Source organism: Chitinophaga sp. GbtcB8, assembly GCF_019091455.1.
In the GTDB taxonomy this organism is placed as follows: domain Bacteria; phylum Bacteroidota; class Bacteroidia; order Chitinophagales; family Chitinophagaceae; genus Chitinophaga.
In genome coordinates this window covers 230,687-286,728 of the sequence record NZ_JAGXJN010000004.1, presented here as the reverse complement: position 1 = coordinate 286,728, position 56,042 = coordinate 230,687, and the positions used below count along the sequence as shown (strand labels likewise).

Annotated in this window: 54 protein-coding genes (1 of these 54 cut by a window edge); 30 read left to right on the top strand and 24 right to left on the bottom strand. The window is 47.1% G+C overall.

All coding sequences use genetic code 11. The features are described 5' to 3' along the window. The 5 genes from KVT36_RS07710 to KVT36_RS07690 all read left to right on the top strand — a co-directional run. On the top strand, positions 1–1,503 hold a 1,503-nt coding region (locus tag KVT36_RS07710; protein ID WP_217602899.1), incomplete at its 5' end, for an EF-Tu/IF-2/RF-3 family GTPase. A gap of 174 nt (positions 1,504–1,677) precedes the next feature. Further along, the gene (locus KVT36_RS07705; RefSeq protein ID WP_217602898.1) at positions 1,678–2,298 is read left to right on the top strand and encodes an alpha-ketoglutarate-dependent dioxygenase AlkB; all 621 of its coding nucleotides are present in this window, start codon (positions 1,678–1,680) and stop codon (positions 2,296–2,298) included. A gap of 59 nt (positions 2,299–2,357) precedes the next feature. Next, positions 2,358–3,227 carry a hypothetical protein gene (locus KVT36_RS07700; RefSeq protein WP_217602897.1) on the top strand — a complete coding sequence of 290 codons (870 nt, stop codon included), beginning with the start codon at positions 2,358–2,360 and terminating at the stop codon, positions 3,225–3,227. Positions 3,228–3,422: 195 nt separating this feature from the next. Next, positions 3,423–3,929: an META domain-containing protein gene (locus KVT36_RS07695; protein WP_217602896.1), complete on the top strand. Its 507-nt coding sequence runs from the start codon at positions 3,423–3,425 to the stop codon at positions 3,927–3,929. A gap of 8 nt (positions 3,930–3,937) precedes the next feature. Next, complete coding sequence (locus KVT36_RS07690; RefSeq protein ID WP_217602895.1) at positions 3,938–4,342, top strand: nuclear transport factor 2 family protein; 405 nt, start codon at positions 3,938–3,940, stop codon at positions 4,340–4,342. A gap of 78 nt (positions 4,343–4,420) precedes the next feature. Here the strand turns inward: KVT36_RS07690 and KVT36_RS07685 are convergent, their stop codons facing one another. Both KVT36_RS07685 and KVT36_RS07680 read right to left on the bottom strand, forming a co-directional pair. Further along, positions 4,421–4,783 (bottom strand): IPT/TIG domain-containing protein, encoded by a 363-nt coding sequence (locus KVT36_RS07685; protein WP_217602894.1) that lies wholly within the window; start codon positions 4,781–4,783, stop codon positions 4,421–4,423. 171 nt (positions 4,784–4,954) lie between these two features. Further along, on the bottom strand, positions 4,955–7,111 hold the full coding sequence (locus tag KVT36_RS07680; protein WP_217602893.1) for a S46 family peptidase: 2,157 nt from the start codon (positions 7,109–7,111) through the stop codon (positions 4,955–4,957). Between the two features lie 94 nt (positions 7,112–7,205). On the opposite strand from KVT36_RS07680, the gene KVT36_RS07675 reads away from it, so the two are divergent. The 7 genes from KVT36_RS07675 to KVT36_RS07645 all read left to right on the top strand — a co-directional run bounded on the left by KVT36_RS07675 (position 7,206) and on the right by KVT36_RS07645 (position 13,484). Beyond that, positions 7,206–7,730, top strand: coding sequence for a hypothetical protein (locus KVT36_RS07675; protein ID WP_217602892.1), 525 nt, complete (start codon positions 7,206–7,208; stop codon positions 7,728–7,730). A 54-nt stretch (positions 7,731–7,784) separates the two neighbouring features. Further along, positions 7,785–8,390, top strand: coding sequence for a ribonuclease HII (locus tag KVT36_RS07670; protein WP_217602891.1), 606 nt, complete (start codon positions 7,785–7,787; stop codon positions 8,388–8,390). Between the two features lie 50 nt (positions 8,391–8,440). Continuing rightward, positions 8,441–9,949, top strand: a complete 1,509-nt coding sequence (gene rpoN / locus KVT36_RS07665) for an RNA polymerase factor sigma-54 (protein WP_217602890.1) — start codon at positions 8,441–8,443, stop codon at positions 9,947–9,949. Positions 9,950–10,004: 55 nt separating this feature from the next. Further along, entirely contained in the window at positions 10,005–10,697 is a 693-nt protein-coding gene (locus KVT36_RS07660) for a hypothetical protein (RefSeq protein ID WP_217602889.1), read from the top strand. 214 nt (positions 10,698–10,911) lie between these two features. Then, entirely contained in the window at positions 10,912–11,916 is a 1,005-nt protein-coding gene (gene recA, locus KVT36_RS07655; protein ID WP_217602888.1) for a recombinase RecA, read from the top strand. Between the two features lie 323 nt (positions 11,917–12,239). Continuing rightward, complete coding sequence (locus tag KVT36_RS07650; RefSeq protein ID WP_217602887.1) at positions 12,240–13,055, top strand: endonuclease/exonuclease/phosphatase family protein; 816 nt, start codon at positions 12,240–12,242, stop codon at positions 13,053–13,055. 12 nt (positions 13,056–13,067) lie between these two features. Beyond that, entirely contained in the window at positions 13,068–13,484 is a 417-nt protein-coding gene (locus KVT36_RS07645) for a hypothetical protein (protein ID WP_089907136.1), read from the top strand. Here the strand turns inward: KVT36_RS07645 and KVT36_RS07640 are convergent, their stop codons facing one another. From KVT36_RS07640 to rlmD, 8 genes are all read right to left on the bottom strand, one after another. Beyond that, a complete protein-coding gene (locus KVT36_RS07640; protein ID WP_254639889.1) occupies positions 13,485–14,321 on the bottom strand; it encodes a DNA-3-methyladenine glycosylase in 837 nt (278 codons plus the stop codon). 127 nt (positions 14,322–14,448) lie between these two features. After that, positions 14,449–15,426, bottom strand: coding sequence for a M28 family peptidase (locus KVT36_RS07635; RefSeq protein WP_217602886.1), 978 nt, complete (start codon positions 15,424–15,426; stop codon positions 14,449–14,451). A 59-nt stretch (positions 15,427–15,485) separates the two neighbouring features. Beyond that, positions 15,486–16,982: a cysteine--tRNA ligase gene (gene cysS / locus KVT36_RS07630; RefSeq protein ID WP_217602885.1), complete on the bottom strand. Its 1,497-nt coding sequence runs from the start codon at positions 16,980–16,982 to the stop codon at positions 15,486–15,488. 94 nt (positions 16,983–17,076) lie between these two features. Then, positions 17,077–18,192, bottom strand: a complete 1,116-nt coding sequence (locus KVT36_RS07625; protein ID WP_217602884.1) for an endonuclease/exonuclease/phosphatase family protein — start codon at positions 18,190–18,192, stop codon at positions 17,077–17,079. Positions 18,193–18,246: 54 nt separating this feature from the next. After that, the gene (locus KVT36_RS07620; protein ID WP_217602883.1) at positions 18,247–19,377 is read right to left on the bottom strand and encodes an endonuclease/exonuclease/phosphatase family protein; all 1,131 of its coding nucleotides are present in this window, start codon (positions 19,375–19,377) and stop codon (positions 18,247–18,249) included. Between the two features lie 111 nt (positions 19,378–19,488). After that, positions 19,489–20,436, bottom strand: a complete 948-nt coding sequence (locus KVT36_RS07615; protein ID WP_217602882.1) for a rhomboid family intramembrane serine protease — start codon at positions 20,434–20,436, stop codon at positions 19,489–19,491. A 30-nt stretch (positions 20,437–20,466) separates the two neighbouring features. Further along, positions 20,467–21,294 carry a rhomboid family intramembrane serine protease gene (locus KVT36_RS07610; RefSeq protein WP_217602881.1) on the bottom strand — a complete coding sequence of 276 codons (828 nt, stop codon included), beginning with the start codon at positions 21,292–21,294 and terminating at the stop codon, positions 20,467–20,469. Between the two features lie 48 nt (positions 21,295–21,342). Next, complete coding sequence (rlmD, locus tag KVT36_RS07605; protein ID WP_254639888.1) at positions 21,343–22,782, bottom strand: 23S rRNA (uracil(1939)-C(5))-methyltransferase RlmD; 1,440 nt, start codon at positions 22,780–22,782, stop codon at positions 21,343–21,345. 240 nt (positions 22,783–23,022) lie between these two features. Here rlmD and KVT36_RS07600 point away from each other — a divergent pair, with 240 nt between their 5' ends. The 5 genes from KVT36_RS07600 (at position 23,023) to KVT36_RS07580 (ending at position 27,937) form a co-directional block, all read left to right on the top strand. Then, positions 23,023–24,429, top strand: coding sequence for a redoxin domain-containing protein (locus KVT36_RS07600; protein WP_217602880.1), 1,407 nt, complete (start codon positions 23,023–23,025; stop codon positions 24,427–24,429). 303 nt (positions 24,430–24,732) lie between these two features. After that, positions 24,733–25,434, top strand: coding sequence for a porin family protein (locus KVT36_RS07595; RefSeq protein ID WP_217602879.1), 702 nt, complete (start codon positions 24,733–24,735; stop codon positions 25,432–25,434). 114 nt (positions 25,435–25,548) lie between these two features. Next, positions 25,549–26,172: a porin family protein gene (locus KVT36_RS07590; RefSeq protein ID WP_217602878.1), complete on the top strand. Its 624-nt coding sequence runs from the start codon at positions 25,549–25,551 to the stop codon at positions 26,170–26,172. A gap of 209 nt (positions 26,173–26,381) precedes the next feature. Beyond that, the gene (locus KVT36_RS07585; RefSeq protein WP_217602877.1) at positions 26,382–27,089 is read left to right on the top strand and encodes a porin family protein; all 708 of its coding nucleotides are present in this window, start codon (positions 26,382–26,384) and stop codon (positions 27,087–27,089) included. Between the two features lie 206 nt (positions 27,090–27,295). Next, positions 27,296–27,937: a porin family protein gene (locus tag KVT36_RS07580; protein WP_217602876.1), complete on the top strand. Its 642-nt coding sequence runs from the start codon at positions 27,296–27,298 to the stop codon at positions 27,935–27,937. A gap of 186 nt (positions 27,938–28,123) precedes the next feature. Here the strand turns inward: KVT36_RS07580 and metF are convergent, their stop codons facing one another. Next, the gene (gene metF, locus KVT36_RS07575; RefSeq protein ID WP_217602875.1) at positions 28,124–29,077 is read right to left on the bottom strand and encodes a methylenetetrahydrofolate reductase [NAD(P)H]; all 954 of its coding nucleotides are present in this window, start codon (positions 29,075–29,077) and stop codon (positions 28,124–28,126) included. An 80-nt stretch (positions 29,078–29,157) separates the two neighbouring features. On the opposite strand from metF, the gene lptB reads away from it, so the two are divergent. From lptB to fabG, 3 genes are all read left to right on the top strand, one after another. After that, a complete protein-coding gene (lptB, locus tag KVT36_RS07570) occupies positions 29,158–29,922 on the top strand; it encodes an LPS export ABC transporter ATP-binding protein (protein ID WP_089908405.1) in 765 nt (254 codons plus the stop codon). Positions 29,923–30,096: 174 nt separating this feature from the next. After that, entirely contained in the window at positions 30,097–31,560 is a 1,464-nt protein-coding gene (locus KVT36_RS07565; protein ID WP_254639887.1) for a GH3 auxin-responsive promoter family protein, read from the top strand. 112 nt (positions 31,561–31,672) lie between these two features. After that, positions 31,673–32,422, top strand: a complete 750-nt coding sequence (fabG, locus tag KVT36_RS07560) for a 3-oxoacyl-[acyl-carrier-protein] reductase (RefSeq protein WP_217602873.1) — start codon at positions 31,673–31,675, stop codon at positions 32,420–32,422. Positions 32,423–32,498: 76 nt separating this feature from the next. Here the strand turns inward: fabG and KVT36_RS07555 are convergent, their stop codons facing one another. Next, positions 32,499–33,380, bottom strand: a complete 882-nt coding sequence (locus KVT36_RS07555) for an SMP-30/gluconolactonase/LRE family protein (RefSeq protein ID WP_217602872.1) — start codon at positions 33,378–33,380, stop codon at positions 32,499–32,501. 95 nt (positions 33,381–33,475) lie between these two features. Between KVT36_RS07555 and KVT36_RS07550 the strand changes: the two genes are divergently transcribed. Beyond that, positions 33,476–34,528: a nucleoid-associated protein gene (locus KVT36_RS07550; protein WP_217602871.1), complete on the top strand. Its 1,053-nt coding sequence runs from the start codon at positions 33,476–33,478 to the stop codon at positions 34,526–34,528. Between the two features lie 117 nt (positions 34,529–34,645). Here the strand turns inward: KVT36_RS07550 and KVT36_RS07545 are convergent, their stop codons facing one another. The 6 genes from KVT36_RS07545 to radA form a co-directional block, all read right to left on the bottom strand. Continuing rightward, the gene (locus tag KVT36_RS07545; RefSeq protein ID WP_254639886.1) at positions 34,646–35,968 is read right to left on the bottom strand and encodes a regulatory iron-sulfur-containing complex subunit RicT; all 1,323 of its coding nucleotides are present in this window, start codon (positions 35,966–35,968) and stop codon (positions 34,646–34,648) included. A gap of 326 nt (positions 35,969–36,294) precedes the next feature. After that, positions 36,295–37,434 carry a DNA polymerase III subunit delta' gene (locus KVT36_RS07540; protein ID WP_217602869.1) on the bottom strand — a complete coding sequence of 380 codons (1,140 nt, stop codon included), beginning with the start codon at positions 37,432–37,434 and terminating at the stop codon, positions 36,295–36,297. A gap of 121 nt (positions 37,435–37,555) precedes the next feature. After that, a complete protein-coding gene (locus KVT36_RS07535) occupies positions 37,556–38,092 on the bottom strand; it encodes a hypothetical protein (RefSeq protein ID WP_217602868.1) in 537 nt (178 codons plus the stop codon). Positions 38,093–38,244: 152 nt separating this feature from the next. Next, complete coding sequence (locus tag KVT36_RS07530; protein WP_217602867.1) at positions 38,245–38,781, bottom strand: glutathione peroxidase; 537 nt, start codon at positions 38,779–38,781, stop codon at positions 38,245–38,247. Between the two features lie 103 nt (positions 38,782–38,884). After that, the gene (locus tag KVT36_RS07525) at positions 38,885–39,583 is read right to left on the bottom strand and encodes a ComF family protein (RefSeq protein ID WP_217602866.1); all 699 of its coding nucleotides are present in this window, start codon (positions 39,581–39,583) and stop codon (positions 38,885–38,887) included. A 144-nt stretch (positions 39,584–39,727) separates the two neighbouring features. Next, positions 39,728–41,101, bottom strand: a complete 1,374-nt coding sequence (gene radA, locus KVT36_RS07520; protein ID WP_217602865.1) for a DNA repair protein RadA — start codon at positions 41,099–41,101, stop codon at positions 39,728–39,730. Between the two features lie 584 nt (positions 41,102–41,685). Between radA and KVT36_RS07515 the strand changes: the two genes are divergently transcribed. The 8 genes from KVT36_RS07515 (at position 41,686) to pyrH (ending at position 51,148) form a co-directional block, all read left to right on the top strand. Continuing rightward, positions 41,686–42,411 (top strand): zinc metallopeptidase, encoded by a 726-nt coding sequence (locus KVT36_RS07515; protein ID WP_254639885.1) that lies wholly within the window; start codon positions 41,686–41,688, stop codon positions 42,409–42,411. Between the two features lie 250 nt (positions 42,412–42,661). Then, on the top strand, positions 42,662–45,727 hold the full coding sequence (locus tag KVT36_RS07510) for a TonB-dependent receptor (protein WP_217602864.1): 3,066 nt from the start codon (positions 42,662–42,664) through the stop codon (positions 45,725–45,727). Positions 45,728–45,746: 19 nt separating this feature from the next. Further along, positions 45,747–47,144, top strand: coding sequence for a RagB/SusD family nutrient uptake outer membrane protein (locus KVT36_RS07505; RefSeq protein ID WP_217602863.1), 1,398 nt, complete (start codon positions 45,747–45,749; stop codon positions 47,142–47,144). Positions 47,145–47,413: 269 nt separating this feature from the next. Further along, positions 47,414–47,857 carry a 50S ribosomal protein L13 gene (gene rplM, locus KVT36_RS07500; protein ID WP_217602862.1) on the top strand — a complete coding sequence of 148 codons (444 nt, stop codon included), beginning with the start codon at positions 47,414–47,416 and terminating at the stop codon, positions 47,855–47,857. 14 nt (positions 47,858–47,871) lie between these two features. Then, the gene (rpsI, locus tag KVT36_RS07495) at positions 47,872–48,261 is read left to right on the top strand and encodes a 30S ribosomal protein S9 (protein WP_089907193.1); all 390 of its coding nucleotides are present in this window, start codon (positions 47,872–47,874) and stop codon (positions 48,259–48,261) included. Between the two features lie 105 nt (positions 48,262–48,366). Beyond that, complete coding sequence (rpsB, locus tag KVT36_RS07490) at positions 48,367–49,362, top strand: 30S ribosomal protein S2 (protein ID WP_217602861.1); 996 nt, start codon at positions 48,367–48,369, stop codon at positions 49,360–49,362. A 128-nt stretch (positions 49,363–49,490) separates the two neighbouring features. Beyond that, positions 49,491–50,315, top strand: coding sequence for a translation elongation factor Ts (gene tsf / locus KVT36_RS07485; protein ID WP_217602860.1), 825 nt, complete (start codon positions 49,491–49,493; stop codon positions 50,313–50,315). Between the two features lie 119 nt (positions 50,316–50,434). Beyond that, positions 50,435–51,148, top strand: coding sequence for a UMP kinase (pyrH, locus tag KVT36_RS07480; RefSeq protein ID WP_089907198.1), 714 nt, complete (start codon positions 50,435–50,437; stop codon positions 51,146–51,148). Positions 51,149–51,248: 100 nt separating this feature from the next. Here the strand turns inward: pyrH and KVT36_RS07475 are convergent, their stop codons facing one another. Next, positions 51,249–52,382 (bottom strand): DUF3298 and DUF4163 domain-containing protein, encoded by a 1,134-nt coding sequence (locus tag KVT36_RS07475; RefSeq protein ID WP_217602859.1) that lies wholly within the window; start codon positions 52,380–52,382, stop codon positions 51,249–51,251. Between the two features lie 136 nt (positions 52,383–52,518). On the opposite strand from KVT36_RS07475, the gene pdxH reads away from it, so the two are divergent. Further along, the gene (gene pdxH, locus KVT36_RS07470) at positions 52,519–53,166 is read left to right on the top strand and encodes a pyridoxamine 5'-phosphate oxidase (protein ID WP_217602858.1); all 648 of its coding nucleotides are present in this window, start codon (positions 52,519–52,521) and stop codon (positions 53,164–53,166) included. 196 nt (positions 53,167–53,362) lie between these two features. Here the strand turns inward: pdxH and KVT36_RS07465 are convergent, their stop codons facing one another. From KVT36_RS07465 to metH, 5 genes are all read right to left on the bottom strand, one after another. Then, positions 53,363–53,476 (bottom strand): 30S ribosomal protein THX, encoded by a 114-nt coding sequence (locus KVT36_RS07465; RefSeq protein WP_089907205.1) that lies wholly within the window; start codon positions 53,474–53,476, stop codon positions 53,363–53,365. A gap of 154 nt (positions 53,477–53,630) precedes the next feature. Further along, positions 53,631–53,900 carry an HU family DNA-binding protein gene (locus tag KVT36_RS07460; RefSeq protein WP_029465307.1) on the bottom strand — a complete coding sequence of 90 codons (270 nt, stop codon included), beginning with the start codon at positions 53,898–53,900 and terminating at the stop codon, positions 53,631–53,633. A gap of 305 nt (positions 53,901–54,205) precedes the next feature. Further along, a complete protein-coding gene (locus KVT36_RS07455) occupies positions 54,206–54,508 on the bottom strand; it encodes a DUF4286 family protein (RefSeq protein WP_089907207.1) in 303 nt (100 codons plus the stop codon). After that, on the bottom strand, positions 54,505–55,278 hold the full coding sequence (locus KVT36_RS07450; RefSeq protein ID WP_217602857.1) for an exodeoxyribonuclease III: 774 nt from the start codon (positions 55,276–55,278) through the stop codon (positions 54,505–54,507). The genes KVT36_RS07455 and KVT36_RS07450 overlap by 4 nt, the downstream gene beginning before the upstream one ends. A 93-nt stretch (positions 55,279–55,371) precedes the next feature. Further along, positions 55,372–56,042 carry the final stretch of a methionine synthase gene (gene metH, locus KVT36_RS07445; protein WP_217602856.1) on the bottom strand. 2,068 nt of this gene lie beyond the right edge of the window, so 671 of the gene's 2,739 nt are visible here — the last part of the coding sequence; its start codon lies off the right edge, out of view — the gene reads right to left on this strand; the stop codon is at positions 55,372–55,374.

The window sequence follows — 56,042 nt, the reverse complement described above, 5'->3', positions numbered from 1 at the left end:
ATGCCACAAACCCGTTTTGTGCTGCAAAAAGCCCTGCAACTGAACCTGAAACCCATTGCAGTAATTATTAAGGTAGATATACCTAACTGCCGCCCGGATGAAGTACACGATACTGTATTTGATCTGTTCTTTAACCTGGATGCAACGGAAGAGCAGCTGAACTTTCCCACCTTCTACGGTTCTGGTAAGAACGGCTGGTTTAATAATTCCCTGACCCAATCTGATGATATTACCCCGCTGCTGGATGGTATCCTGGAATATGTTCCGGAACCTAAAATAGGCGAAGGCACCCTGCAGCTGCAGATCACCTCCCTGGATTATTCTTCCTTCCTGGGCCGTATTGCCGTAGGTAAAGTAACCCGCGGTACCATTAAGGAAAACCAGCCCATTTCACTGGTGCAGGCAGATGGTATTAAAAAGACCCGCGTACGTGAGCTGTACATCTTTGAATCCCTGGGTAAGAAGAAAGTAACAGAAGTAATGCCCGGCGACATTTGTGCCGTAGTAGGTATAGAAGATTTCAACATTGGCGATACTATTGCCGATTTTGAAAATCCGGAAGCATTACCGGTGATCAGCGTGGACGAGCCTACCATGAACATGCAGTTTGGTATTAACAACTCACCTCTTTTTGGTAAGGATGGTAAGTTTGTAACCAGCCGCCACCTGCGCGACCGTTTAATGAAAGAAACAGAAAAGAACCTGGCCCTGCGGGTTGAGGATACAGACAGTGCAGATACCTTTATGGTATTTGGCCGCGGTATCCTGCACTTAGGGGTATTAATAGAAACCATGCGCCGTGAAGGTTATGAGCTTACTGTGGGCCAGCCCAAAGTAATTGTGAAAACCATCGACGGTAAAAAGCATGAGCCGTATGAAACCCTGGTGGTAGACGTTCCGCAGGAGTTTGCCAGTAAGGTAATTGACCTGGTAACCCGCCGTAAAGGTGAGATGCTGATCATGGAAACCAAAGGCGACATGCAGCACCTGGAATTTGAAATTCCTTCCCGTGGTTTGATAGGCTTACGTACCCAGATGCTGACCGCTACTGCAGGTGAAGCTGTAATGGCGCACCGCTTTAACGATTATAAACCCTGGAAAGGCGCTATCCCCGGCCGTAATAACGGTGTATTGATTGCCAAGGAAGCCGGTTCTACTACCGCTTATTCCCTGGATAAACTACAGGACCGTGGCTTTTTCTTCGTAGATCCGGGAGAGGAAGTATACAAAGGCATGATCATTGGCGAAAACAACAAACCCGGCGACCTGGTAGTAAACCCGAATGAAGGTAAAAAGCTTACCAACATGCGCGCCAGCGGTACGGACGGTGCTGCCAGCATTGCCCCCAAAACGCTGATGACACTGGAAGAGTGTATGGAATACATTCAGCATGATGAGTGTATAGAAGTAACGCCCAACATTATCCGTATGCGTAAAACCATCCTGGATGAAGAAGAGCGTAAGCGCTTTCAGAAAACAATGAAAACAGAAGAAGTAGGGTAATAGCCCACTGACGATAGTGAACGGTCCACAGCCTATAGGCTGTGGACCGTTTTCATTTTGCAGGTATCACCAGGTAAGCCCTCGTCAGGCATTGAACCGCTTTCAGGCGCTGATATTTCACCGCGCACTATGCTATGGACCACGGACCATGGCCCTTTTTTCTACCTTTACCCCATGAACCAACAGCTACCCATGTTCCCGGGGGAGCCATCCTCCCACCAGGTTCCGTTGAAAAACGGGCTGCTGGAATATTACCCGCAATTTTTTTCTGCCAGGGAAGCAGATACTTTATTTCAGGAACTAACACAGGGTATCCACTGGAAACAGGAGTCCATGAAAATGTATGGCAAAACCGTACTGTTTCCCCGCCTCATGGCCTGGCACGGGGATGCGGGCAGTGCCTATGCCTTTTCCGGTACCACTTATGTACCGGAGCCCTGGATCCCGGCGCTGCTGCAGATCAAAGAAAAAATAGAGCCGCCGGCCGGCGTGCATTTTAACAGCGTGCTGTTAAACCTGTACCGTAATGGTAAAGATGCCATGGGCTGGCATGCGGATGATGAGCCGGAGCTGGGCGACAACCCGGTAATTGCATCGGTAAACTTTGGAGCTGCCCGCCGTTTTATGTTACGGTATAAGCAGGATCATACCCTGAAATATGAGCTGGAGCTGCAGCACGGCTCCCTGTTGCTGATGAAGGGAACGCTGCAGCATTACTGGCAGCACCAGGTACCCAAAACGGCGCGGCCACTTCCGTCCCGGATAAATCTTACCTTTCGTTTAATTAATCCCTGAACGCAAATACCCTGCAATGCGCACACGTATCTTCAGATCAGTAACAAAACCATATTCCTATGCAACACCCCATTTTACTGGTCGGTAACGACATCAACAACATTTCCCGGGGGCAGAGCTGGAAAGACCTGCTGCAGGAGATCCTTACCTTTTGCGGAACTAATTGCGTACAGCTGGATGATAAAAAACCCTTCCCGCTATTGTATGAAGAGATCTTCCTTACTGCCATTCAGCAGTCACACATCCGGGAGCGTGACCTGAAAGGATTTATTGCCAAAAAGATCGGCGATATTACCCCCAATGAGCTGCATGCCCGTATACGTGAGCTGGAGCCTGCGCATGTGCTTACTACCAATTACGAATATACGCTGGAAGGCAGCACGCCGGAACGGCACAGCAGCCTGATAAAGGAGCGCACCTTCAGCATTTTCCGCAAGTACACGCTGCATAATACAGAGTATTGGCATATACACGGCGATTGTTTAAACCCCATGAGCATTAACCTGGGTTTTGAACATTACGGCGGGCAGCTGCAGCAAATGCGTAACTACGTGGTATCCGGCACTACCTACAGCAGCCCGCAGGCGCCACGGCTGCCGCTGTTACAGCGTTTGAAGCATGGCCCGGTAAGCACCTATTCCTGGCTGGACCTGTTCTTTACAAAGGATATACATATCCTGGGACTGTCATTGGATTTTGTGGAAACGGACCTGTGGTGGCTGCTCACTTACCGCGCCCGGCAAAAGTTCCAGCGTAATACCATACCGGTGCATAATAAGCTGTACTACTACATTCCATCGGAGTTTGAAAAGGCCGCTGCCTTTAAGCTGGATATGCTGAAAGCCAATGATGTGCAGATCGTATCCATCAGCGCGGCTAATAAAACAGCATATTATGTGGAAGTGCTGAAGCGTATTAAGCAGTTGTAGGTTAGTTCATGGTCGATGGTCCATTGCATTATGTTATAGTTCATAATACAGAACGGACTATAGGGAAAACTATAAACCCCGTATAACCAGTTACCACGCTAAAGGCAATGGTCCATGGACCATTGACCATGAACCCTCGCTCCACAGACTGTGGACCAATTTTTGTACCTTCCACCACACCAAAAACCTGTCTGTATGCTTACAAAACTGATCCTTTCCGCAACAGTAGTGTTATTAGCAAATACCTGTAATAACAAAACCGCCACGGAGAAAGAGCAACAGGATACTACTGTAACCGCCGCACCTGCACCGCCCGCTGCTGATAAACCGGATCCCTGGTCTTTCATTCAGAAAAAAAGATGGAACCTTATACAGCTGGATGGCACCACCCTGGAGCAATCCGGCATATGGCTGGAATTTGATACGGCGCAAAAACGCTTTTCCGGCAACGGCGGCTGTAACCGGGTAGGCGGTAATTATGATGCTGATAACCAGCAGATCAAATTTAACCAGGTAATAAGCACCCGCATGGCTTGTGTTGACCAGGCAGCCAATGAAAGAGAAAGCAGCTTCCTGCGCCTCATCAGCGATCATACTTACACTTTTGACATTGCAGATCAAACACTGAACCTGTATGACAGTGGCAAGGTGGTGCTGATGTTTGGAATGACAGATAAACCGGTGGCTACAGACCGCCAATAACACTCCTTATGTTACAGCAAGATGCACAGGCATATAAACAGCTACTGGAAGCGGGTAATACCATTGCCGTTATAGAACAATACTATGATGATAACATTTACCAGCAGGAAAATGATGAAGAAACCATCCGCGGTAAACAGCGCCTCCTAAGCCTGGAGCAGCAAAGCCTGGAAAAGATAGATCAGCTGGTGATACGCGTGCCCACACTGGTGGTGGATGAGGAGCAGCAAATAGTGATGGGGGAAATGATGATCACTTTTTATCATAAAACAGAAGGCCTGAAGTTTTTAAAGGAAGCTTTTCTGCAGCATTGGGAAAATGGGAAGATCGTAAAACAGCAGTTCTATTATCGCGCTATCCGTGGCGCAGCGGGGCCGGGCAACAACTCTAAACAAGCGAAAGATCCATCATAAAAAAAATGTAAAAGTAAATGCAGCCCGGATGCTGGGGGTTAACAATAGCTGCATGCTACTTTTACATTTTAAATACACTCAGGGGCGCAAAGCCTCTGCCAGCGTGGCTGCAATAGCATACTGCACGTAGGCTATGTTAGAGGTTTGCTCTTTTACCTGTACAGTAACCGGTAGCTTACCCTGCACATCGCCGGGCACTTTTACAATAAGCCGCTGCGGCGTAGCGCTTACCACACTGGCATCTTTAACGCCAATGATCACCTTGTTTTCAGCCGCTTTGCGGCTAAAACCCTTGCCACTAATGGCTAAAAAGGTGCTGGTGCTGCCATGGGGGATCACCGTAACGGATATATTACTAACGGCCTGGGTGTTAACATCGCAGCTGCACAACCAGCACATACAAGCGGCCATAAGGGCCAGCATCACTACTTTACCTTTCATAATCACAGATTTTTTTATTGGGGTTATCTAAAACGGATGCAAAGCTACGGCAATGTAACGAATTGATAATGCGTATTATTACTGAAGTTTGTTAAATACGTACTACTACCTGCAAAACAAAGGCCCACCGCGCAACCGGTGGGCCTTTGTTTCAGCGGATCTGTTATTTTTTTATTTCATGAGCTTTAGCTCGCTGATAATGTTGGAAGCCCCGCCCAGCTTATCAATACACCACAGCACATAACGGATGTCCACGCAAATGGTGCGGTTATATACCTGGTCAAACTGTATCTTATGGCTCAGCGCTTCATAGTTGCCGTCAAAAGCCAGGCCTATCAGCTCACCGCTGGCATTCAGCACCGGTGAGCCGGAGTTGCCGCCGGTAATATCGTTGGTGGTAATAAAGCATACTACCATATCATTCCGCTTCTGGTCTTTGTAGGGGCCGAAATCCTTTTGCTTGTACAGGTCCATGTATTTTTCCGGCAGATCAAATTCATAATCGCCGGGTTTATATTTTTCCAGCACTCCTTTCATGGTGCATACGTAATTGTAATTAATAGCATCCCGCGGGCTGTAAGGCTTTACCTGTCCGTAAGTGAGGCGCATGGTAAAGTTGGCGTCCGGGTACCATTTTTTGGCCGGCTGCATTTCCATTACACCCTTCAGGTACAGGCGGCCCAGGTCGCCGTTCTTCAGCATAAACTGGTTATACAGTGGCAGGTAGCGGGAAGCGTAGTTTTTGGTGAATGCGCCGGCGTAGGCAAAGGCCGGGTCTGTTTGCAGGGTGGCGGCATCCGGGTGGGCTATAAAATCCGCCCACTTATCATCATTCATAATAATGCTGCTCTTCATCAGCGCAGCAGCCCACATGCGGTAGGTATTATCATCATCCAGGCTGCCGAATTTTGCTTTTATCGCATCATAAAGCCCAATGGGGTGCTGTGCCTGCGGAATATCGGTGTAAAACTTATGACATACTGCGGCCATAATCTGCTGATCGCTGCGTTTGTCCTCATCTTCCAGGAAAGCATGGCGGGCCTTATCTGCCGCCTGCAAACTTTTCTGTAACATTTCCGGCTGTATGTCGGGCTGCGTAAGCAATCGTTCCACACCCTGCAGGCTGGCCGCAAAGGCCGTTAGGCGCGAGCCTAAAATGCCTTCGTTTATATATATACGGTGTTTGGTATAAGGCGCCCACTCTTTGTAGGCATTGGCATAGTCGCTGAACAGGTTCTGGTATTGCGGTTTATCGTGTGCCCATTCCTGGAAGGCTGCTTCCTCTGCCTGCTTATCTTCCAGCACATGGTGTTTTAGCAGCTGTTTGGTTTCCCCGTCGTAAAACTTCCAGTAATTGGCAATGCCGGCGTAGGAAGCTGCCATTTTCAATTTAATGGCCGGGTCTTTTTTCATTTGCTCAAACATATATTTGAGCCGTATATCACGCAGGCCTACAATAGCCGGATTTTCTACTGCTGTTTTCAGCTGTACGCCGTAGGAGGTTTCGTAGCGGTTGGTACCGCCGGGGTAACCGAATACCATGGCGTAATCATTTTCCTTTACGCCTTTAATGGATACCGGTAAAAAGTACTTAGGTTTCAGCGGCACATTATCGGCCGCATATTCTGCAGGGGCGCCGTTTTTATCCGTATACACGCGGAATACGGAGAAATCGCCGGTATGGCGGGGCCATTCCCAGTTGTCGGTATCGCCGCCATACTTACCCACGCTTTCCGGCGGGGCGGCCACCAGCCGTATATCTTTATAGCGCTGGTATATGAACAGCAGGTACTGGTTGCCTTTGAACATGGGCACCACTTTAGCTTCATAGCCGGTGCCGCTGGTAGCGGCATTTACAATGTTATTGAACAGGCGTTGTTGCCGTTGCTGCCGTTCTTCACCATCCAGGTTTTGCAGGGTATCGGTCACCTGCCTGGTAACATCTTCCACTTTTACCAGGAACTGTGCGGATAGTTTGCCGGCAGGGATCTCTTCCTCTTTGTTATGGGCGTAAAACCCGTTCTTCAGGTAATTATGCGCCATGGAGCTGGCATTGGCAATCGCGTCGTACCCGCAGTGGTGGTTGGTGAATATAAGCCCCTGGCTGCTTACTATCTCCCCGGTACAGCCCCCGCCGAAAATAATGATGGCATCTTTCAGGGAGGCTTTATTAATGCTGTATAATTGCTCTTTGGTCAGTTTCAGCCCTTTCTTCACCATATCCGCGTACACCTGCTGTCCTAGTAAATAGGGTAGCCACATCCCCTCATCTGCCCTGGCGTTTTGCATGGCCAGCAGCAGGGTCAAAACCAATAAGGCTCTCTTCATAAAACGTCCGTAATTTTAAAACAGGCTTCAAACCTACCTTTTTTTTTGATAATACAATATACGTAGCGGGCTGCTCCAAAAAGTGGAACGCCTTTTGATAAGGGGAAAATTGTCCGGCCTGGTGGCCGGATTGTACTGTTTGTATATCGTTGAAATGGGGGATGCCCGCAAAACCACTAACCTGAAAATGAATAAGTTACTGATAGGATGTATGCTGATAGCCTTGCTGGCCTGCCGGGAAAACAGCGCCCAGCAGGAAAAGAAGGAGGAAATGAAGGAGGGCATTGAAAAAATAGGGAATGATATAAAGGAAACAGCCCATGCAGCCGCTGATTACCTGGAAGAACAAAAGAAAAAGGCGGCAGACGACCTGGAAGAGCGCAAAAAGGAAATTGATGAGAAAATGGCCACACTGAAAAGCGACAGCACCAGCCGGGGTGCCGAGGCGCGTAAAAAACTGAACGGTTTGCGGAATGATATCAACAGCAAGCTGCATGACCTGAAAAATGCAAGCGCTGAAACATGGGACAGTACCCAGCTTAAAATTGATACTTTGCTGAAAAAATCAGATAAGGAGTGGACTAATTTTAAACAGGACTTTAAGGACCTGTTCCAGTAAAATTACGGCGTCATAAAATAGTTTTATAACTTTACCGGGATCAAATTTTTGCGCTTGTTACTGATTAATCATCAACATATACAGCCGGAGGCAGGTTGCGACGAAGCAGGCCGGGGATGCCTTGCGGGGCCTGTATTTGCAGCGGCTGTAATACTGCCCTTGCGCTTCAGGCACCCATTGTTGAATGATTCCAAGCAGCTAAAACCGGCAGAACGTGATCAGCTGCGTTATGTGATAGAAAAGGAAGCCGAGTTTTATGCCGTAGCAAGTGTAGATAATATAGAAATAGACAGGATCAACATACTGCAGGCCTCTTTTAAGGCCATGCACCTGGCATTGGAACAATTGTCCCAACAGCCGGGATTTATTCTGGTAGATGGAAACCGCTTTGTACCCTATGGACAGGTACCGCACGCATGTATTATACAGGGCGATGGAATTTATGCTTCCATTGCTGCGGCCTCCATACTGGCTAAAACCTACCGCGATGAGTATATGCAGCAATTGCATGCACAGTACCCGCATTTTGGATGGAATGATAACAAAGGCTATCCAACCCTGCATCATCGTAAAGCCATCCGGGAACATGGTGAAACTCCCTACCACCGTAAATCATTCAGGTTATTGCCGGAGGAGCTGGAAGTAAATGAAGATCTGTGATGGAGTAATAATATTATTGTTTTACCCTGTATTTGGGAGATGAGTAGACTATGTTAAAGCAGACACAACAGCAAAAGCTATTACAAAAACTTTCACCCCAGCAAATTCAGCTCATGAAATTGCTGCAGGTGCCTACTGCCAACCTGGATGAACGCATCAAGGAGGAGCTGGAGGAAAATCCTGCACTGGAATACGGGGAAGAAGAAGGTCATGAAGATGATCCTGCAAAGGAGATACAGGAAGAGCTGGCGCCCGCCGCTACCGCTGAAGAAGGCGGGGAGGATGAGTTTGAGCCGGATGGCAGCGAGAATGAGTACGACAATATAGATATTTCTGAATATGTAAATGAAGGCGATGATGATATAGCAGATTACCGCCTGCGTGATGATAACTACCCCGACCCGGATGAAAATAAGACCATACCGGTACGGGTGGAAACCTCTTTTCACGAACATTTACTGAGCCAGCTGGGTATGCTGGAGCTGGACGATCACCAGCAGGGCATTGCAGAGCAGATCATTGGCAGCATTGACGATGATGGTTACCTGCGCCGCGAAATAAGCGCTATTGTGGACGATCTTTCCTTTTCCCAGAACGTTCAGACGGATGAAGAGGAAATAAGAATGCTCATTAAAAAGATCCAGGAATTTGATCCTCCCGGTGTATGCTGCGCGGACCTGAAAGAATGCCTGCTGCTGCAGCTGAAACGCAAACCGCAGGACGATGACGGGGTACAAACCGCCTACCAGATCCTGGAAGGCTACTTTGACGAATTTACCAAGAAGCACTACGAAAAGATACAGAAGGGCCTGAACCTGACAGATGAAGGGCTGAAAGAAGCCATTAACCAGATCATACGCCTTACCCCCAAACCCGGTGGTAACTATGCCACGGTAAATAAGGCGGAAAGCTACGTGGTGCCCGACTTCTTTATATTCAATAATAATGGCAAGCTGGAGCTTACACTGAACTCCAAGAACGCACCGGACCTGCGTATATCCGAAGGTTACCGGGAAATGCTGAAGGAGTATGACCGGGGCGATAAAAAAGACCGCCGGCAGAAAGAAGCGGTACTGTTCATCAAACAAAAGATAGATGCCGCCAAATGGTGTATAGATGCCATTAAACAGCGGCAGCATACCCTGCTCTCTACCATGGAAAGCATTATGGATTATCAGCGGGAGTTTTTTATGACCGGGGATGAAACCACCATGAAGCCCATGATCCTGAAGGATATTGCAGATATTACCCAGCTGGATATATCTACCGTAAGCCGGGTGGCCAACAGTAAATATGTGCAAACGGAGTTTGGTACCTTTAAGCTCAAGTTCTTCTTTAGCGAATCCTTATCTACCGACAGCGGGGAAGAAGTATCAACCCGCGAGGTAAAGAAAATACTCTCTGACCTTATTGAAGGGGAAAACAAGCGCAAACCGCTGAGCGACGAGAACCTTACTAAAATGCTGCAGGATAAAGGGTATAACATTGCCCGCCGTACCGTAGCCAAATACCGGGAACAGCTGAATATTCCGGTAGCCCGGTTAAGAAAAGAACTTTAAAACAAGTGAAAGGTGAAGAAGTCTTCACCTTTTACAGTTATACACCATAGATCAAATGAATAAAGAATCTGCCCTGCATGTGAGTGAAAGCAAACCCGAATGGCCGGTATTCCCGGCAGCCATGCGGGCCGTGGCACAGGTGCTCTCCTATATCCTGCATCCCTTATTTATACCTACCCTTGTTACCTTTTTCATCGTACAGGCATTACCGGAATATTTTGTTACGTTCAAGCAATACAGCATACGTTTTCCGTACGATAAGCTGTATTTCCGGGTGATCAGCATCAGCCTGTTCTTTCCGTTGCTGACCGTGCTGCTTTCCCGCGCGCTGCATTTTGTGGATTCTTTTTACCTGCGCTCCCAGCGCGACCGTATTATACCCTACATAGCCAGCATTATTTATTATTTCTGGGCCTTTTATACGTTTGTCCGGGAAGGGGTGGCGCCTTCTTTTTTCAATGCCTTTTTCCTGGGTATATTCCTGGCCGTTATAGCGGCTTTCATCTGTAATATCTTTGTTAAGATCAGTATGCACACCCTGGGCTGGGGCGGTGTTATTGGCTTTTTGCTGGCTATTATGGTCGGGATGGATATAAATGTTACCATTCCGCTGGTGATCACCTTTTTTATAGCCGGCCTGGTAGCTACGGCCCGCCTGGTGCTGGCCGCCCATAGCCCGGCAGAGATCTATGCCGGTTTCTTTGTAGGGATCCTTGCACAATTCCTTGCCTATTCTATTCTCGGGTAAAAATCAATTTTAAACAGATTTTTTCACTGCGCATATTCAATGCGCGCAGGCATTGCATCTTTGTATGGCAATTGAGCGCGGACAGTATGAGGAGGAGAATGAAACGATTGCTACTGTATTTAGTATTTCATTTGAAATGCTAAATTTTTTAGGAAAATTGAAAATTAGATCATAACTTAGCACACCATTAAATTTGTAAAAAAACACTTACTATATGTCTACAGCCAATGCAGAAAAATTGAAGGCGCTCCGCCTCACCATGGACAAGATCGAGAAAGATTTTGGTAAAGGATCAGTGATGATGATGGGTGAGAAAGGTGTAGTACCAATGGAGGTGATATCTACCGGCTCCCTGGGTCTGGATATTGCCCTGGGTATAGGCGGCCTTCCCAAAGGCAGGATCATAGAAATATACGGTCCGGAATCTTCCGGTAAAACAACCATTGCCATACATACTATTGCAGAAGCCCAGAAAAAGGGTGGCATCTGCGCCATTATAGATGCGGAACACGCATTTGACAGCTCTTACGCACAAAGACTGGGGGTAGATGTGGATTCCCTGCTGATCTCCCAGCCGGACCATGGTGAGCAGGCCCTGGAAATTGCGGACCGCCTGATCTTATCCGGCGCAGTAGATGTGGTGGTAATTGACTCCGTGGCAGCCCTGGTACCCAAAGGGGAGCTGGAAGGTGAAATGGGCGAAAGCAAAATGGGCTTACAGGCCCGCTTAATGTCCCAGGCCCTGCGTAAGCTGACCGCCACTATTTCCAAAACCAACTGCTGCTGCATATTCATTAACCAGCTGCGTGAAAAAATAGGCGTAATGTTCGGCAACCCCGAAACCACTACCGGTGGTAACGCCCTGAAGTTCTATGCTTCTGTGCGCCTGGATATCCGCCGTATGACGCAAATAAAGGATGGAGATACCGCCATCGGTAACCGCGTGAAAGTAAAGGTGGTAAAGAACAAAGTAGCGCCGCCCTTCCGTCAGGCAGAATTTGACATTGTTTTCGGGGAAGGGATCTCCAAAGCAGGTGAGCTGATTGACATGGGCGTGGAATATGGCGTAATACAGAAAAGCGGTAGCTGGTTCAGCTACGAAGGTAATAAGCTGGGTCAGGGCCGCGATGCTGTAAAACAGCTGCTGCTGGATAACCCGGAAGTTGCCGCCGAAGTAGAAGTAAAGATCAAAGCCAAACTTGCAGAATTGCAACAATAATATTTAAGCGTGAATTGCTTTAATAGCAGCTCGTAACTAAGGTATTTTAACAGATTAATATTGTATTAAAAGCTTGTTTTAGTTTTAGTTATAAGCATTGGGTTAGTTAGTAATTAATCATCCCTGCCCATTTCTGGGCGGGGAATTTTTTTTCAAAAAACCACTACCCGCAGCCACCTTCAACCCCACACTTCAAATCCGCTCAAATCAGCCACACTGCGCTATTTCGGCAGTGTGTAACATCGTAAAATATATATGGGATTACACTATAATTTATGAGCTTAATTTTTTATATTAGAATACGGTGTATTACCTGTTAGCCGATGAACATTTGCTTCTGGAACCTCAATAACCAGGATTTGACGGATTTGCTGTATGATCTGGTAGAAGAACAAAATATTGATCTCCTATTTCTGGCTGAATGCAACCTGAAACCGGGCGACGTACTACGTAAATTAAACCGCAGCAACAATGCCTTTTATTTTTGCGCGGGCATTAACTGTGATAAGATCCAGATCTATACAAGGTTTAAAGACTCTTTGCTGGGATTATTATCAGAAACAAGACGTATAACCGCCAGAGATTTATATTCGCCCGTTTTGAACAATAGCATAACTTTGTTGTGTTTACACCTGCCAAGTAAAGTGAACTGGACGGGGGACGATCAGGCGGCATATTTGCTGGGTGTAAAATCCTTTATTGATAGTGTAGAAAGTTTGGTTGGACATAAGCGTACAGTCGTGTTTGGCGATTTTAATATGCACCCCTTTGAACATGGATTGGTGCAGAATACGGGTTTTCATACCACGATGGAAAAAGCGATCGCAAAACGGCTGTCGAGAAAAGTGGATGGGATCGATTATGATTTCTTTTATAACCCGATGTGGAGTTTTCTGGGAGATCTCGGAAGGGGGGAAGTATCGGGAACGCATTACTATAGTCCGGCAAAACCGATCAGCTATCATTGGAATTTGTTTGACCAGGTGATCATGCGGCCTGAGCTGATTGATTACTTTGATGATGACTATTTAGATATTATAACGGCAATAAAGGGAACCCGCCTTTTAACAAAAGCTGGTATCATTGATGCGAAACATTTTTCGGATCACCTGCCGATTAAATTTTCTTATAAACTTTAAAACATTTTCAATATGCGTGAAGCTGCTCCCAATCTATGGCCGGAGGACATTTTGGAAAAAAAGATCACACTGCCTAAGGCACTCTTGCTGGACCAGGCAAACTATCTGTCAAAAATGAGTAACAACATTCTGACAGTTGAAATAAAAACATCTCCTGCGCTGATGAGCAATGATGGCAAAGAGGCGCTTACAACAAACGGATTGCGGCACGAGTTCATTATAAAAGTTCCGGCACTGGGTAATTACCAGTTCCCTTTATTGTGGATCATACATGGCAGCTTACAGGTTTACCCCTTTCAACTTTATTCTATACTGGAAGAAACCTTCTATGAAATTTCAGATGAAGAGCACTTTAAAAGCGTATTGGCAAGGGTGTTTTCTTTTGAGAAAACCAGGAATGCCATCAGCTATATTATGTCGCAGGTGTAATTAACCCTTTTCATTGCCGGCTACGGGTTTCATATCTTTCCAGGCCCACAGGTAGCGGCTGGCATAAGTGCGGTAAGGGCTCCATTTGGCGGATATTTGTAATAAGCGCTGGCGTAGCGCCTTCTTATCTGAAGTATCCAGGCGGTATAACTTTATCATGCTTTGCTGCAGCCCAAGGTCATCCACTGCAAACACATCTTCCCGCCCCAGGTAAAACATTAACAGCATCTCCACGGTCCAGCGGCCTACTCCTTTTATCTGTGTTAAATAAGCAAGCACGTCTTCATTACTCATCTGCTGCAGTTTCTTATCTGTAAGCTTTTCGTCTACGGTAAAGCGGGCTACATTATGCACGTAGCTTACTTTGGCATTGCTAAGCCCTATGCTGCGCAGTGTAGCCGCGGGGGTATCCAGCACCTGTTGCGGCGTAGGTTCCTTACCACCGTACAGCGCCAGGAAACGGTTATAGATCACTGTAGCTACTTTGGTGGAAAGCTGCTGGCTCATGATAGAGGCAATGAGGCGAAGGGCTATATTTTTTCGTACAGGCACTGCCGGTAGCAGCTCCGTCATAATAGTGAGCAGCTTTTTATCTTTACTGAGGTGGGGATGGTATAAAGCATTCACATCCTGCAAAGGAGGAGCTGGAATGGCAGATGGTGCTGCGGGTGCAGTTTTTGGAGCCGAAGGCACTTTGGATTTAGACACCTTTGATGCAGCTGCCTTAGTCGAAGCAGTCTTGCTGGTGGCTGCTTTGGGAGCAATGCTTTTTACAGCGCCTTTTGCAGGTGAACCCTTTGAGGTGGATGATTTGGCTGTAACTTTAGCTTTAGGCATACTTTTAATTTTGATGTTAGAAGTATGATGTAAGAAATATGACATTGATGCGAAGACAGGCCTTTATGATAGAAGCACATACTTTTCCCATCCTGCCTCCAACCGCTTACTTCATCTCTTCGTTTCCTCAAAACGGCTGCGCATATATCACCTGCATCAGCGTTTGCCCTACGGCCTGCAAGGTACGGCGGTCTATTACGCTCATATTGTCGTTCTGCGTGTGCCAGTGCGGTGCAAAGTTGCCGTTGGGTTGTAACGCAATAATATCAAAGGTAGGAATATTGGCAATGGTGTTCACATACACATGATCGTCGGTAATGGCGGCGCCATTGCCTTCATAGCGGAAAAAGTCAGAGTAACCCAGCTTGTTGGCTACATCCCAGAAAGCCTTCATTGGCCCCAGGGCATATTGCTGGGAAGCGGCTTCCATAAAGAACTGTGTGCCGCGGCCGCCCACCATATCCAGTAAAATGCCGTAGTTGGCTTTATAACCCGGCACATGCGGGTGTTTGGCCCAGTACTGGGTACCCAGGCAATAGCTGTTCTCTTCCTCGCTTACACCGTAATCTTCTACATCTGTCATCAGCAGGTCTACGCCAATGTTCGGTTTTTGCTGATGGAACTGGCGGGCCAGCTCCAATAGTACGGCTACGCCGCTGGCGCCGTCGTCCGCACCATCCAGCTTTTTGGTTTTGTCAAACGCGTCCTGATCTGCAGTAGGGCGGGTATCCCAGTGGGCCAGCACCAGTATGCGCTGGGTGGCGCCGGGGTTAAACACGCCTACAATATTGGTGCAGGGCAGCTGTACACCTTTAGGACCGGTTACAGTAGTGTTTTGTACATACACCGTATCGGCCAGGGGGCGCAGGGTTTGTATTAACCAGTCGGCACATTTCTTTTGTGCCGGTGTGTTGGGAATACGGGGGCCAAAGGCTACCTGCCGGGCCGTATAGGCGTAAGCGGTATCGGCATTAAAGGCCGGTACCTTTACGGTAGATACGGTGGTGGTTTCGGCATTGTTATCCCCGCTGCTGTCGTTGTTGGAGGAATGGCAGGCGCCCAGTAATAAAGTGGCGCCGGCAAGAATGGTCCAAAATTTACGCATAATTACGATGGTAATAAATTTAAAACAGGCGCCGCTAAAAGGGCGCCTGCAATAGTAGCTTATACAATGCTGTAGCTTACGCTACCGTCTTTTTCATCTTTTAACTGTATGCCTACGCTTAGCAGCTGGTTACGGATCTTGTCGGAGGTGGCGTAATCTTTCCGCAGCTTGGCCTCTTTCCGCATTTCAATCAGCAGCTGTAATGCGCCGTCCAGCTTACTGTTATCCGTTACCTGCGATTCCGGCTGCAGGCCCAGGATGCCAATGAGGTAAGTTTGCCAGGTTTTTTGCAACAGCTGGAAGGTAGCCTCGCTAAGCTCGTGCATTTTTATTTGCCCGCCTTTCAGGGAGTTGATCACCGGGGTAAGCTCAAACAGGTTGGCCAGCACTTTGGCGGTGTTCAGGTCATCGTTCATAAACTCATCACACTCCTGGCACCACTGCAGCACCTGTTTATCCAGCTCCTTATTTACTGCGCTGCCATTGCTTTCATACGTAAGCTTTTGCAGTACTTCATATGCTGCCCATAAACGCTGTAAGCCTTTCTCCGCAGCCTGCAGGGCTTCATTAGAGAAGTCCAGCGTACTGCGGTAATGTGTTTGCAGCACAAAAAAGCGAATGGTCATGGGGCTGTAAGCCCTTTCCAGCAGAGGGTGGGTACCGGCAAATATTTCCGTGAGCTTAATAGTATTATTATAGGCCTTCCCCATTTTACGGCCGTTAATGGTGATCATGTTATTATGCACCCAGTAACGCGCCATCAGCTCCCCATGTGCTATTTCACTTTGTGCGATCTCGCACTCATGGTGCGGGAACTGCAGGTCCATGCCGCCGCCGTGAATATCAAACTGATGTCCCAGGTACTTGCTGCTCATGGCAGAACATTCAATGTGCCAGCCGGGGAAACCCTCGCCCCAGGGGCTGCTCCAGCGCATAAGGTGTTCCGGCGGCGCTTTTTTCCAGAGGGCAAAATCCACCTTGTTATGCTTTTCGTCCTGCGATTCCAGCTCACGGGTGGTTTCCAGCATATCTTCCAGCACACGGCCGCTCAGCATACCGTAATCATACTTTTCCGCATACTTTTTTACATCAAAATACACGGAGCCATTCACCTCATAAGCATAACCTTTGTCTATGATGTTCTGTATCATGGCTATCTGCTCCAGGATATGCCCGGTAGCAGTAGGCTCAATACTGGGCTCCAGGCAGTTGAACTGCAGCATAGCCCAGTGATACAGGTTCGTATACTTCTGTACCAGCTCCATAGGCTCCAGCTTTTCCAGCAGCGCGCCTTTGGCAATCTTATCTTCCGCAGCGCGGCCTTCTTCCTCGAAGTGGCCGGCATCTGTAATATTACGTACATAACGCACCTTATAACCCAGGTGCTTCAGGTAACGGTATACCACATCAAAAGTGATATACGGGCGTGCATGGCCCAGGTGCGACTCTCCGGAAACGGTAGGGCCGCAAACATACATGCCCACATGCCCGGGATATAAAGGGGTGAATACTTCCTTTTGACGGTGTAGTGTGTTATAGATCTTCAGGTCTGACATATTAGAAATATTTCCGGGATTGCAAAGATAAGGATTCGCGGTTAGCGTTAGTAATTAGTAATAGGTTCTGTGATGGCCGGTGAAAGGCCTGCTGCTACTTTTTAAGGGTAATGTTGGCAATAACGGGATAGTGGTCGCTCAGGTCAGAGTTGATCTTACGGAAACTATTGATGGTAAAGGCGTTATTGGGCAATATATAGTCAATACGCAGGGTGGGCGCCAGGCCGGTAAAGGTGCGGCCTATGCCGGTACCTTTTTCCAGGAACGCATCCTGCAGGCCGCCTTTAATGGTAAAATAAGTATAGGAGGCCGGGGTATCATTAAAATCGCCGCATACTACTACCGGGTAAGGGCTTTTCCGGATAAAATCCGCCACAATATCCGCCTGCCTGCCGCGGCGCTGAAAGGCCTCCCTCATTTTTTGCATAATGCCCTTGGTGGCTACCAGGCCGGTATCTTCCTGTTTTTTGATCTTTTCAATGGAGCGGTAATCTTTTTCATTGAACCGGTATGATTCCAGGTGCATATTAATAATGCGGATGGTATCCGGGCTACGCACAATATCCGCATAGATCATGCTTTCACTGAAAGGCCCATCGGTTAGCTTTACCTTATCGGCCCGTATAATGGGGTAGCGGGAGTAAATGATAGAGCCCCAGTGCTGCATGCCATCCCGGTTAAAATCACTGGAAAAATAGCGGTAGGGCAGCTGCATTTCTATGGAAATATCTTCCCGGTTATTGAAGTCGTTCTTTTTTTCTGAAGTGTAAAAGTCCTGGAAGCAGGCAATATCCGGGGCCTGTTTTTTAATCAGGGCAAACATGGCCTGCCGGTTATACTTACTATCTTTTTCGCGGTACAACCCAAACAACCCAACGTTGTAGCTCATAACCGTAAGGCTGTGGGGCGGGGCCGCAAACTGGTTTTGGGCAGAAGGCCAGTGAAAGGCTACAAAAGCAGTCATGGATTTCCAGCCCAGGCCCAGGGCCAGCAGGGATAACAGGCAATACTTTACATCCAATACCAGCCAGCAACAGAAACAAATAATCAGCAGCACCAGTAAGTAAGGGAATACCAGGGTGATGAAACTGATCGGCCACCAGCTTACAGGGGATACCCAGGGCGCCAGGCAGGCCAGCAGGAAAAGGGCTACTACTCCTATATTGATGATCAGTAAAAAACCTTTTGTAAATATTCTTAGGAATCTCAAATTAGAACCAGACTCTTTTGGATAAAGATAGCGAAAAGTGGCCTGATGATCCTATCACTTCTTCAGGGAAAAGCCGGCCATTACCGGAAAATGCTCAAACGTAGCATTGGGAAAGGTTTGATAGCTATGGATGTTAAAATGCGGTTGTGCCAGTATATAATCTATGCGCAGGGTTGGCGACAGGAAAGAAAGCGTACGGCCCATGCCACTGCCTTTTTCCAGGAACGCATCCTGCATTTGCTGGCTAAGCGTGTAGTAGGTATAGGACACCGGCGTATCATTCATATCCCCGCAAACTATTGCCGGGTGCAGGCTTTCAGCGGCTAACCGGTGCAGCAGCTCCGCCTGGTGGGCCCTTGCAGTAAAGGTATTTTTCATTTTAGCTGCCAGGGAGCGCGCGCCGGAAAGGTGCGCATTGCTGCCATCCATTTTTTTAATGGCCTGCAGCTGCGCCAGCTCCGCAGGATTAAACATGTATGAACGCAGCTGCGCGGTGTAGATCCTTACAGTATCGCCATAGATCAGCACATCTGCTTCCAGTATGCTGCTGCCGCTGCCAGCCTCACTGTAATAACCACAGGGTATTTTACGGGCCTGTATTACGGGGTAGCGGGAGAATAATGCGATGCCAAAGTGCCAGGTGTTCCACTGCGTTTTATCGCTGGTAAAGTAGTGATAGGGGTAGCCTAGCTGTTGCTGTATGGCTGCAATATTGTTAGTGAGCTTAGGATCATCATTCGTATAAAACTCCTGCATGCACAGCACATCCGGGCTGGCCTCACGAATGGTGTGAAAAATGGAAGCATGCATTTCCTTATCCAGCTGGTATCCTTTTACACCCATGCTGCTGGTGTTAAAGGTCATTACAGTAAAATTGGGCGCAGGCTGCCGGCCTATGGCCTGCTGCTGCGGCCAGTGCATGGAAAAGCTTACCAGCACTGCATTGTAGGATACGATAATAGCACCCACAGAAAGCCAGTAATACCATTTTTTATAAATGAGCCAGCAGGGAATAAAGGCCAGGTTCAGGAACAATAATATGGGAAACATTAAACCGGCAAAACCGCTGGGCCACCAATGGTGCGGGCTCAGGTAAGGTAACCAGGCCGATGTTAGTAATGCAGTTACCAACAGGCAATTGATCAATAATAATACACGGGGAAGTATTTGCTGAAAAAAATTCATCGTATAGGCGGGGTTAATTCACTATGCAAATTATAGCACAATTAATTAATTTCCAAATGGTTGGATGCCATTACAGCTATACGATATTAGAATAAAAGTTGAATTATTTTTTCAGTTATCCTGTTGTTTGCTGGCCCTTAACAGGGTTTCCTGCTCTTCAGGCGTTAAGGCATGGATGCCCTGGTCATGAATTTTATCTAAAATTTCATTCAGACGCTGTTCCGGCACCGCGCCTACACGGCGGTAAGGATTGTTACCTCCAATGGAATTACCTAGTCTTTTCCTTACCAGCGCAGCAGCTTCCTTATGCTGCTCTTCTACCGGGTTAAACAGGTGGGTGGCTTTGTAGGTAAGCCGGTTTAAACCAGCGCCCCAGTCTTTCCCTTTTTTCCACTGCATCATGTACAGGAAGCCGGTGAGGCCGCCGCCCAGTAATGCGGGGAAATAGGTTTGAGCATCGTCATTAGTGGAGAATATATGAGTGCTGATGTGCAGCGCTACAAACAGGGTAGTAATGATCCATAAGGGAATACCGCGGCCCAGCATGGGGAACAGGCGGTAGTTGGGAGCTACGGTGGTAACGCCAATGGCCAGGGCCATTACGCTGGCAGCAGCACCTATCATGCTGGCCTGCGGTAATATAGGCTCAAAGGCAGGAATGGCGTGCATACCCATTATGTAAAAAATGGCGCCACACAAGCCGCCGTAAATATAGAGCGGTAAAATACGCTGGTGGCCGGCTACGTTTTGCAGCAGGGTGCCAAAGCCCCACAGCCATACCATGTTGCTGAACACCTGCCATACGCTGACATGGGAGAACATAGAGGTAAGCAGCGTCCAGGGGCGGGTAAGCAACCGTGCAGGGTTAGCCGGTAACGAGGCCCAGGCCAGCACATCTTCATTAAACTGGGCAATACTGTAACCTTCCATGTTATAAATAACCCTGGTGAACAGCAGTAATATAAATAGGGTAAGGTTTACAACGAGCAGCTGGGTAACAATGTTCCTCTCCTCTCCTAAGGACAGGCTGGGAATCCGTTCTTTTTCCACCGTTCTCATACTACAAATTGCTTTGTTATAAATTTACGATTAATAAAAATTCCGTCGGTTATTCCGGCTCCAGATCTTCAATAAAATATACCCAAATATAACCCCGCCTAGGTGGGCAAAGTGGGCTACATTATCGCCGGCAGAGTTTTGAATTCCGGAAACCAGCTCCAATACAATCCAGACGCCAACAAAGTACTTGGCCTTTATTGGGAAAAGGAAATAAAGATAGATCAAGCTGTTCGGGAACAAATATCCAAAGGCGAACAATATACCAAAAACCGCGCCGGACGCCCCCAGCGTGGCTGTGTTACGAAAGTCACTGGCAAATTGCTGTACAAACACCCGGGCTGTTTGTATGATCTCCGGGTTACCGGGCGCCTGTGCCAGGGCTATTTTCATACTTTCCGGGTTAAAGGTGCCGGAGCCCAGGTCGTACTTACGATCCAGCAGGGCAAAGTTTGAATAGGACGGATCCTGCAGGAAGGCCTGCACATCGTGCGTAAGGCGCACGTTATCGTACGTAAGCACGCCCATATGGCACATGGCGGCGCCTATACCGCAAATAGTGTAAAAAATAAGGAACCGTTTAGGCCCCCATACATTTTCCAGCGTAGCGCCAAACATCCACAGGGTGAACATATTGGAAAACAGATGCCCGAAAGAGCCATGCATGAAAAGATGGGTAATGATCTGGTGGGGGCGGAACAGGTCTGAGCCCCAGTAATGCAGCGCAAACAAATTCTCCAGCCGGTTGCCCAGCATGGGATGTAATGTTTCCTGTGCCAGGAACACTAAACCGTTAATGATCAAAAGGTTTTTAATCACCAGGGGAAGGATCTCAAATCTGCCGGGCCTGAGTTCGTTCATAGTTTTATCGGATCGTTTATTAGTTGAGCTATGCTATCAGTTATTATGCTATTTTTTTTCCAGCAACACTACGTTCTCAATATGGTGTGTATGCGGGAACATATCTACCGGCTGTACTTTGGCCACTTTATACAAGATGCTAAGCAAGGCCAGATCCCTGGCCTGCGTAGCCGGGTTACAGCTTACGTATACTATTTTAGGCGCGGCTATCTGCAACAATTTGCTTACCAGCTTTTCGTGCATGCCTGCGCGTGGAGGGTCGGTGATCACCACATCCGGCTGCCCATGCAGGGCAAAGAAATCATCATCACAAATATCCACCACATCCCCTGCAAAGAATTCCGCATTTTTTACCTGGTTACGGTCCGCATTTTCTATGGCATCGTCAATGGCTTCTTTGATCAGCTCTATACCGATGACCTTACGGGCTTTGCGCGATACAAAAATACCAATGCTGCCGGTTCCGCAATACAGGTCGTACACAATTTCTGTTCCTGTTAGGGCGGCAAAATCGCGGGTTACCTGGTACAAGGTTTCGCCCTGGTAAGTATTGGTTTGGAAAAAGGACTTGGGGCCTATTTTGAAAACGAAATCTTCCAGGTTCTCTTCCACATATCCCTTCCCGTAGTACGTTTTGGGTTCCAGGTCAAAGATACTATCATTCTTTTTAGGATTGATAGTATAAACGATGGTGGTAATGGCAGGAACGATAGCCAGCAGGTGGTCCAGCAGGGCCTTACGGGCGGTTTCATCCTCATGGTGAATAACCAGGTTCACCATTACCTCGCCGGTGGTGCAGATGCGCACTACCAGGTTGCGCAGCCATCCCTGCTGCGCCCGTATATCATAAAAAGAAAGCTCGTTGGCTTCTGCAAAGGCGCGCACGGTATTCCGGATCAGGTTCACCGGCTCCTGTTGCAGGTGGCAGGTGTGAATGTCCAGCACCTTATCAAACAGGCGGGGTACATGAAAACCCAGCGCATTACGCCGGGTAATACCGCCTTCCTGCGCTATTTCCTGGTTAGTGAGGTAGGCCTTGTTGCTAAAGGTGAATTCCAGCTTATTGCGGTAGCAGGTGCTGTGCGGGGAGCCCAGGATAGGGCTGATGGCGGGCAGCTCCAGGTGGCCGATACGCTGCAGGTTATCTACTACCTGCTGCTGTTTGTATTGCAGCTGGCGGGAGTAGGGCAGCATTTGCCATTTGCAGCCGCCGCATACGCCAAAATGTTCGCAAAAGGGTTCCACCCGCTCGCTGGAGTAGGAATGGATGTGGATGGCGGTACCTTCTGCCCAGTCTTTTTTGTTCTTACTGAGCTTTACATCCACCACATCGCCGGGTACCACCCCGCCTTCAATAAATATTACTTTCCCGTCCTGACGGGCCAGGGCTTTGCCTTCTGCTGCATAAGCACTTACCGGTACTTTTTCCAGTACCACATTTTTTTTCCTCACGGATGCAAAGGTAGTGTTTTTGGTTGCGTAGTCCATAGTCAATGGTCCATAGTTCATAGCATTTGCGTCAGAAAAGTATAACGCCTCACCAGCCGGGATATCATGAGTGCACAGACCACGTCCATTGCCTTGTACAGGATGGAAGGCTTAGGGGTACAAGCGCCATTCATCACGCACCTGGCCCGCCGGAGTAGGCCATGGACCATCGGCTATGGACCATGGACACCCACTATGGACTTTTCATTTTTTACTGCTACATTTACATATCCTAATCCTATGCGTAAACTTTTCTTTCTCATCGCCGTTTTGTGTTATAGCCAGCTGCAATTGCAGGCGCAGGGCTACCAGCTGACCATTAAGTTCAAGCAATATACCAGTGGCCGCATGTTCCTGGCCCATTACATGGGCAAAGGCACTTACCTGGCCGATTCTGCCATGATAGATGCTACCGGCACCGCAGTGCTCAAGGGCAAGGAAGCCCTGCCCGGCGGTATTTATATGGTGGTGTTCCCCGGTAAACAGCGTTATTTTGAAATGCTGCTGGATAAGAATCAGACCTTTTCCATTAGTGTGGACAGTACAGACCTGATAGGTAAAACTGTATATAAAACATCGCCCGAGAACGACCTGTTCCTGGGTTACAACCGTTTCCTGGCCACATTACAGCCCAAAACCATGGCTATACAGGGGCTGCTGGCCAAACGTACCGCACAGGATACGTTACAGGCGCGCCCCCTGCAAACAGCGCTGAACAAAGAGATCCAGGACTACCGCATAAACTTCATAAACAAACACCCGGAATCTTTACTGACCAGCATTTTCAAAGCTATGCGCGAGCCGGAAGTGCCTGCCAAACCGGCCAATGAAGATTCAACCTTCGCCTACCGTTATTTTCGCGGGCATTATTGGGATGAGGTGAACCTGAATGATGGCCGCCTGGTACGTACCCCCATCCTGGAAGGTAAATTAAGCAAGTATTTTAACCAGGTAGTGCCCATGGAGCCGGATTCCGCTATTATAGAATGCGACCGGCTGATAGCCAAAGCCCGCAAGGATAAGGAAATGTTTAAGTATGTGCTGTGGTGGCTTACCTATAACTACGAAACATCGCCCTACATGGGTATGGATGCAGTTTTTGTGCACCTGGTAGAGAAATATTATGTACCGGGTGAGGCTTACTGGCTCACCAGCGACCAGCTGAATAAGCTGATAGGCCGGGCTTATGCCATAGCGCCCAACCTGATAGGGCAGCAGGCCCCGCCGCTGGAAATGCAGGATTCTACTGCCAAACCTCTTTCCCTGTATAGCACCAAAGCTAAATATACCGTGCTGGTTTTCTGGGACCCCACCTGCGGGCATTGCAAAACCGAAATACCCCGCCTGGACAGCGCTTTTAAAGCCAGCTGGCAAAATAAGGGTGTGGTAATGGTGGGTATAAAAACGGACGGTACCCGTGAAGAATGGCTACAGTTCATTAAAGCGCACCAGCTTAGCGGCTGGGTGCATGCCTGGGATCCGCAGGCGCAAAGCAACTACCGCCGCCTGTATGATGTGTACAGCACCCCGGTGGTGTACCTGCTGGATGAAAAGAAAAAGATACTGGCCAAACGCCTGGGTGTGGAGCAGCTGAATGGTTTCCTGGAAAGGCTGGAAAAAGAGCCGGAAGGCACGGTGAAGAAATGATAAAAAAGTAAAGAAGCAGCAATGTCACCCGGATAAACCGTAGAGAAACTACCAATAAAATACCCATTTAATTCCTCATATCCCGCCGCGTTAAAACCCTCCGTATTATATATGGGGAATTCATGCTTTATTACTACTCATCACATATAACAAGGCCTTAATACCAGCGGATCACAGCTCCAGATGCGTGTTGTAACTTATTTACAATCAACTAGATAAATTTTCAAAAAAACTTATTGGCATAGTCTTTGGAATCTCCCTTTCGTAACCAAAAAAGTGATTCGTAACTAAAATTGTGAGATTATGACAAAGAAGTTAATCCTGTCTTTTGCAGCGCTGGCCTTTTCTTTTGCGGCCATGTCACAGGTTCGTGTAGGTGTTAAGGGTGGCTGGAACCTGGCCAATATTTCCACTCGTAATGATGGTTCCACTGATGACAACAAAGCATTATCCAGGTATCACATTGGGGTGATTGCCGATATGCCGCTGATCAAGAACATCCTGTCCTTTCAGCCAGGTGTTTATTACAGCAGCAAGGGAGCCAAAGTGGAATCCGGCAACAAGGACAATCCGTCTGTAGCCGATCCTTATGCAAAGTATACGACCAATCCGCAGTACATAGAAATCCCGTTGAACTTTGTAGGTAAAATTCCTATAGGTGCGGATAGCCGCCTGTTTGCCGGTGTAGGTCCTTATTTTGCGTTTGGGGTAGCCGGTAAGAACAAGTATACCGTAAACACCGGGGTAGCCAAAACAGAAGGGAGCTCCAGCATTAAATGGGATGATGATACCCCGTTTAATACCGGTGATCCTGACCAGGGCCTGAACAAGTACAAACGTTTTGACTGGGGTGGTAACTTGATGGTGGGTGCTGAGCTTTCTCACTTCATAGTATCTGCACAGTACGGACTGGGCTTCAGCAAGATCCTTTCCGGCCAGGACAGCAGCAGTGATGATAAGGCGAAGAACCGCGTGTTCAGTGTATCCTTAGGTTACCTGTTCTAAGCAATTAAGTTTTTTGATCACAGATGCAGGGCAGGCAGCATCTTCATTGAATACACCACGCTAAAACCAAGGTACAAATGCCCCGGCCTGCGGGCGTTTTGCCGAAAAAAACAAATGAAAAAAGTACTCTTATCTGCCGCTGCCATGTTAGTAGCAGCCCTTTCATTCGGACAGGTAAAATTCGGCGTAGTAGCCGGCCCTAATTTTTCCAGCTCCACTGTTAAATCCGGAGGAGACAAGGAAACCAGCGGGCTGATAACCAATGTCAGAGCTGGTGTTACGGTAGACCTGCCATTAGCGGATGAATTCTTTATTGGCACCGGGCTGCTGTACGCAGGTAAAGGTGGCAAGAATAAGGATAACAGTGATTTCAAGACTACGTTGTCCTATCTGCAGGTGCCCATCCTGTTCACCTACAAACCAGAAGTGGGTACCGGCAAGCTGGTATTAGGCATAGGCCCCTACCTGGCCTATGGTATCAGTGGTAAACACAAAGGCGGCATTGGCAACTTAACCGGTGATCTGAAAGCGTTTGATGATGAATCCGGCGCTTTTAAGCTGAACCGTTTTGATGCCGGCGGTACCATACAGGTAGGTTATGAACTGAAGCAGGGTTTGTATTTTGGTATAAATACTGACCTGGGTCTGGTGAATGTAGCCAGCACCAAGGAGATGGCTGGCCAGGATTTCTCCTGGAGGAATACTTCCTTTGGCGCATCTGTAGGATACAAATTTTAAGGCAAGCACAGATATTACCTTCAGATCTGCTGACAAACAGCCCCGGAGCCTGGCTCCGGGGCTGTTATTTTTATGTATCCTTTAGAGATATGTTCTTTAATTATGTATTTTTAGCCCAGCATTCGAATTGCAGTGTTTGTATAATACCCTTAAAGGCTTGGTTTTCACAGTTTCCACCATTACACCATTTATTTAAAGAGGACAGATGCATGAAAAATTTTACTCTATTTTTTCTATTGGCCATATTGGCCGTATTACCCCTGCATGCGCAGCTGAGCGTAGGCTTTCGCGGTGGCTATACCCTGGCTACCATGAACTATAAAGACCCTACTGTTGGTTACAAGAACAATGGTATTGGCCGCCCCCGAAGTATCAACAGCTGGCATGCGGATGTGGTGCTGAATGCGCCCCTGGGCCATAACTTTTACATACAGCCGGTACTGCGGTATATTACCAAAGGCATGGACCTGGATGTGCCTTATGTCAACAGCCCTACCAGCCTGTATATGCCCTGTGCAGACAAGGTGCGGCTGCATTACCTGGAGCTGCCATTGAACCTGGTATATAAAATACCGGTGTCTTTTGGCAAAATTACCCTGGGGGCCGGTCCTTATGCCGGGTATAGCCTGGGAGGGCACTATGATCTTACCATCCGCTACAATGGCCATGTGGTAAGTAACTCGCAGCAGGATATCGGCTTTGATGAGGCATCCAACATTATCTCTACCAACACTTTACTGCGCCGTTTTGATACAGGCGCTAATTTTATGGTGGGCATAGAGTTTAACAGTCTGGTAATGATAAGTGCCAACTACAGCCTTGGCTTAATGGATATTGATAAATCCACCACCAGCAATTTACAGAACCGGTACCTGGGCATTAGCCTGGGAGTGCTGCTGGACCGGGAAGATTATTAGCTTTTTTTTATTGCCTGCAATATTTGTTCAAAGTCCCGTTCCGGCTACGCCCCGCGGGACTTTGCTTTTAAATGATCCGGATACCTATACGATATATATTAATAATATTTTACAGGAACTTTGAATAATTGTTTTTAATAAATTATGAAATTTTACATATGTTGGTTATATTTGCACCGCATTTTTAACCAAACCCAAGTTTTCACATGAAGAAGAATGTAGTATTATTAACGTTAGCCCTGGTAGCCACAACCCTGTCCAGCTATGCACAAGTATCTTTTGGCGTAAAAGCTGGTTACAACAGCGCAACTGTTAGCACTGAAAACAATGATGGTACCAGCAGACTGTCTGGCTTTCATGCAGGTGTAATTGCTGACCTTAGCCTCGCAGAATCATTTTCTTTGCAACCTCAGTTACTGTACAGCGCTAAGGGTATTAAGCTGAAGGATCTTGACATGAACGGGAATGAAACCAAAGTAAGCTACAAGCTGAACTACCTGGAGCTGCCTGTTAACTTCCTGTACAAACCGCAGGTAGGCGCCGGTAAGCTGTTTGTAGGTGCTGGCCCTTACCTGGCATTAGGCGTTGGCGGTAAATTCGGAGACACTAAAGTTAAGTTTGACGGTAAAAAATCCGCAGACATTGACGAAACCGACGACAACGTTCACTTAAAGGCCCTGGACGCAGGTGCTAACTTCCTGGCAGGTTATGAGCTGAAGAACGGTTTACTGTTCAGCATCAACTACAGCCTGGGTTTAACCAATGTTAGCCCTGATGGCGACAAATCCAAGAACAGCTACCTTGGTATCAGCGTAGGTTATTTGCTGCATAGCGGTAAGAAGAAATAATAACCATAATAGTAATATAATACCAAAAGCCGTTTCCCGTAACCCGGGAAGCGGTTTTTTTATGGGGGTGTTATAGGGGGAAAATGATAAATGCCCGTCTTAATAACATCGACATAGGACATTTAAAACAAAAAAGTGTGACAGTATTCGTATATGCCACTACGTTTCCACGTAATGGCATTTTTATTATATAATGGTTTCTACCACATTTTTAATAACATGGGGTTTGCCCAGGGTGTAGTAGTGCAGCACAGGTACGCCAAACTCCTTCAGCTCTTTGGACTGCTGAATAAGCCAGCGGGTGCCTACCTCCTCCACTTCTTTATCTGTTTTACACTTCAGCACTTCAGAAGAAAGCTCATCCGGGATATCCACAAAAAAGGTACGTGGTAATATAGTAAGCTGTTTTTTGCTGGTAAGGGGTTTTAATCCCGGGATAATAGGGATGGTAATACCCATTTCGCGGCATTTGGCCACGTAATCAAAGAATTTCTGGTTGTTAAAGAACATCTGGGTTACAATATAGTCGGCGCCCTGCTCAACCTTTCTTTTCAGGTGCGACATATCTGTTTGCATATTGGGCGCTTCAAAATGTTTTTCCGGGTAGCCGGCCACACCTATGCAAAAGTTGGTTTTTACACCGCTCTGCAGGTCTTCCTCCAGGTAAATACCGTTGTTCATATGGGCCACCTGGTCCAGCAGCTCAATAGCGTAACGGTGGCCATGGGGGTCGGGTTCAAAGAAGGTTTCGTTCTTGGGCGCATCGCCACGCAGCACCAGCACATTATCAACTCCCAGGAAGTTCAGGTCTATCAGCGCATTCTCTGTTTCCTCCCGGCTAAAGCCGCCACAAATAAGGTGGGGTACGGCATCAACATTGTAATGGTTCATAATAGCAGCGCAAATGCCTACGGTACCGGGGCGTTTGCGGATCTCTACCTTCTCAAAAGAACCATCGGCACGCTTTTTAAACATATGTTCACTGCGATGATATGTAACGTTAATAAAAGCAGGCTTGAACTCCATCAGGGGGTCCAGGTGATCATAAATGGAGTCAATACTTTTACCTTTCAGGGGCGGTAATATTTCAAAGGAAATGAGGGTGTCGTTAGCCTTTGCAATATGTTCTGTTACTTTCATCCGTGATGTGTGTTTATTTTTGTGACGGGCAAAAATAATATAATCTTGGGTAAATGGTTATTTTTGCTAAGTTTGAACATATGGTATTAAAAATTCATACAGATCAACTGGTTAAGAAATACCGCAACAGAACGGTAGTGAACCATGTATCTGTAGAGGTTAAGCAAGGAGAGATCGTAGGGCTGCTGGGCCCTAATGGCGCCGGTAAAACCACTACCTTTTACATGGTAGTAGGTTTAATTAAGCCGGATGAGGGACAGGTATTCCTCAATGATCTTAATATTACCAAGCTGCCCATGTATAAACGGGCGCAGATGGGCATTGGTTATTTACCGCAGGAAGCCTCTGTGTTCCGCAAGCTGAGCGTGGAAGATAATATTGCAGCAGTGCTGGAAATGACAGACCTGAAAAAGGCGGAGCAGAAAGAGAAGCTGGAAAGCTTACTGAATGAGTTCCGGCTGCAGCACGTGCGTAAAAGTCCCGGTGATGTACTGAGCGGTGGTGAGCGCCGCCGTACGGAAATAGCCAGGGCGCTGGCTGTAGACCCTAAGTTTATTTTGCTGGATGAGCCTTTTGCAGGTATTGACCCTATTGCCGTAGAAGATATACAATCTATAGTAGCCCGGCTGAAATATAAGAACATCGGTATCCTGATCACAGACCATAACGTACAGGAAACCTTATCCATTACAGACAGGGCTTATTTATTATTTGAAGGCAAGATCCTGAAAGCCGGTTCTGCGGAAGAACTGGCGGAGGATGAACAGGTAAGAAAAGTGTATCTTGGGCAAAATTTCATTCTACGCCGTAAGAATTACCTGGACGAAGCTGCGAAACAACAATAAAACCGGTTTGAAATTTACAGCGTGATGTTAGAATGTTTTACGTAGCCTGAAACAAACATGCTGACATCTGCTTTAAGTCAAACAATCCAAACGAACTTTTCTTAAATTATGAGAATCTTAAGTCCTGCAATATCTCAATTGGCGCGATTGCGTATGGGACGCATAGAGTATTTTATGCAATATCCCCTACAGGTGCAGCAGCAGGTATTCCAGAGTCTGATCAGTGCTGCCCAGTATACAGAGTTTGGTAAGCAATACAACTTTTCCAGCATCTATAAAGTAGAGGAATTCAAACAGCGTGTACCGGTACATAATTATGATTCCATTAAACCCTATATACAACGGGTAATGGAAGGGCAGCAGAATGTATTATGGAATACACCTATTAAATGGTTTGCAAAATCCAGCGGTACTACTGCAGATAAAAGCAAATTTATTCCCGTATCAGTAGAAAGCCTGGATGAATGCCACTACCGCTCCGGGCGCGATGTACTTTCCCTTTACTACAACAACTTTCCGGATTCAGACCTGCTTACCGGCAAATCACTGGTAATAGGCGGCAGCCACCAGGTTAACAAACTATCTACCGACAGCGATTCCTATTACGGTGACCTGAGCGCCGTAATGTTGCAGAATATGCCCTTTTACGGTAACATGATCCGTACGCCGGACCTTTCCATTGCCCTGATGGATGAATGGGAAGAGAAAATAGAGCGTATGGCCAATGCCGTTATACATGAAAATGTAACTTCTATAGCCGGTGTACCTACCTGGACACTGGTGCTTATAAAACGCATTTTTGAGCTAACAGGCACAGATAACCTGGCAGATGTATGGCCCAACTTGGAGCTGTATATGCACGGGGGCGTAAGCTTTACACCGTACCGCGAGCAGTTTAAAAAACTGATCCGCAAGCCGGATATGTACTACCAGGAAACCTACAACGCCTCAGAAGGTTTTTTTGCTGCGCAGGATATTATTGGGCAGGAAGGTTTGCTGCTGTTCCTGAACCATGGCATTTTCTATGAGTTTATGCCCATGGAGGAATATGGTAAGGATCACCCGCGTACCGTGCAGCTGCAGGATGTGGAAATGGGTAAAAACTATGCCATCATCATCAGCACCAACGGTGGCCTGTGGCGCTACCTGGTGGGCGATACCATACAGTTTGTAAGCCTGGCGCCCTACCGGATACGGGTAAGCGGGCGTACCAAATCATTCATCAATGCATTTGGGGAAGAGCTGATCGTTGAAAATTCTGATAAAGCCATTGCCCATGCCTGTGATGTAACCGGCGCTATAGTGAACGACTATACGGCGGCGCCTATTTATTTTAGCGATGCAGGCAACGGCGGGCATGAATGGCTCGTAGAATTTGATGTGATGCCGGGCAGTGTAGAGCAATTTGTTGAGGTAATGGATAAAACCCTGCAATCTGTTAACTCTGATTACGAGGCTAAACGCCATAAAGATATTGCCCTGCGCATGCCGGTAGTGCATGTGCTGCCTAACGGCACTTTTTGTGAATGGCTAAAGAGCAAAGGTAAGCTGGGCGGCCAGCACAAAGTACCGCGCCTGAATAATGAGCGGAATTATGTGGAGGAGATCTTACGGTTTTCGCAAACGGCGAACCTGTAGTAATTAATAATGAAAAATGAATAATTAATAGAAGGGTGGGAAGAAGATGTGTGTTATTATTCATGAGATAAAGCAGCCTATTTTTTAATCTTTAATTGATATTAACAGACACATGAAACTACTGGAGAACAAAGTTGCTATTGTAACAGGTGCCAGCCGGGGAATTGGAGAAGCAATTGCTGAAAAATTTGCAGAACAGGGAGCCCATGTAGCCTTTACATACGTAAGCTCTGATGAAAAAGCCAAAGCGCTGGAGCAAAAGCTGCAGGCCAAAGGTGTAAAGGCAAAAGCATATAAAAGCAATGCCGGTATTTATGCAGATTGTGAAACGCTGGTAGCTGATGTACTGAAGGACTTTGGTAGTATTGATATATGCGTGAACAATGCCGGTATTTCCAAAGATAACCTGCTGCTGCGCATGAGCGAAGATCAGTGGGATGATGTAATGGACATTAACCTGAAGAGCGTGTATAACATGACCAAGCAGGTAATACGCCCTATGATGAAAGCTAAGAACGGCGCCATCATTAACATGAGCTCCATTATTGGTATTAAAGGTAATGCCGGCCAAAGCAGTTATGCCGCTTCCAAAGCAGGTATTATTGGTTTCACCAAATCTATAGCGCAGGAGCTGGGCAGCCGCAATATACGTTGTAACGCTGTGGCGCCGGGCTTTGTAGAAACAGATATGACGCACTACCTGAAAGATGGTGAAGGCGCTAAAGCCTATATTGAAAAAATTCCCCTGGGCCGCTTTGGCACCCCGGAAGATATTGCCAATGTATGCCTGTTCCTGGCATCTGACATGGGTAACTATTTAACCGGGCAGGTGATCAGCGCTTGTGGCGGGTTGAATATTTAGTGGGGCACATTAGCTTAATAAAAAGCGGGTATATCATTGGTTTGATATACCCGCTTTCCTGTTATAGGCAATGGACTTACTTACCCGCAATATCCACCCTGAAAGTTTCAATGCATTTCCGGTCCTGCAGGGTTACATACACGGTTTTCTTATCCTTACCACCAAATACCAGGTTGCTGCACAACTTACCTTTTAAGGGCACTTCGCGGATCAATTTTCCATCTGGTGAAAGCACGGCTATTACGCCTTTGCCATGGCGGCATACATACAGGTTGCCGGCCTTATCGCATTTCATACCATCAAATCCAAAATCAGGAAATTCGGCAAACAGTTTTTTGTTGAAAATATTGCCGGCATCATCCACATCATAACGCCAGATCTTACGCTGCACACTTTCATTGATGTACAGGTTTTTTTCATCCGGGCTCAGGGCAATACCATTGGCTGTGCCCAGGCGGCGCTCCAGCAATACGGGATTACCGCCCTTGTCTATACGCCACAATTGCCCGCTGCCGGCCCGCCAGTTAGGATCGGTGGCAAACAGCTTGCCTTTGCTGGTAATGCAAATGTCGTTAGGCTGGTTAAACTGGCTGGAGTGCACGTATACGCTCACCGCTTTGGTTTTCATATTCACTTCCAGTATGTTATGGCCTTTAAAATCGGCCAGGTACATATTGCCTTCACTGTTAAACACAATACTGTTGGCGGTGCTGCTATCTGCCAGGGTCACAAATACTTCACCGCTGCCATCTTTGGTATTGATCTTGCCAATGGTGCCGTCTTTCTGGAAATTTACCACGTATAGGTTCCCTGCTTTATCAAAATTAGGGCCCTCAATGTTCTGGGAGAAGGTATTCTCCTGCGTAAGGTCCTGTGCCTCAAACAGTGCCGGTTTTTTTTGTGCGCTAACAGTGCTGCTGACTATAACAGCCGCCAGTAATACGATGGTTTTTTGCATGTTATAAATTATAAATAAGCTGCACTAAGCTATATAAATTTATTAGTGAATACAATAATTTATATACCGGCGGAAAGTATCCTATTTTCGCGCCCATGATCCATGTTTCAGCATTCCAGGATTTAGCACACCTGGCCATTCATAAAGTAGGCAATTCCTCACAGGATGAGCCGTTGATCTGTTCCCAGGCGCCGCTGCCCCTGCAGGATGAAACCATTGGCCAGCTGTTGCTGAACTATTTTATACAACCGTTTACCAACAGCGCAGAATACTTCCGTTTTTTTCACGAGGCCGATCTGCAGCTGAATGAGGTATTCCAGTATTGCAAGCGCATTTTTGCCGACCAGGAAAGTTTTTATGAACAGTCCGTGAATATTGCCAAACATTTATACAAACACTCTACCCATCCTAAAATAAAGGGCGGGGAGCTGTATATCACCTATTTCAATAAATGTTTGACAGACGGGGAGGAGGTGCCGGCCATCGGCATTTTTAAATCAGAGAACCGGGATACGTATTTAAAGGTGTTCCTTTCCAATGATAATTACCAGGTGAACTATGAGGATGGTATTAACATTAACAAGCTGGATAAAGGCTGCCTGGTGTTTAATACTGAAGAAGGGGAGGGTTATAAGGTGAGCATTATTGACAGCATCAGCAAACAGAATGAGGCCGTGTACTGGAAAGACTCTTTTTTACAGGTACAGCGCCGGGAAGACAGCTATCACCAAACAGAAACCATGGTGAACATGTGTAAGCTGTTCATACAGGACAAGCTCCCTGCTGAATATGAAATGAGCCGGGTAGACCAGGTGGACCTCCTGAACAAATCTGCCGCTTACTTTAAGGAAAAGGAGCAGTTCCAGGTAGATGATTTTGCACAGGAAGTGCTAGGCCATCCGGATGCCATCGCATCGTTTAAGGAATACCGTGATCATTTTAAGCAGGAATTCCGGCAGGAGATCCCGGATGAATTTGACATTTCTGCACCAGCCGTAAAAAAACAGCAAAAGGTCTTTAAGAGCGTGCTAAAGCTGGACCGCAATTTTCATATATACATTCACGGTGACCGGGAGCTGATAGAGCGGGGTTATGATGAGGCAACGAACATGCATTACTATAAGCTGATGTTTGAGAACGAAAGCTAGGAGATGTGCAGGTGTGCAGATATGCAAATGTGCAGATGAGAAGGAACCAATATGTCTTAAAATGCAGATGTGCAAACGGAGATCCATTTGCACATCTGCATGTTTATAATTTGCACATTATTTCTTTGTTTTATGCCGTGGCGGACGGTGTTTATGATCCCGTGGTTCCCTGGGTTCCCGCGGCGGGTTGTTATTACCATCCTGCTGCGGTTGGCGGGGGCCTTGCTGCTGTTGTTTATGCTCCGGTTTATGGCCACCACCACCTTGCTGTCCCTGGCCCTGCGGTTTGGGTTCCCGGTGCTTTTGCTCATGGCGGCTACGTTGTTCCGGGCGGTTATTGCCATCTGCTTTCCGGGCCTGCTGCTGTTGTTGCGGTTTTTGTCCGCCGGGCTGGCCCTGGCCTTGTTGTTGCTGCTGTGGTTTCTGCTGCTTTTGTTTTTCCTTATCCTTCTGCTTACGCTTATGGGAGGTTTTTTCCAGGCTGCGCAGGCTTATTTGTCCTACCACATCGGCAAAGCCCAGGTCTGTTTCCTTGGGTTTGCTTGCCACTACTTCCACGGCTTTCAGCTCCTCTGGTTTAATACCCTGTTTGTTTAGCTGGCGTATTTCTTTTACGCGGCTAATGGTCAAGGGGTATTGTTTGTTACTGGTATCGTAACTATACCACATGAGGTTCTTGAAAATATCCCGTTTTTGCAGGGTGGCGGTACCGCCGGTAGTTTCTATGGTATCCGCATCTTCCGGGAAATCCTTCAATGCATCCAGGTAGGTATCCAGCTCATAGTTAAGGCAGCATTTGAGGCGGCCGCACTGGCCGGATAATTTGGCCTGGTTTATAGAAAGGTTCTGATAACGGGCAGCCGTAGTGTTTACACTCTTGAAGTCGGTTAACCAGGTGGAGCAGCACAACTCTCGTCCGCAGCTGCCAATACCGCCTACCTTACCCGCTTCCTGGCGGGCGCCTATCTGCCGCATTTCAACCTTTACACGAAATTCCGAAGCGTATAGCTTAATCAGCTCGCGGAAATCCACGCGGTCATCAGCAGTATAAAAGAAGGTGGCTTTCCGGCCGTCGGCCTGGATCTCTACTTCAGCAAGCTTCATTTCAAGCCCTATACTGCGGGCCATGGCCCGGGCTTTAATGAGGGCGTCTTTTTCGCGGGCCTTATTGTCGTTCATACGGTGCAGGTCGTCGGCCGTGGGGCGGCGCAACACTTTTTTTACCTCAGGGGTATCTTCTGCCCGTCTTTTTTTCATTTGCAGCTTTACTAACTCGCCGGTAAGACTTACGGTTCCTATATCAAAACCGCTAATGCCTTCCACTGTTACCATTTCTCCCTTATCGAAGTACTGTTTGGTAACATTGCGGAAAAAATCTTTACGACTGCCATTATTAAAGCTAACTTCTATAATATCAAATGGTGCTAAGCTGTCACCCAAGGGAATATTGGCCAGCCAATCAAATACATTAAGCCTGTTACATCCTCCGCTACTACATCCTCCATTGCTTTTGCATCCTGCTGGCTTCCCGTCCACTCCCGTACCACATCCGGCACAAGCCATATTGTCTTAGTTTAAGTTTTAGTTATAAGTATCTATTCCAGTCCAACCTGTTCCTCACATCCCATCAAAATACATAAATATTTTATAGGATACAAAGAGCAGGAATAACAAAGGTAACCAAAATAGGCCACGAAAGTTCAGATACAGGGGCCCTGGATCAAAAACCTCACCTATGGGGCCGCCCGGGGTGCATTGCCCTTGTTTTAAGCCACCGGCAAAGGTTTGTTACGGAAAATGTATTGCAGGCGTATGGACAGGGCATGGAATAACAGCTTGGCATTGGCATTACGCTCTATATAATAACAGGCGTTATCCAGCAGCTGCATGATCTGTTCCATCTGCTGCAGGTTCACCAGCTTATTCAGCTTGGCGGCAAAATCCATTTCCTCCTCTGAAAAGGCCAGCACCTCCCGGCTAAGGAACTGCAGGCGCAGGCTATGCTCCAGCAGGGTAATAAAATAGCGCAGGAACTGTTTCTGGTTCTCACGCCCCATTTTGGCGCTGGCTATCTGCTCTATCCATTGCTGCAGGGCCGGGCGGTTGCCGGTAAAAATGCCATTCAGCCAGGTACGCAGCAGCTCATGATAATCATCTTCCGCGTTTTGCAGCAGGTACATGGCCTCCCGGTAATTGCCCATGGCAATGGTGGCCACCTGCCGGGCTTTGGCGGGTGCTGCCTTGGCCCGTTCTACCAGCGCATTTACCAGCACCTCTTTTGGCAGCGGGTTTATTTTTATGAGATGGGTGCGGGAAAGAATGGTGGCCAGGATCTGCTCCTGGTTTTCCGCTACCAGTATAAAAAGGGTATTGGCCGGCGGCTCTTCAATCAGCTTTAACAGGCGGTTGCCCTCATTGCCCAGGTATTCGGGCATCCACATGAGTAAGATCTTATACTGGCTTTCAAAACTCTTGAGGCTTAGCTTACGGATAATATCATGGCACTCACTGGCGGTAATGTTACCCTGCTTGTTCTCTGCCCCAATAAACTGCAGCCAGTCATAGGCGTTCCCGTAAGGGTGGGTGCCAATGAACTCCCGCCACTCCGAAACATAATCGGTGCTCAAAGGTTTATCGCCCGGCTTGCGGGGAATAACGGGGTAAGAGAAATGAATATCCGGGTGAATATACTGGCCGGCTTTTATACAGGCGGAACATTGGCCGCAGGCATCTTTTTCCTGTTTGTTCTCACATACCATGTATTGCGCAAAGGCCAGCCCAAGGGATAAGCCCCCGGCCCCTTCCGGCGCCAGTAACAGCATGGCATGGCTTAAGCGGTTCTGCTCCACGGCCTGTATAAGCTGCTGCTTAATAGTTTCCTGCCCTATGATGTTTGAGAATAGCATGTATTAATGTGCTGATGTGCAAATATGCAGCGGCGCAGGTGAATGTTTAACATTCGCCGGTGCTGCAGGTATGCAAATATGCAAATGTTTTCTTTATTATCGGCACACTGCAACGGGCTGCCTATTTTAATGAAGTAAAACAAACATTGCTGAAGGTGCCTTTACCGGTAAGGGTGTGGTTATTGCTTTCAAAGTAATAGCTGCCGCTCATAGTTTGTTTGCTGATGTTCCAGCGGGTAATGGTAATGCTGGAGGTATCGGTATCTGCAAACTTGAACTCGTTGCCGGTTTTAACAGCGGCTACTACCAGGCCGCTGGTAGTGCTGTCCCGGTTCCCCCTAAAGATATAGGTTTTAAGGGGCAGGCTATCGTTATACAAGGCAGCGTCCTGGTACGTGCCGTGCCGGAGGTTAAAGATGATCTTAAAGGAATCATTGGCGGTTTCCATTGTAAGATACTTGCTGCCGCCGGTGTCTGATGGTATACGGAAAAGGGTATTGTTATTTACCTTAAGTGCATAGCGGCTACTGTCTTGCAGGGTAAGGCCCATGTAGTAATTATTACAGGTAAAGGATGGGGTATTATAATCACTTTTACAGGCGGCGTTTGCTCCGCAAAGTAATACGGCTATCAGAAAGCGTATCTGGTTATTACTCATAGCATATGCATTGGATCATACAGCAAACACTACACACCCATCCCTGATTTAGTTTTACAGGATGTGTGTGTAGTGTTATATAAAAAAACGTATCGTCTAAACTGGCAAATAGTTACGAGAGGGAGAAGGGGTCTGTCGCCTGGCTACAATGATTAGTTGTAGTGCTTTTCAATGGCTGCAATCACTTCGGCAGACATGGGCTGTGTTTTAGGAGCAAATACAGCTACCAGGTTACCTTTTTCATCCAGCAGGTATTTCTGGAAGTTCCAGGTTACTTCTTCCGGCTGAAAATGTTTGGCCTTGCTTTCTGCCAGCAGCCATTTGTATAACGGATGAATATCATCGCCCTTTACAGATATTTTAGCCGCCATGGGAAAAGTTACTGCATATTTCTTTGTGCAGAACTCCTGGATCTCTTTATTGGAGCCGGGTTCCTGCGCATGGAAGTTATTGGCCGGGAAACCGATGATCACCAGCTTACCTTCATATTTTTTATACAGGTTTTCCAGGTCGGCATACTGGGGCGTGTTACCGCATTGGGATGCCGTGTTAACGATCAGGATCTTTTTCCCTTTGTAATCGGCAAAATTGATCTTGCCACCGTCAATAGATTCAACTTTGAAATTATAAACCGTTCCGGCCGCTGTCATAAACGCAAAGAGTATGGTAGTTATCAATGTCTTAATCATGATGGTAAGTTTTTGTAAGGCAAAATATGCAGGGTTTTAATCTGGCTTGTAAAGTTAATTATCCTCTATCAAATTAAGCAATTAATTATACCAGCGGCGGGCATCAGCTGCTGGTATAAGCCAGGGTACAAATGCTTACCGTAGCCCGGGCGGCCACCAGTGCCTGGCTGCAGGCTTCTGTAGTGGCGCCGGTGGTAATTACATCATCTATTAACAGCACATGACGGCCCTGTAAGGTATCCGGTTTTTTAACGGCAAATACGCGGGATACATTTTCCCAGCGGGAGGCACGGTTCCGGCGGGTTTGGGAACCGGCATGCTGCATTCTTTGCACGGCATGGGGTAATGCCGGTTTTTGCACCACAGTGGCAATACCCTGTGCCAGCAGGGCTGCCTGGTTATAACCGCGCTGCCTTTCCCTGGCGGCATATAGAGGTACAGGTATAATGCAGTCAATTTCGTATAGCCATGTGCTTTGTAACAGCATATGGCCCATTTGCCGGCCCAGGTGCAGGGCAATATCTTTCCGCTGGTGGTACTTGAACTGGTGAATTAATTTTTGCAGCATGGATGCCTGGGTGTAGTAGTAGGCTGCCATGGCATAACGGATGTTTACACGGCCCCAGAAAATTTTCTCCACCGGATTATGCAAGTGCTGCTGAAAGCCGGTAGCCGGCAGCTTCCGGTTGCAATGCAAACAAAGGATCTGTTCTGTGCGGGCCAGGTCGCGGCCGCAGCCCTCACAGGTGTGCGGATAAAAGAGATGCACCAGCGATGAGAGCAGGGTGTTAACAGTGGTCATGGATATGCGTTAAATCATTATGAAAATAATGATTAACAGGGAGATAGGGAAATGAATGTAAAATCATAAATGTAAAATGCTAAATGTAAAAGTGAATGCAGTACTGCACTGACTTTTACATTTAGCATTGAAAATCTTACATTCTTAGAACAGTTGCTGATATACTTCATCTACCCGGCCTACCGGCGCTACTTCAATATTGAACTTGCCGCTATGCGCGCCCTGTTTGTTATAGCGGGAAATAAAGATCTTATCAAAGCCTAATTTCTCCGCTTCTGCAATACGCTGTTCAATACGGTTTACAGCGCGGATCTCCCCGCTGAGTCCAACTTCACCGGCAAAACAGATCTTACTGCCTATGGCAGTATCTTCATAAGAGGAAAGCAGCGCGCATAAAACTGCCAGGTCAATAGCAGGATCCTCTACCCGGATGCCGCCGGCAATGTTTAAGAACACATCCTTTACACCAAAGTGAAAGCCGCCGCGTTTTTCCAGTACAGCCAGCAGCAGCTGCAGGCGGCGCAGGTCAAAACCAGTAGCAGTACGTTGCGGCGTGCCGTAAACAGATTGTGTTACCAGTGCCTGCACCTCTACCAGCATAGGGCGCATACCTTCCATAGTAGCAGCAATGGCTACACCGCTTAGCTGATCCTCCCGTTGCGAGATCAATATTTCAGAAGGGTTGGTTACCTGCCGCAGGCCATACCCCGTCATTTCATAAATACCCAGTTCAGAGGTGGATCCAAAGCGGTTCTTGATAGTGCGTAAAATACGGTAGGCATAATGCTGGTCGCCTTCAAACTGCAGCACGGTATCTACCATGTGCTCCAGTATCTCGATGCCGGCAATGGCGCCGTCTTTGGTAATATGCCCTATCAGGAATACAGGCGTATGCGTTTCTTTGGCAAAACGCTGCATTTCTGCGGTGGTTTCGCGGATCTGTGAAATGCTGCCGGGAGCTGCTTCAATAAAAGGTGATTGCAGGGTTTGAATAGAGTCTACGATCACCAGCTGCGGGCGCAGTTTTTTTATTTCCTGGAAAATAGTTTGGGTAGATGTTTCTGTAAGCAGGAAGAACTGATCATTCTGGATCTTTAATCGATCGGCACGCATTTTTATTTGCTGCGCACTTTCTTCCCCGCTGATATAAAGTGTAGTGATCTGCGATAGCTGTAATGCATTTTGCAGGAATAAAGTAGACTTACCAATGCCGGGCTCACCGCCTACCAGCACCAGGGAGCCTGGCACAATACCGCCGCCCAGCACGCGGTTCAGCTCTGCGTCACCTGTTATTAAGCGTTCGTCTTCTGTGCTGCTTACTTCAGAGAGGTTTACAATATTATCTGCAGCGGGCGAAAGTTCGGGTTGTTTCCAGCTGCTGTTCCTGAGTGGAATATCTTTCTGGATCTTTTCTTCTACAAATGTGTTCCATTGTCCGCAGCTGGGACAACGCCCGCTCCATTTTGCTGATTCATATCCGCATTGCTGACAAAAGAATGCGGTTTTAATTTTACTCATGCAATAAAGGTAATGGTAAGTTAAATGATTTGAGAAGTGTAAACAGGAAATGAGGATAACAAATAAGCAGTGATTTTATACCGCGTAATGATTTGTAAAAAGAAAAAGAGCCAACAGAAGATTCCGTTGACTCTTTCTACTTACTAACCCATTAAATTCAGGTCTAAATTACTAAATGGGTTCAGAATAAAAAAGTTTATTTAATTGATGTGAATAACTTTTGAGCAATTTTCATAATGTGACAGATCGGCTCCCATCGCCTGTTTCAGGGCATTCTGAGTTTAATATTACTTGCGTTGAAAGGTCGTAAAATATTGATAAATAGGAGTGATGCCGGTTTATTTTACATATAAAAAAAACTTAATAATAGAGTGCCTTGTTCCTGACAAATAGTCTATAATAAATATATGATATTGCTTACATGACGCCACAATGACAGCATTAATTTTTGAAACTGACACTCCGGAGGCCTGTTTGCCCGGGATTTCTTAAGAAAAGCCTAAAACCTTGTACCGCAGTGGTATTGGATAACATTTTGATAGAATACAGTAGTAATTTTGTTACAGAATTAACCTTCATTGAGCATGACAACTGATCTTATGTTATTTATAATGCCCGGTATGCCGCCCGGGGTAATGCTTTTATCCCTGTTATTCATAGGCATTAGCCTGCTGGTGAGCTGGCGGCTGCGCAGCAAGTTTAAGGAATACAGCCAGGTACCCGTCTCATCCGGATTTACCGGTAAGCAAATTGCGGAGAAAATGCTGCAGGACAACGGTATTTACGATGTGCAGGTGGTTTCTGTGGACGGTTTTCTCTCTGACCACTATAACCCGGAAAACAAAACCGTGAACCTGAGCCCTGACGTATACAGCACTGCCAGTGTGGCTGCGGCCGCTGTGGCGGCTCACGAATGCGGCCATGCCGTACAGCACGCCCAGGCCTATAAGTGGCTTGGACTGCGCTCCAAGCTGGTTCCGGCCGTGCAGGTAAGCTCCAACCTGGTACAATGGGTGCTTTTAGGGGGTATTTTGCTGGTAAATGTGTTTCCGGCCTTATTACTGGGCGGTATTATATTATTTGGCGTAACCACCCTGTTTGCGGTGATCACCCTGCCGGTGGAGTTTGATGCCTCCCGCCGGGGCCTGGCCTGGCTAAATAGCGCCGCGCTCATGCAGCCGGCTGAATACGGCAAAGCCAAAGATGCCCTGTGGTGGGCCGCCCTGACCTATGTGGTAGCCGCTGTGGCTTCTATTGCCACCCTGGTACAGTATATACTTATTTATATGGGCGCCCGTAACAGAGACTAAAATTATCAAGGGTTTAATCATTTAAGCGAAAAACTCCATTTGCCTTTGTGGTAAATGGAGTTTTTCATTTAAAGCCTTATATTTGTTTCTTTTTTCCAGGTTAAATTTTATTTAATTACGGAAATTTCTGACTTGTGGGACAACCAAATGACTAATGGAACTGATGTACCGTCTTTTGAAATGAATGTTATAAAACCTTATTTCGGCCTGTCGGCTGAACCCCGTTAAACTTTGAACCAAAAAATAGCTTATGCGAAGAATCTACTCCCTTCTTGCAGGCATGCTGCTCGTCATGTCTCAATTCGCCTATGCACAGCAAAAAACTATCACCGGTAAGGTAACAGACGCCAAAGATGGCAGCGATCTGCCAGGTGTTACCGTACAGGTGAAAGGTACTGCTGTGGGCACTGCTACCGGTATTAATGGTACCTATACAGTGACTTTACCTAAAGGCGCCAACACACTGGTATTTTCTTTCATTGGTTATGCCAGCCAGGAAATTACCGTAACCAATCAAAGTACTGTAAACATCTCTATGAGCACAGGTAACAAAGACCTGTCTGAAGTAGTGGTGGTTGGTTATGGTACACAAACCAAACGTGATATTACAGGCTCTGTAGCCAAAGTAAGCAGCCACGAAATAGAGAATTTCCCGGCGCCCAGCTTTGAATCTGCTATACAGGGTAAAGCCGCCGGTGTGGTAATAGAATCCGGCAGTGGTAAGGTAGGCCAGGGATTGAAGGTGCGCATACGCGGTACCTCTTCTATTTCTGCCAGCAGCCAGCCGCTGTATGTAATAGATGGTTTGCCCATACAAACAGCAAGCCAGTCTGATGTAAACAACGAGATCACCAACCCTGTTGCTGACCTGAACCCGAACGATATTGAATCTATAGAGGTTTTAAAAGATGCATCAGCTACCGCTATTTATGGCGCCCGTGGAGCCAATGGCGTAGTATTGGTAACCACCAAAAAAGGCCGCGCCGGTCAGAAAACAGTGTTAAGCCTGGATATGAATACCAGCTGGGGCAAGCCTACCAAAAAACGTCATTTCCTGAATGCCAAACAATATGTTGACCTGATTGAGGAAGCAGCCGTAAATGATGGTAAGATAGATTTTGCAAACGGTGATACCGGTTATGATACCGAAGCAGATGCTATTGCAGATTATAAATCTTACTATGAAGGTTTGCTGGACAATTATGCATTAGGTACCGACTGGAGTAAACAGGCGGTGGATGTTAACTGGGAAGATCAGTTATACCGTAAGGTAGCCCATGGCAATCAGGTGAACCTGAGCGCAAGCGGCGGTAATGAAAAAACCCGGTTCTTTGCTTCCGGTTTTTATAACGACCAGGATGCAGTAGTGATCGTAAACCGCTTTAAACGTTATGGTGGCCGCTTAAACCTGGAACATTCTGCTACAGATAAATTATCATTAGGCCTGAACCTTAGCATTACACGCTCTGAGCTGAACCGTGTTTCTGATGATAACTCTTATTCTACTCCCGGCCAGATCGTAGCACAGATACCGATCTCACCGCTTATTGACCCCGAAACCGGCAAGTTAAATAAACGCACCTTATATGCCAACGGTCTGGTAGATGCAGCGCTGAACAGTGATGTACAAACCACTTTCAGAAGCTTAGGCAACGCTTATGCCAGCTATAATTTCCTTCCCTGGTTATCCTTCCGCAGTGAGTTTGGTGCAGACATCATGAGCTTTTACCAGGAAGGTTTTGTTGGTAAGGATGCTACGGATGGCGGCGGTATTGGTAAAGGCCAGAATTTCAGCACACAGGCCGTATCATTCAATACCAATAACTACTTTACCATTTCTCCGGTACTGGGCGGCAAGCATAAATTGACTGCTACCTTAGGTATGAGCTACCTGCAGAATGATACCAAATCAAATTCCATCCAGGCAGAAGGTTATCCTTCTGATGCGGTGAAGAATTTGTCCGGTGCTACCAACGTAACCTTTGGTTCTTCTACCAACGACCGTTACGACTTTTTATCTTACTTCCTGCGCGCTAACTATAGCTTTAACGATAAGTACCTGCTGGGCGCCAGTGTAAGAACAGACGGTTCTTCCCGTTTTGGACCCAATAACCGCTGGGGTACTTTCCCCGCAGTATCTGCAGGCTGGGTAATTTCACAGGAAGATTTTCTGAAGAGCCAGCAGACATTAAGTTTCCTGAAACTGCGCGCCAGCTACGGTTTTACAGGGAACGCAGAAATAGGGGAGTATCAATATCTGTCATTATACAATATCAGCAACTATCCGGGCCTGCCTGGGTTTGTACCTTCCCAGCTGGCTAACCCCGACCTGCACTGGGAAAAAACAAAACAGTTTGACGTAGGTTTGGAATTCGGCTTATTTAAAGGGCGCCTGAGTGGTGAAGTAGATTATTATGATAAGAAGACCTCAGATCTGTTGCTGGCTGTAAATATACCATCAACAACCGGGTATAGCTTTATTACGCAGAACTTAGGTAAGTTAAGCAACAAAGGGGTCGAGCTGACATTGAATTCCATCAACTTTGACGGGCCTTTCCGCTGGACCACATCCTTTAACATTGCTTACAATAAGAACCGCATTACTGATATACAGGGACAGATCATTGAAGCCGGCCAGCAACGCGCTGTTGAAGGCGAAGCTATCGGCGCTTTTTTCCTGCAGAAATATTTAGGTGTAGATCCTGCAACCGGCGATGCTTTATATGAAGATAAAGACGGTAAGCCTACCACTAGCTATAACCAGGCTGTAAGAAAAGTAGTAGGTAACTCCAATCCTGATTTTACAGGAGGTTTTAATAACACCTTCTCTTATAAAGGATTTGACCTGAGTGCTTTCTTCACTTTTGTACAGGGTAACGAGATCTATAACAGGGCCGGTGTATACCAGTCAGCAAGCTTTGGCGGCAGCCTGGATAATCAAACCACAGAGGTATTGGCCAGGTGGCAAAAGCCAGGTGATATTACCAATGTGCCGCGTGTAAGCCTGAGTTATCCTACCGGTCAGCGGGCATCTTCACGCTGGATCTATGATGGTTCTTATATACGCCTGAAAACAGTAACGCTGGGTTATAACATTCCCAAGTCTGTAATGGCTGCATTGAAAATAAGCAGCGCCCGCGTTTATGTATCCGGTTATAACCTGTGGACAAAAGCAGATTATATCAGTGATCCGGAAGTAAGTACAGCACCATTGGGTGGTACCAGCGAAACTTCCCAGAACATTGTAGGGGGAACAGATTTTTATACTATTCCCCAGGCACGGCAGATACTGGTGGGTTTGAATGTTAAATTTTAAGTGACTAAAACTCTTGTACATGAAACTTACGCGATATATATCAATCAGCCTGCTCACCGGCGCACTGTTGTTAACCGGTGCAGCCTGTAATAAAAAGCTGGATGTAGTACCGGGTCAAAGCATTACTCCCGACCAGATACAAACTGCTGCGGATGTAAAAGCGGTGTTGTTCGGTGCTTACAATTCCATGCAGCACTTTAATGCCTTTGGTGAGCGGTACCCATTGATTGCTGACCTGCTGGGCAGCGCAGGGCAAACGGCTTTTGTGGGCACTTTTGTGGACTACAGAGATGTGTATAACAAGGCAATGGTAAGCTCTAACAGCATTGCATCCGGCATCTGGGGCCGTGCTTACATTATCATTAGCAGCGCCAATACGGTACTGGCCAAAGCCGACCTGCTGGATGAAAACGAGCGGGATGCCATTACCGCCGAAGCCCGCTTTATCAGAGGGGTAACCTATTTTGAGCTGGTGAACTTTTTTGCTTTGCCTTATTCTGCCGGTAACCAGACTGTGAATGAAGCAGTGCCGCTGATATTAGACCCGGTGGAAGTATATGATGCCTCCAAGGATATTAAGCCCCGTGCAAAAGTAGCAGAAGTATATGCCCAGATCTTATCTGACCTGACGGAGGCTGCTGATAAAATGCCGGCAACCAATCCTAATGGCAGGGCTACCAAATACTCTGCACTGGCATTCCTTTCCAGGGTATATCTGGCGCAGCAAAAATATACAGAGGCTGCTACTGCTGCCAATGAGGTGATCACCAAGAGTGGCCTTTCCCTGACAGCTACTTTTGATAAAGCATTCAATAATATCAGCAATTCATCTGAGGATGTATTTGCCATCCAGCAAAACAACCAGAGTAATGCCGGTACCAGCAATAACGGTCTTACAACCATGTATGCTGCTTATAGCCTGGAACCATCCGGAAGAGGTGATGTGACAGTAGCACCTACCTACCTGGACCTGTACGAAGACGGAGATGACCGGAAAGCCTTTGTATATGAAGGCGATGGTATTGCCGGTAACCAGGGCAGCACCTATACCGGCAAATGGACCCTGTTCTATAAAGCTATTCCGGTAGTACGTTTATCTGAAATGTACCTGACCCGTGCGGAAGCCAATGCCCGCAGCGGTGGTGCACAGGTAGGCGCCAACACTCCGCTGCAGGATGTGAATTTTGTACGGGCCCGCGCCAATGCAACTGCCCTGGCTACGGTTACTGCCGACCAGGTTGTGCAGGAGCGCTTCCGCGAGCTGGCTTTTGAAGGCGACTGGCTGTGGACTAAGAAAAGGCTGAAAATGAATGTAGGGACTAAGGTATATACAGATAATTTCCTGGTATTACCGGTGCCGCAACGTGAAAGGGATGTAAATAAACAGCTTACGCAGAACCCCGGCTACGATCAGTAAAAAGATTATCATATGTTGGTAAAGGCTTGCTAATCATGGCAAGCCTTTACTTTTTTAAATAAAAGCCCCATCAATAGCGGATCTGGCGCTGGTTGAAAACTTTTTATCAAAATTTTTATTGAAAATCAATCTATTGCAAGGGGTGTCCACAAAAAATAACGTTAAACCCATGGTTATTCCGCAGCAACTACTTAGTTTTGCACTCCCGATTTTACGGGACAACTATTTACTGACGTTGTGATTTGCTTTCAAATTTTATTCTATAAAAAATGAACACTTTAAGTTACAAAACTAAATCGGCCAACGAAGCTACTGTAAAGCGTGACTGGTACATTGTAGATGCTACCAACTTAACGCTGGGTCGCATGAGCGCCAAGATAGCGGCCATTCTGAGAGGTAAAAACAAACCTTATTATACGCCTCATACCGACTGTGGTGATTACGTGATCGTGATCAATGTTGAGAAAGTGATACTGACCGGTAACAAAATGGACGAAAAGGAATACCAGACCTATTCCGGCTACCCCGGTGGTCAGAAGGCTGAGTTGGCAAAAGACCTGATCCGCCGCCGTCCGGAAGTAATGATAGAAAGGGCTGTAAAAGGTATGCTGCCTAAGAACCGCCTGGGTCGTAAGATGTACAAGAAATTATTTGCCTATGCCGGTGCTGCGCATCCGCACACAGCGCAGAAACCGCAAACCTTAACTTTCTAATTTTTCTCTGATACATGGAAAAGCAAAAAAATACCATTGGTCGTCGTAAAGAAGCTGTAGCCCGCGTATATGTAAGCAAGGGTACCGGCAACATTACTGTTAACGACAAGGACTATAAAACATATTTCGCGCTTGTATACCTGCAGAACCAGGTAGAAGCGCCCTTTAAAACCATTGACGCGCTGGACAAATTTGACGTGAAGGTGAACGCTGCCGGTGGTGGTATTAAAGGCCAGGCAGAAGCCGTGAAGCTGGGTATTGCCCGTGCACTGTGCGAGATTAATGCAGAATTCCGCCCTGCCCTGAAAGCAGCCGGCCTGCTTACCCGCGATCCCAGATCTGTTGAGCGTAAGAAACCAGGTAAACGTAAAGCAAGAAGAAGCTTCCAGTTCTCTAAACGCTAGTATATGGGAGCTATTAGCTCTTAGCTTTTGGCCTTTAGCTAAATGCTATCAGCTAACGCTAACAGCTAATTAAATTATTGATCCTTTTAACAGAGCATAATAAACATGGAAAATAATACCTCATTACAGCAGCAGTTACTGGAGGCAGGTGTGCACTTTGGTCACCTGAAGAAGAAATGGAACCCGAAGATGCTGCCATATATCTTCGCCGAAAAGAAAGGTATTCACATCATTGATCTGAACAAAACCGTAGAAGGTTTACAGGACGCAGCAGCGGCCCTGAAATCCATCGCCAAAAGCGGTAAAAAGATCATGTTTGTGGCTACTAAAAAGCAGGCAAAAGAAATCGTAGCCGAAGCATCCAAGCGTATCAACATGCCTTATGTAACAGAAAGGTGGTTAGGTGGTATGTTAACCAACTTTGCTACTATCCGTAAGAGCGTGAAGAAAATGCAGAGCATTGAGAAAATGCTGACAGACGGCACTTTCGATAACATTACCAAAAAAGAACGCTTAACCTTAAGCCGCGATAAAGAGAAAATGGAGAAAGTGCTGGGTGGTATCGCTCAACTGGCACGCGTTCCGGCTGCACTGTTCATCATTGACATCAGCCACGAACATATTGCACTGGCAGAAGCCCGCCGTTTAGGTATCTCTACCTTCGGTATGGTGGATACCAACTCCGATCCTACCAAGGTTGATTTTGCAATTCCCGCCAATGACGATGCTACCAAATCCATCGCCATTATTACTAACTACATCGCAGCAGCTATTGCAGAAGGTCTTTCTGAAAGAGCTACTGAGAAAACCGATGAGGTGATCGAAGAGGAAGAAGCAGATAACAAAGCCCTGCGCTTTGAGCTGGAAGGTGGTGAAGACCGTGAAAGAGCCCGCAGAGGCGGTCCCGGCGGCGGTGGCAGAGGCCCTGGTGGTCCTGGCAGAGGTCCCGGTGGTGGTGGCGGTAACCGTCCTGGTGGCGGTGGCCCCAACAGAGGCGGCGGCGGCAACAGACCTGGCGGTAACAGGCCCGGTGGCGGTGGCGGCGGACAGCGTCGTCCCTCCGGTGCAGGTGGCGGCAACAGGCCTGGTGGCGGCAGATAATATTAATTACGAATTATCAATTACGAATTACGAGTTGTGATCTATGTGATTGCTTACATTCGTAATTCGTAATTATTTAATAGGTAATTGAACAAGTACTTCGTAAACTCTAAAACTATTTATAAGTCATGGCAACAATTACAGCGGCTGATGTAAACAAACTGCGTCAGCAAACTGGCGCGGGTATGATGGACTGCAGAAAGGCACTGGTAGAAAGTGACGGTGATTTTGAACAGGCAGTGGATTACCTGCGTAAGAAAGGTCAAAAAGTAGCGGCTTTACGTTCTGACCGCGAAACCAAAGAAGGCGTTATCATTGCTAAAACCACCGCAGACAATAAGTCTGGTGTGATAGTAGGCTTAGGTTGCGAAACCGACTTTGTGGCCAAAAATGAAGACTTCGTAAAATTTGCACAATCTATAGTAGATCTGGCTCTTAGCACGGGTGCTAAAACCATTGAAGAGCTGGGCGCCGCTACACTGGACGGTGCTACCGTTGCAGATAAAGTGAACGACCAGGTAGCCAAGATCGGTGAAAAGATCACCCTGAGCAAATTTGAACGGATCGATGCTGCTTCTGTAACCGCTTACATCCACGGTAACTACCGCATGGGCGTACTGGTAGGCTTCTCCAAACCTGCTTCTGAAGAAGTGGGTAAAGACGTAGCCATGCAGATTGCTGCTATGAACCCGATTGCGGTTGACGCTGACAGCGTACCGGCTGATGTTATTGCCCGTGAAAAGGACATTGCAGTTGAGCAGGTGAAGGCAGAAGGTAAACCCGCTGAAATGGCAGAAAAAATTGCCATGGGTAAAGTGAATAAATTCTTCAAGGAAAGCACGCTGTTAGCGCAGGCTTTTGTAAAAGATAATAACAAATCCGTAGCAGATTACCTGAAATCAGTATCCGCTGATCTCACGGTAACCGCCTTTAAACGCATCGCGTTAGGGTAATCGGATCACAGGGAAAAAAGGAGAGAAGAAAATTCTCTCCTTTTTTTTGTGCATATACCTGTATATTTATCGTAAATAACTGATAAACTAACCACCTTCTACAATCTTATTATAGCGTCATGTTGCCTAAGTACAAGCGAATTTTACTCAAACTGAGCGGTGAGTCCCTGATGGGCGATGGAAATTATGGTATTGATCCGAAAGTAATCACACATTATGCGTATGATATTAAATCCGTAACAGACCTGGGCGTACAGGTAGCCATTGTAATTGGCGGCGGTAATATCTATCGTGGTATGAATGAAGCAGAGACCGGGATCGAGCGGGCACAGGGTGACTATATGGGTATGCTGGCCACCGTAATTAACGGTATGGCTATGCAAAGCGGACTGGAAAAAGTTGGTTTGTACACCCGCCTGCAATCGGCCATTAAAATGGAGCAGATCGCAGAGCCTTACATTCGCCGCCGCGCTATACGCCACCTGGAAAAAGGCCGTGTAGTGATCTTTGGCGCCGGCACCGGCAACCCTTACTTTACAACTGATACGGCCGCATCCCTGCGCGCCATAGAAATACAGGCCGATGTGATCTTAAAAGGTACCCGTGTGGATGGTATTTATACCGCCGATCCTGAGAAGGACAGCACTGCTACCCGCTTTGAATCCATCACCTTTGCAGAAGTGTACCAGAAATCACTGAACGTAATGGATATGACGGCCTTTACCCTTTGCCAGGAGAACAAGCTGCCTATTATTGTATTTGACATGAACAAACCCGGCAACCTGTTACAGGTGATCATGGGTAAACGTGTGGGTACACTGGTAACCGCCTGATAAAATTAATTTGCAGCGATAGATATGCAGATGTGCAAATGGAGCTCCGTTTGCACATCTGCATTTTAATTTATACCGGCTATACGTGCCGTTACTGCCGTTACTTAGTGTAGTCTGCTTTTAATACTTCCTGCAGGCGCTCATAGGGGATAAATAAATTTACCTGACCCATTGCATACGGCCCTATTTCATAGGGCGTGTAGCTGAACACAATGCCCTTATTGGTAAGCACAAAATTATTGTTGGGCTCAATACTATCCACCAGCAGCATTTCCTTAACAGGCTGGCCTTCCGGTGTCTGGTAAGCTTCGTGAAAGGACAGCTCCAGCTCCCGCGTGAGCACCGGCTTATAATCGCCTTTAAAAATGTCATCCAGGGTAAGCACTTTTTTCTTATCCAGGTCCAGCACCTGGTGTATGGCGCCGCCATTACCATGTGCGCCGCCGGTAAAATCATAGCCAAAGTACTCTAAAGACAGCAAGGGGTACTGGTTCCATACTACTTTTATATCGCCTTCAGAGGTCCAGTTCCAGGATGCGCTGCCTTCGCTTTGCAGGGCTGCACTGTCAATGGTGGAAGCGCTGCCTTTATAGCTGACCAGGAAAGAATCATTACTTCTTTTTACAAACTGCTGCGGATCATTAACCGGGGTTTTACCGGTAATGGCTGTTTTAATAAGATCTGCAATGCCGGCATCAGTACGGGCAGCCGGCCATATAATGCTGTTAGCGGCTTCCCCCATGGGTGATTCAGGAGCATTGGCCAGCAGCGGAGCGCTATCCTTTGCATAATATACATCAAAGTGTACTGCCTTACTAAAATCAGGATGCAGCAGGAACTTGTACGCAGTGCCTTTGCCGCGCCAGGTGCCGGTAAAGTTGCCGGAGCTATCCAGCTTGCCGCGGAAGGTGATCTCCTCATCGCCCCGGCTATCTTCGTATAGGGTTAACTGTTGGCTGCTGGAATCCGGGCTGCCCCATATGCTAATGGGCTCACCCACCTTGTCATATACATAATAACCGCGGTAAATATCCGGCCCGGTCTTAAGCAGCTGCATGGTAACCTCCTGCTCGCCCACCACGCCTTTCAGCTGTAAATAAAAATAAGGGGCAGCTGCAGGGGCTGTATTGGCTGCCAGCGTACTGTCTGCTGTAGTATTGCCGGGTTTACTGTGCTGCCCGCAGGCCGTAAGAACAGCGGCTGCCAGCAAAAAAAACAGGGGATGTTTGTTCATGGTATTTGATGTTGAACAGGTACAAGTTTACGAAATTATGCGAAACGCTGAATGCGGAATGCAGCGTTCCGCATTCAGCTTAAAATTCGTAATTCATCCGGCTGCCCTTACCTTTGTATCAATTAAAAACGGGCCTATGTTAAATAAACAAGTAGCAGCACTGCGTAAGGATTATCGCCTGGCCTCCCTGGATGAAAGCGAGGTGGAAAAAGATCCGCTGAAACAATTTGAGCAGTGGTGGCAGGATGCCATTAACAGTGAGCTGGATGAACCTAATGCCATGACACTGGCTACCAGCACCCCGGAGGGCCGTCCTTCCGCACGCATTGTATTATTAAAGAGTTTTGATACAGATGGGTTTACTTTCTTTACCAATTATGAAAGCCGTAAAGGGCTGGAAATGGCGGCTAACCCGCAGGTGAGCCTGTTATTTTTCTGGCGGGAGCTGGAGCGGCAGGTGCGTATAGACGGTATAGTTAGTAAAACGCCCGCTGCCATCAGTAATGAATATTATGATTCACGCCCACTGGGCAGCCGTATTGGCGCTATCGCATCTCCACAAAGCAGGGTTATACCGCACCGCTCTTTTTTAGAAGAGCAGGTAAACACACTGGCTGAAAAATATGTGCTGGAAACACCTGTGCGGCCTGATAACTGGGGCGGCTATACGGTAAAACCCCTGTTAATGGAATTCTGGCAGGGACGCAGCAATCGCCTGCATGACCGTGTACAATATACGCTAACAGAAGGGGAAGGCTGGAGAATAGAGCGGCTGGCGCCATGATTAATTACGATTGAGTAGTTCGGGGATCTAAGTGGTTTATGAAAAGTGGAAATAACTATGAATGGGGAGTGAGTGGATGTGTTGCTTACGCCTTACAGAAATACTAACGCCTGATGCTATTTACACTGAATGTATTACAACATACACCAGCGTTCAGCCTCAGGCGTTCCGCGTTAAGCACAATCCGTAATTTGAACTATGCTTTCTTTTCTGCTTTAGCAGCAGTTTTCCTGGTTTTGGCAGGTCTTGCCTTACCGAAGGATTTGTTGGAGATCTTACCTCTTTTGGTTTTGATATCACCTCTACCCATTGTAATAATAATTTACAGTTTTAGAATTTGCAGTTTTGCCTGCCTAATCAGGCGCAAATTACGCAATTCGCGCCATTCCTGAAAGTGTTGCCTATAAAGCAAAAAAAAGCAAGAAACAAAACTGTTCCTTGCTTGAATAAGTTGTGCTAACCGATTAGAGCTTGTCAGACAGCGCTTTACCAGCTTTGAATTTAGCAACTTTCTTAGCCTTGATCTTGATGATCTGGCCAGTCTGAGGGTTTCTACCATTACGGGCAGCACGCTTAGAAACAGAGAAAGTACCAAAACCAACCAGGGTTACTTTTCCACCTTTTTTCAGTGTATCAGCAACAGCTTTGGTAAAAGAATCCAATGCTTCGTTAGCTTGAGTTTTAGTGATGGCGGCATCTTTTGCCAGTTTGTCGATTAATTCGGCTTTGTTCATAGTTAGTAAGATTTAACTAGTGAAAAATGTTTGATGTGAGCAAATATAAAGCGTTTTATCAGATTACCAAATTTTTTGCTGCAATTATAACCAAATTTTTATCGGCTGTAAGGGGCTACTGGTAACGGTTACAGCCGATCGGCCTTTTCATGGGTACCCCTCTCCTGCGGCCATGTATTTAGCAAGACCCGCCACCATGGGGCATTTGATATGAACTTACTAATAAACGCCGGTTTCCCTTCCATATTGTATAAGGCCTTGAATCCCTTGAAAACAGTGGATTTCCTGTGGATAAATTTGAGGGCTTATACCACCTGCATAACGGTTCTGAAAGCCACAAACTGGTTCCCAAACTGCTCATAGCTTTTCTGTCTTAGCTCCGGAGCATGCTCCTGCAGGTAGGTATGATAGTTCTCCAGGGTATCTGTATAGTATTGAATAACATAGGTGGGGCCTTCCTTATCATCCTGCTCCAGCAGCCGGCACATGCGGAAATCATGAAACAGGCCGGTATCCATTACTTCCGGTATATGCTCCTCCTTTATCCATTGCAGCCAACGGTCGTGGATGTTGTTGGTGATCTTGGTAGTTACATTATATATGATCATAAGCTGCCGGGGGTTAGCTCCAGGTATACCGGACAATGATCAGAGTGTTTTACCTCCTGCCAGATAGCGGCTTTCTTAAGCCGGGCCTGTAAGGGCGCGCTTACGTTAATGTAATCTATACGCCAACCCTTATTATTATTACGGGAATTGGCGCGCAGGCTCCACCAGCTGTACTGGTGCGGGTCCGGGTTAAAGTGCCGGAAAGTATCCACAAAACCGCTTTCAAAGAACTTATCCATCCAGGTCCTTTCATCAGGCAGGAAACCGCTGGACTTCTTGTTCCCAACGGGATCATGTATATCAATAGGTTTATGACAAATATTATAATCGCCGCAGACTACCAGGTTGGGGCGGGTAGCGCGTAAGGTGTTCAGATAACCATAAAACTCATCCAGCCACTGATATTTATAGGTCTGGCGCTCATCGCCACTGGTGCCGGAAGGGATGTAGGTATTAATTAAGGTAACATCTTTAAAATCCAGGCGTATAAAACGGCCTTCTGTATCGCTTTGCATAAAACCATTACCATACTGAACATGGTCCGGCTTTATTTTGGTGAGCACGGCTACACCGCTATAACCTTTCTTTTGCGCGGGATACCAGTAGTGTTCATAACCCAGCTGGTCAAACTGGCGGAAGTCAACATTGTCTTTCTGGGCTTTGATCTCCTGCAGGCAAATAATATCTCCGGGGTCTGTTTGCAACCATTCCACAAAACCTTTGCTCATGGCGGAGCGCAAACCGTTTACGTTATAGGAAACAATTCTCATATTAGTTATTTACGATCTTGGATTTACGATTTTAGATTAGAAACAATCGCCTCTATCAAATCTAAAATCGTAAATCTAACATCTAAAATCCAATTACATGTCGTATTCAAGTACCGGGCGTAACCACTTCTCGGCTTCTTCCAGGCTCCAGCCTTTACGCTGTGCATAGTCCTCCACCTGGTCTTTTTCTATTTTACCAATGCCAAAATATTTGCTGGCAGGGTTGGCAAAATACCAGCCGCTTACGCTGGCTGCCGGGTACATGGCCAATGATTCTGTGAGGGTAATGCCGGTATGTGTGGTAGCATCCAGCAGATCGAACAGTTTATACTTTTCCGTATGCTCCGGGCAGGCGGGGTAACCGGGCGCCGGGCGTATACCGGAATATGCTTCTTTGATCAGGTCTTCATTGCTCAGGTGCTCTTCACTGGCATAACCCCACCATTCCTTACGCACCCGCTCATGCATTAACTCTGCAAAAGCTTCTACGAAGCGGTCGGCCAGGGCTTTCAGCATAATGCTGCTATAATCATCATGGTCTGCCTTGAATTTTTCCAGCCACGCTTCTATACCACCGCCGGTGGTTACAGCAAAGCCGCCCATATAGTCCTGCAGGCCCGTGCTGTCAGGGGCTATAAAATCTGCCAGGGAAAAGTTGGGCTGGCCCGGCGCTTTCTTGATCTGCTGGCGCAGGAACTCCAGGTGTACCGGCATGCCGGTATCACTTATGATCTGTATAGTATCATCGCCGGTAGCATTGGCCT

Bases quoted from the DNA above. Each gene is read 5' to 3' on its own strand.
- KVT36_RS07690 (WP_217602895.1), top strand. From the start codon at position 3,938: ATGTTACAGCAAGATGCACAGGCATATAAACAGCTACTGGAAGCGGGT.
- recA (WP_217602888.1), top strand. From the start codon at position 10,912: ATGTCTACAGCCAATGCAGAAAAATTGAAGGCGCTCCGCCTCACCATG.
- rlmD (WP_254639888.1), bottom strand. From the start codon at position 22,782: ATGGACTACGCAACCAAAAACACTACCTTTGCATCCGTGAGGAAAAAA.
- cysS (WP_217602885.1), bottom strand. From the start codon at position 16,982: ATGTCAGACCTGAAGATCTATAACACACTACACCGTCAAAAGGAAGTA.
- KVT36_RS07705 (WP_217602898.1), top strand. From the start codon at position 1,678: ATGAACCAACAGCTACCCATGTTCCCGGGGGAGCCATCCTCCCACCAG.
- KVT36_RS07615 (WP_217602882.1), bottom strand. From the start codon at position 20,436: ATGAGAACGGTGGAAAAAGAACGGATTCCCAGCCTGTCCTTAGGAGAG.
- KVT36_RS07535 (WP_217602868.1), bottom strand. From the start codon at position 38,092: ATGAGTAATAACCAGATACGCTTTCTGATAGCCGTATTACTTTGCGGA.
- KVT36_RS07505 (WP_217602863.1), top strand. From the start codon at position 45,747: ATGAAACTTACGCGATATATATCAATCAGCCTGCTCACCGGCGCACTG.
- KVT36_RS07525 (WP_217602866.1), bottom strand. From the start codon at position 39,583: ATGACCACTGTTAACACCCTGCTCTCATCGCTGGTGCATCTCTTTTAT.
- KVT36_RS07455 (WP_089907207.1), bottom strand. From the start codon at position 54,508: ATGATCATATATAATGTAACTACCAAGATCACCAACAACATCCACGAC.
- KVT36_RS07515 (WP_254639885.1), top strand. From the start codon at position 41,686: ATGACAACTGATCTTATGTTATTTATAATGCCCGGTATGCCGCCCGGG.
- KVT36_RS07660 (WP_217602889.1), top strand. From the start codon at position 10,005: ATGAATAAAGAATCTGCCCTGCATGTGAGTGAAAGCAAACCCGAATGG.
- KVT36_RS07465 (WP_089907205.1), bottom strand. From the start codon at position 53,476: ATGGGTAGAGGTGATATCAAAACCAAAAGAGGTAAGATCTCCAACAAA.
- KVT36_RS07510 (WP_217602864.1), top strand. From the start codon at position 42,662: ATGCGAAGAATCTACTCCCTTCTTGCAGGCATGCTGCTCGTCATGTCT.
- rpoN (WP_217602890.1), top strand. From the start codon at position 8,441: ATGTTAAAGCAGACACAACAGCAAAAGCTATTACAAAAACTTTCACCC.
- KVT36_RS07590 (WP_217602878.1), top strand. From the start codon at position 25,549: ATGAAAAAAGTACTCTTATCTGCCGCTGCCATGTTAGTAGCAGCCCTT.
- KVT36_RS07530 (WP_217602867.1), bottom strand. From the start codon at position 38,781: ATGATTAAGACATTGATAACTACCATACTCTTTGCGTTTATGACAGCG.
- KVT36_RS07595 (WP_217602879.1), top strand. From the start codon at position 24,733: ATGACAAAGAAGTTAATCCTGTCTTTTGCAGCGCTGGCCTTTTCTTTT.
- KVT36_RS07695 (WP_217602896.1), top strand. From the start codon at position 3,423: ATGCTTACAAAACTGATCCTTTCCGCAACAGTAGTGTTATTAGCAAAT.
- KVT36_RS07540 (WP_217602869.1), bottom strand. From the start codon at position 37,434: ATGCTATTCTCAAACATCATAGGGCAGGAAACTATTAAGCAGCAGCTT.
- KVT36_RS07620 (WP_217602883.1), bottom strand. From the start codon at position 19,377: ATGAATTTTTTTCAGCAAATACTTCCCCGTGTATTATTATTGATCAAT.
- KVT36_RS07600 (WP_217602880.1), top strand. From the start codon at position 23,023: ATGCGTAAACTTTTCTTTCTCATCGCCGTTTTGTGTTATAGCCAGCTG.
- KVT36_RS07580 (WP_217602876.1), top strand. From the start codon at position 27,296: ATGAAGAAGAATGTAGTATTATTAACGTTAGCCCTGGTAGCCACAACC.
- rplM (WP_217602862.1), top strand. From the start codon at position 47,414: ATGAACACTTTAAGTTACAAAACTAAATCGGCCAACGAAGCTACTGTA.
- KVT36_RS07650 (WP_217602887.1), top strand. From the start codon at position 12,240: ATGAACATTTGCTTCTGGAACCTCAATAACCAGGATTTGACGGATTTG.
- metF (WP_217602875.1), bottom strand. From the start codon at position 29,077: ATGAAAGTAACAGAACATATTGCAAAGGCTAACGACACCCTCATTTCC.
- KVT36_RS07640 (WP_254639889.1), bottom strand. From the start codon at position 14,321: ATGCCTAAAGCTAAAGTTACAGCCAAATCATCCACCTCAAAGGGTTCA.
- rpsI (WP_089907193.1), top strand. From the start codon at position 47,872: ATGGAAAAGCAAAAAAATACCATTGGTCGTCGTAAAGAAGCTGTAGCC.
- KVT36_RS07635 (WP_217602886.1), bottom strand. From the start codon at position 15,426: ATGCGTAAATTTTGGACCATTCTTGCCGGCGCCACTTTATTACTGGGC.
- pyrH (WP_089907198.1), top strand. From the start codon at position 50,435: ATGTTGCCTAAGTACAAGCGAATTTTACTCAAACTGAGCGGTGAGTCC.
- KVT36_RS07460 (WP_029465307.1), bottom strand. From the start codon at position 53,900: ATGAACAAAGCCGAATTAATCGACAAACTGGCAAAAGATGCCGCCATC.
- KVT36_RS07565 (WP_254639887.1), top strand. From the start codon at position 30,097: ATGCAATATCCCCTACAGGTGCAGCAGCAGGTATTCCAGAGTCTGATC.
- rpsB (WP_217602861.1), top strand. From the start codon at position 48,367: ATGGAAAATAATACCTCATTACAGCAGCAGTTACTGGAGGCAGGTGTG.
- KVT36_RS07450 (WP_217602857.1), bottom strand. From the start codon at position 55,278: ATGAGAATTGTTTCCTATAACGTAAACGGTTTGCGCTCCGCCATGAGC.
- KVT36_RS07585 (WP_217602877.1), top strand. From the start codon at position 26,382: ATGAAAAATTTTACTCTATTTTTTCTATTGGCCATATTGGCCGTATTA.
- KVT36_RS07645 (WP_089907136.1), top strand. From the start codon at position 13,068: ATGCGTGAAGCTGCTCCCAATCTATGGCCGGAGGACATTTTGGAAAAA.
- KVT36_RS07475 (WP_217602859.1), bottom strand. From the start codon at position 52,382: ATGAACAAACATCCCCTGTTTTTTTTGCTGGCAGCCGCTGTTCTTACG.
- radA (WP_217602865.1), bottom strand. From the start codon at position 41,101: ATGAGTAAAATTAAAACCGCATTCTTTTGTCAGCAATGCGGATATGAA.
- pdxH (WP_217602858.1), top strand. From the start codon at position 52,519: ATGTTAAATAAACAAGTAGCAGCACTGCGTAAGGATTATCGCCTGGCC.
- fabG (WP_217602873.1), top strand. From the start codon at position 31,673: ATGAAACTACTGGAGAACAAAGTTGCTATTGTAACAGGTGCCAGCCGG.
- KVT36_RS07700 (WP_217602897.1), top strand. From the start codon at position 2,358: ATGCAACACCCCATTTTACTGGTCGGTAACGACATCAACAACATTTCC.
- KVT36_RS07550 (WP_217602871.1), top strand. From the start codon at position 33,476: ATGATCCATGTTTCAGCATTCCAGGATTTAGCACACCTGGCCATTCAT.
- KVT36_RS07555 (WP_217602872.1), bottom strand. From the start codon at position 33,380: ATGCAAAAAACCATCGTATTACTGGCGGCTGTTATAGTCAGCAGCACT.
- KVT36_RS07685 (WP_217602894.1), bottom strand. From the start codon at position 4,783: ATGAAAGGTAAAGTAGTGATGCTGGCCCTTATGGCCGCTTGTATGTGC.
- tsf (WP_217602860.1), top strand. From the start codon at position 49,491: ATGGCAACAATTACAGCGGCTGATGTAAACAAACTGCGTCAGCAAACT.
- KVT36_RS07610 (WP_217602881.1), bottom strand. From the start codon at position 21,294: ATGAACGAACTCAGGCCCGGCAGATTTGAGATCCTTCCCCTGGTGATT.
- lptB (WP_089908405.1), top strand. From the start codon at position 29,158: ATGGTATTAAAAATTCATACAGATCAACTGGTTAAGAAATACCGCAAC.
- KVT36_RS07680 (WP_217602893.1), bottom strand. From the start codon at position 7,111: ATGAAGAGAGCCTTATTGGTTTTGACCCTGCTGCTGGCCATGCAAAAC.